General features: G+C 27.2%; 40 protein-coding genes. 5 read left to right on the top strand and 35 right to left on the bottom strand.

What is annotated here, in order from left to right:
- Positions 1–79: 79 nt before the first annotated feature.
- The 12 genes from HCG76_RS19400 to HCG76_RS13120 form a co-directional block, all read right to left on the bottom strand.
- Positions 80–1807: a DUF262 domain-containing protein gene (locus HCG76_RS19400; protein ID WP_221700845.1), complete on the bottom strand. Its 1728-nt coding sequence runs from the start codon at positions 1805–1807 to the stop codon at positions 80–82.
- Between the two features lie 18 nt (positions 1808–1825).
- The gene (gene dptH, locus HCG76_RS13070; RefSeq protein ID WP_221700846.1) at positions 1826–6988 is read right to left on the bottom strand and encodes a DNA phosphorothioation-dependent restriction protein DptH; all 5163 of its coding nucleotides are present in this window, start codon (positions 6986–6988) and stop codon (positions 1826–1828) included.
- Complete coding sequence (gene dptG / locus HCG76_RS13075; RefSeq protein ID WP_221700847.1) at positions 6969–8354, bottom strand: DNA phosphorothioation-dependent restriction protein DptG; 1386 nt, start codon at positions 8352–8354, stop codon at positions 6969–6971. Before dptG ends, dptH begins: the two co-directional genes overlap by 20 nt.
- 2 nt (positions 8355–8356) lie before the next feature.
- Complete coding sequence (dptF, locus tag HCG76_RS13080; protein ID WP_221700848.1) at positions 8357–10771, bottom strand: DNA phosphorothioation-dependent restriction protein DptF; 2415 nt, start codon at positions 10769–10771, stop codon at positions 8357–8359.
- A 619-nt stretch (positions 10772–11390) separates the two neighbouring features.
- Complete coding sequence (locus tag HCG76_RS19560; protein ID WP_370778158.1) at positions 11391–12503, bottom strand: YHYH domain-containing protein; 1113 nt, start codon at positions 12501–12503, stop codon at positions 11391–11393.
- Positions 12504–12791: 288 nt separating this feature from the next.
- The gene (locus HCG76_RS13090; protein ID WP_221700849.1) at positions 12792–13508 is read right to left on the bottom strand and encodes a hypothetical protein; all 717 of its coding nucleotides are present in this window, start codon (positions 13506–13508) and stop codon (positions 12792–12794) included.
- Positions 13501–14001, bottom strand: coding sequence for a hypothetical protein (locus HCG76_RS13095; protein WP_221700850.1), 501 nt, complete (start codon positions 13999–14001; stop codon positions 13501–13503). The genes HCG76_RS13090 and HCG76_RS13095 overlap by 8 nt, the downstream gene beginning before the upstream one ends.
- 404 nt (positions 14002–14405) lie before the next feature.
- Positions 14406–14846 (bottom strand): hypothetical protein, encoded by a 441-nt coding sequence (locus HCG76_RS13100; protein ID WP_221700851.1) that lies wholly within the window; start codon positions 14844–14846, stop codon positions 14406–14408.
- A gap of 124 nt (positions 14847–14970) precedes the next feature.
- On the bottom strand, positions 14971–15924 hold the full coding sequence (gene fmt, locus HCG76_RS13105) for a methionyl-tRNA formyltransferase (protein WP_221700852.1): 954 nt from the start codon (positions 15922–15924) through the stop codon (positions 14971–14973).
- A gap of 351 nt (positions 15925–16275) precedes the next feature.
- Positions 16276–17610: an MATE family efflux transporter gene (locus HCG76_RS13110; RefSeq protein WP_260458137.1), complete on the bottom strand. Its 1335-nt coding sequence runs from the start codon at positions 17608–17610 to the stop codon at positions 16276–16278.
- Between the two features lie 249 nt (positions 17611–17859).
- Complete coding sequence (locus HCG76_RS13115) at positions 17860–17997, bottom strand: hypothetical protein (protein WP_221700854.1); 138 nt, start codon at positions 17995–17997, stop codon at positions 17860–17862.
- Positions 17998–18037: 40 nt separating this feature from the next.
- Positions 18038–19000 carry a bile acid:sodium symporter family protein gene (locus HCG76_RS13120; protein WP_221700855.1) on the bottom strand — a complete coding sequence of 321 codons (963 nt, stop codon included), beginning with the start codon at positions 18998–19000 and terminating at the stop codon, positions 18038–18040.
- A gap of 415 nt (positions 19001–19415) precedes the next feature.
- On the opposite strand from HCG76_RS13120, the gene HCG76_RS13125 reads away from it, so the two are divergent.
- The gene (locus HCG76_RS13125) at positions 19416–19856 is read left to right on the top strand and encodes an Hsp20/alpha crystallin family protein (RefSeq protein ID WP_221700856.1); all 441 of its coding nucleotides are present in this window, start codon (positions 19416–19418) and stop codon (positions 19854–19856) included.
- 142 nt (positions 19857–19998) lie between these two features.
- Here HCG76_RS13125 and HCG76_RS13130 read toward each other — a convergent pair whose 3' ends face one another.
- The gene (locus tag HCG76_RS13130; protein WP_221700857.1) at positions 19999–20544 is read right to left on the bottom strand and encodes a hypothetical protein; all 546 of its coding nucleotides are present in this window, start codon (positions 20542–20544) and stop codon (positions 19999–20001) included.
- A 205-nt stretch (positions 20545–20749) separates the two neighbouring features.
- Complete coding sequence (locus HCG76_RS13135; RefSeq protein ID WP_221700858.1) at positions 20750–21277, bottom strand: hypothetical protein; 528 nt, start codon at positions 21275–21277, stop codon at positions 20750–20752.
- 213 nt (positions 21278–21490) lie between these two features.
- On the opposite strand from HCG76_RS13135, the gene HCG76_RS13140 reads away from it, so the two are divergent.
- Complete coding sequence (locus HCG76_RS13140) at positions 21491–22846, top strand: hypothetical protein (RefSeq protein ID WP_260458138.1); 1356 nt, start codon at positions 21491–21493, stop codon at positions 22844–22846.
- Positions 22847–22963: 117 nt separating this feature from the next.
- On the opposite strand, the gene HCG76_RS13145 is transcribed toward HCG76_RS13140, so the two are convergent.
- The 9 genes from HCG76_RS13145 to HCG76_RS13180 all read right to left on the bottom strand — a co-directional run bounded on the left by HCG76_RS13145 (position 22964) and on the right by HCG76_RS13180 (position 33500).
- Positions 22964–23890 carry a hypothetical protein gene (locus HCG76_RS13145; protein WP_260458139.1) on the bottom strand — a complete coding sequence of 309 codons (927 nt, stop codon included), beginning with the start codon at positions 23888–23890 and terminating at the stop codon, positions 22964–22966.
- Positions 23891–23935: 45 nt separating this feature from the next.
- A complete protein-coding gene (locus HCG76_RS19115; RefSeq protein ID WP_260458140.1) occupies positions 23936–24199 on the bottom strand; it encodes a hypothetical protein in 264 nt (87 codons plus the stop codon).
- A gap of 14 nt (positions 24200–24213) precedes the next feature.
- On the bottom strand, positions 24214–25956 hold the full coding sequence (gene ade / locus HCG76_RS13150) for an adenine deaminase (RefSeq protein ID WP_221700859.1): 1743 nt from the start codon (positions 25954–25956) through the stop codon (positions 24214–24216).
- Positions 25957–25972: 16 nt separating this feature from the next.
- Complete coding sequence (locus HCG76_RS19120; protein WP_260458141.1) at positions 25973–26533, bottom strand: adenine deaminase C-terminal domain-containing protein; 561 nt, start codon at positions 26531–26533, stop codon at positions 25973–25975.
- A gap of 462 nt (positions 26534–26995) precedes the next feature.
- Positions 26996–27853 carry a hypothetical protein gene (locus HCG76_RS13160; RefSeq protein ID WP_221700860.1) on the bottom strand — a complete coding sequence of 286 codons (858 nt, stop codon included), beginning with the start codon at positions 27851–27853 and terminating at the stop codon, positions 26996–26998.
- Positions 27854–28049: 196 nt separating this feature from the next.
- On the bottom strand, positions 28050–30746 hold the full coding sequence (locus tag HCG76_RS13165; protein WP_221700861.1) for an alpha-mannosidase: 2697 nt from the start codon (positions 30744–30746) through the stop codon (positions 28050–28052).
- A gap of 343 nt (positions 30747–31089) precedes the next feature.
- Positions 31090–32571, bottom strand: coding sequence for a UbiD family decarboxylase (locus tag HCG76_RS13170; protein WP_221700862.1), 1482 nt, complete (start codon positions 32569–32571; stop codon positions 31090–31092).
- Positions 32571–33134 carry a UbiX family flavin prenyltransferase gene (locus tag HCG76_RS13175; protein ID WP_221700863.1) on the bottom strand — a complete coding sequence of 188 codons (564 nt, stop codon included), beginning with the start codon at positions 33132–33134 and terminating at the stop codon, positions 32571–32573. The genes HCG76_RS13170 and HCG76_RS13175 overlap by 1 nt, the downstream gene beginning before the upstream one ends.
- Positions 33135–33155: 21 nt before the next feature.
- A complete protein-coding gene (locus tag HCG76_RS13180; RefSeq protein WP_221700864.1) occupies positions 33156–33500 on the bottom strand; it encodes a hypothetical protein in 345 nt (114 codons plus the stop codon).
- A gap of 251 nt (positions 33501–33751) precedes the next feature.
- Between HCG76_RS13180 and HCG76_RS13185 the strand changes: the two genes are divergently transcribed.
- Positions 33752–34630 (top strand): LysR family transcriptional regulator, encoded by an 879-nt coding sequence (locus HCG76_RS13185; RefSeq protein WP_221700865.1) that lies wholly within the window; start codon positions 33752–33754, stop codon positions 34628–34630.
- A gap of 51 nt (positions 34631–34681) precedes the next feature.
- Here the strand turns inward: HCG76_RS13185 and HCG76_RS13190 are convergent, their stop codons facing one another.
- The 6 genes from HCG76_RS13190 to HCG76_RS13210 form a co-directional block, all read right to left on the bottom strand.
- The gene (locus HCG76_RS13190) at positions 34682–35848 is read right to left on the bottom strand and encodes a subtype B tannase (protein WP_260458142.1); all 1167 of its coding nucleotides are present in this window, start codon (positions 35846–35848) and stop codon (positions 34682–34684) included.
- An 8-nt stretch (positions 35849–35856) separates the two neighbouring features.
- Positions 35857–36084: a hypothetical protein gene (locus HCG76_RS19125; protein WP_260458143.1), complete on the bottom strand. Its 228-nt coding sequence runs from the start codon at positions 36082–36084 to the stop codon at positions 35857–35859.
- A gap of 421 nt (positions 36085–36505) precedes the next feature.
- Positions 36506–39247 carry a helicase-related protein gene (locus tag HCG76_RS13195; protein WP_221700866.1) on the bottom strand — a complete coding sequence of 914 codons (2742 nt, stop codon included), beginning with the start codon at positions 39245–39247 and terminating at the stop codon, positions 36506–36508.
- Between the two features lie 158 nt (positions 39248–39405).
- The gene (locus HCG76_RS13200; protein WP_221700867.1) at positions 39406–39765 is read right to left on the bottom strand and encodes a hypothetical protein; all 360 of its coding nucleotides are present in this window, start codon (positions 39763–39765) and stop codon (positions 39406–39408) included.
- Between the two features lie 110 nt (positions 39766–39875).
- Positions 39876–40571, bottom strand: a complete 696-nt coding sequence (locus HCG76_RS13205) for a hypothetical protein (protein ID WP_221700868.1) — start codon at positions 40569–40571, stop codon at positions 39876–39878.
- A 108-nt stretch (positions 40572–40679) separates the two neighbouring features.
- A complete protein-coding gene (locus tag HCG76_RS13210) occupies positions 40680–41948 on the bottom strand; it encodes a serine/threonine-protein kinase (protein ID WP_221700869.1) in 1269 nt (422 codons plus the stop codon).
- A gap of 125 nt (positions 41949–42073) precedes the next feature.
- Between HCG76_RS13210 and HCG76_RS13215 the strand changes: the two genes are divergently transcribed.
- Positions 42074–42526 carry a helix-turn-helix domain-containing protein gene (locus tag HCG76_RS13215; protein ID WP_221700870.1) on the top strand — a complete coding sequence of 151 codons (453 nt, stop codon included), beginning with the start codon at positions 42074–42076 and terminating at the stop codon, positions 42524–42526.
- Positions 42527–42687: 161 nt separating this feature from the next.
- On the opposite strand, the gene HCG76_RS13220 is transcribed toward HCG76_RS13215, so the two are convergent.
- The 3 genes from HCG76_RS13220 to HCG76_RS13230 form a co-directional block, all read right to left on the bottom strand.
- Positions 42688–42912, bottom strand: a complete 225-nt coding sequence (locus tag HCG76_RS13220) for a hypothetical protein (protein ID WP_221700871.1) — start codon at positions 42910–42912, stop codon at positions 42688–42690.
- Positions 42913–42954: 42 nt separating this feature from the next.
- Positions 42955–44097 carry a site-2 protease family protein gene (locus HCG76_RS13225; RefSeq protein ID WP_221700872.1) on the bottom strand — a complete coding sequence of 381 codons (1143 nt, stop codon included), beginning with the start codon at positions 44095–44097 and terminating at the stop codon, positions 42955–42957.
- A gap of 76 nt (positions 44098–44173) precedes the next feature.
- Positions 44174–44701, bottom strand: a complete 528-nt coding sequence (locus HCG76_RS13230) for a YcxB family protein (protein ID WP_221700873.1) — start codon at positions 44699–44701, stop codon at positions 44174–44176.
- 80 nt (positions 44702–44781) lie between these two features.
- Between HCG76_RS13230 and HCG76_RS13235 the strand changes: the two genes are divergently transcribed.
- Positions 44782–45495 (top strand): hypothetical protein, encoded by a 714-nt coding sequence (locus HCG76_RS13235; RefSeq protein ID WP_221700874.1) that lies wholly within the window; start codon positions 44782–44784, stop codon positions 45493–45495.
- Positions 45496–45651: 156 nt separating this feature from the next.
- On the opposite strand, the gene HCG76_RS13240 is transcribed toward HCG76_RS13235, so the two are convergent.
- From HCG76_RS13240 to HCG76_RS13250, 3 genes are all read right to left on the bottom strand, one after another.
- Positions 45652–47385 carry a DUF2207 domain-containing protein gene (locus HCG76_RS13240; RefSeq protein WP_221700875.1) on the bottom strand — a complete coding sequence of 578 codons (1734 nt, stop codon included), beginning with the start codon at positions 47383–47385 and terminating at the stop codon, positions 45652–45654.
- A gap of 254 nt (positions 47386–47639) precedes the next feature.
- Entirely contained in the window at positions 47640–48089 is a 450-nt protein-coding gene (locus HCG76_RS13245) for a MarR family winged helix-turn-helix transcriptional regulator (protein WP_221700876.1), read from the bottom strand.
- A gap of 42 nt (positions 48090–48131) precedes the next feature.
- The gene (locus HCG76_RS13250; protein WP_221700877.1) at positions 48132–49532 is read right to left on the bottom strand and encodes an MATE family efflux transporter; all 1401 of its coding nucleotides are present in this window, start codon (positions 49530–49532) and stop codon (positions 48132–48134) included.
- Positions 49533–49719: the final 187 nt, after the last annotated feature.

The raw sequence follows: 49719 nt of genomic DNA on the forward strand, positions 1-49719 counted from the left end.
AAGGGAGGATTCGAATTCGAATCCTCCCTTTCTTATTCGGCTAGTATCAAAAGTTATTTTGATACAGCCCCTTTTATACTTATATTTCTAACTTCAATATATCCATTAATTCACTACTCATTTCCTTTTGTCTTAAATTTATTTCTTTACTAGTCCATTTATCATAACTACTTACCAGCTTAGTAATTTTCATATCTGTACTTTCACTATAAAACTTCTTCTTATCCTCAAAGCTTCTATTCTTTATCTTAGAATTACCAGTAGCTCCAAGTAAAGTTAAATTACCCAATCTATTCATATATAATTCGGCTTGTTCATGTGTAAATACTTTAGTCCATTCAGTGCCTTCTATATTTTGCGGCAGTATATGTTCTATTGTTATATCTTTTCGTCCTGGACATACCCATTTTTCATTAATATGCTTCTTTTCTTCTAATTTTACCAATAATAAATAAGTATAATAACTTTTAAAACTAACTTTCAATGTTTTTAATTGCTCTTCTAATTCATTATCTTTAGAAATTTCCTTAAACTTTTTAGATATACACATCATATCTCCATTAAAATTTCTTGCTAATTTTCCTACTTCACTCTCAACAGATGATGGCTTTCCATTACCTATAGTTATATATCTTAATAAAAAATTTCTGCATATCAATACAATATCTGCAATTTTTTCTTCATCCCCATTATAATGTTTGTAGGCTGATAATAAAATAGGATTAGTTAAATCATACTTTAAATTTTTCATATCAATTAATAAATCTAATAATCTTTTGTTAGATATGTTATTTGTATTTGGATTTACAATTGCTCCATAAAAGTTAGCCTGAGCTTTTAACCCATCAATTAATCTTTTTGATGCATCTGAAGAACCTTTTAAATATCTGCGTATTTCTTTAAATAAATTCACATGAGAAACTTCATTAAAATTAGAAATCCAATAATGTCTTATAAAACTTTTAACACTCTTTGCATCTTCAAAATTATTAATTATATCCAGCCACCTATTTTTATATTTTTCAAAATGAATATCTTTACTACAATTTTTAAACAATTCATTTTTTATTAAATCTACAGTTGTTAAATCTAACCCCCTATCATTTAATGTTTCAAATATCAAAAATGCATCAGCATCACTTTCAACAGTAATTAAAACAACATCAAAATAATCTAATATTGTATCTTGAATACTTTTAAATTCTTCAATACAACTTTCAATATTATTTGAATTTCTAACTTTTTCTCTAAATTCATTTAAAATATATTTATAACTCTTATAAATTTCATTAGACTGCTTTACTTTCATTGATTTTGATAACTGAATATATAATGCTTCTCTCTCTATATCATTCATAGTCCATGACTTAACAATATATTCACTAAAGAATTCATTATTTATTTCATTCAACACTAATTTTGATGATTTAATCTCTCCATCATCATCTTGAAAAACTAACATACTATATAACTTATCTATTCTTTGAGACAAGTTGTCATATCCATAACTGTTTTTTATTTCATTGTATATAGTCAATAAAGAGTACATTAATATTATGCTTGTTGTTATTCTTTGTTGCCCATCTATAATTTCAAATATTTTTTTCTCTTCACACTTTTCACTACTAATTACTACTGTTCCAAAAAAATGATGATTACTATTAGCTTTCGCAACTTCTAAATCACTTAATAATTCTGCTACTTCACTTTCAGTCCATGAATACTTTCGTTGATAATCTGGAACTAAAAAAATATACTCATCTTTTATTAATTGTCTAATACTCTTACTATGTGCATCAATTTTCACTTTAGTACCCCCTGCAATCTATCTCTTATTATTAACCAGTTCCCAAAAAGCTCTATCCCTCATAAATATAGCTCTATCATTATCTCCCATCTTAACCAAACTATAATGCTTACTTAAACTTTTAATCTTATTACAAATCATCTCTTGATCAGCCTTAGCCTGAGCATTAAATATATACTTTGCATCCTTAGGGTTAATTTCAGCAACATTATGAACTATCCAAGTTAATATATAATCAGAATACTTATTTTCTCCTGTTGAGAAGTGACTTAATAATTGAGTTGAAAGAATTGTTCCTACTCCAAACTCCCTTCCTTCCTTAAGTATCTTCTTCAATGTTTCAAAATCCTTACTTAAGAAATTATCTGCCTCATCAACTAATATCATCTTATTTAACTGTCTTAAACTACCTTTAACTCCACTATGCCCATAAGCTTGCATTTGAGAATAGAATAAATCTAAAGTAATTGCAACTACTAAATTTTGAATATCTGGATCATATCCTGATAAATCTATTACAGTAACTCCATCTATTAGTTCAAATAAGCTCTTTGTTTCATCTGGATCTGGTTCAAATATTTCAAAGTCTATTAAGTTGCTAAATGCAGCATAAAGACTATCTTCTTTTAAATCTTCTCTATTTACATAGATATCATAAACATCTTTTAATGTAGGCGCTGGTTTATCCCATGTATCAGCATTATTCTTAACTATTCCTCTTTTCTCATAAGCTTCCATTATTAAATCTCTTAATAATGTTTCTTGCTTAATACCAAGTCCAAACGCTTTAGCTAAAGTTACTTTTAAGCTATTTGCAGTATGAAGTGGCAACATTGGTTTTGAGTTTGCAGCTTTAATAACTGATAAAGGGTTAAATGGTAAATGATATAATTCATATACATTAGCATTTGTAGCCTTAATAAAATCAGTCTTAGATTTATTGTAATCTCCCTTATAGTCAAAAATTAATATTCCAACATCTTTACCATCAACATTATATTTTGATTCTCTATAAATTTGAGTAACCATTGATTTAGTAAATTGAGTTTTACCAGTTCCCATTGTACCAATAATACCAGTGTTAGTATGGAATACTTTATCCGTATCATTTGGATACCAATAAACTTCTTTATTGTTCTTTTCATTAATTCCAAATAGTATTTCCATATTTCTTTCTTCATTTTTATCTTCTGGTATATATGATTCTATAGGATCATTTACCACTTGAACTGGTTTTATAACAGTTTCAGGTTCATCAGTAACTATTTCTGGAGGTGTTAGTTTTTCTTCATCATCTAATCCAATATTTTTACTTGGTGGCGTATTAGTACTTTCATCAGGTTTACTTGGTTTCGAACCTGCTATTTGAACTCCATCAACAAGTTCTCTAATTTCTTTAACACTCTTAGTAATAAAGTTAATTCCTTCTTCTTCTGACATTTCAATAACCATAACTTCATCTTCTATTCTAATATCATTAAATGTTACTCCTTTTTTAAATGATATTACAGCTGCTTTTCCTATTGAATGTTCAAATGAGTTACTTATTTCATATTCTTCATTAAGTAATTTTCTTCTTAAATCTGAGTCAATTACATTAACCCAATTTTCTTCATCACAAACATGATATAAGTTTAACTTTTCAGCACTAGTTATAACTAATTGCATTAAGAAGTTTCTATATACCTTTTGAGTACTTGTTAAATCACCATTTTCATCTGGTAATAGTGTTTCATTAAATATCTTTTTAGTTGATTTTGCTTGTTCAATCCCTTTTTGAATATAAGTTGAATTGTTTTCACCAATCTTAACTTCAATTGGATAATAATGAACAAGGACTTCATTATCTATTTCCTCTATTCCTACAAGTAATATATCATCACTTGCTCCACCTTCAAAGCCTAAATTTTTAGTAGATAAGAATCCTTCACTTTGTTTTAATCCAGCACCTCCAGATACTCTTAAGACTTCCTCTAATGATATTGGAACCCAAATAACATTATCTTTCTTAAATTCAGCTAATGCTAATTTTATTGCTGAAAGAATACTTATCTTTTCTTTAGGAAAATGTGATTTACTAGATAATAATCTTAATAACCAATCACCATTTACAGCATTAAACATATTTATTACTGCTGGTGAGTAATCATGTGCATTTTCAACACCTTTTTTAGTTAAGAATTCTTCAATAACTCTTTGGTATGGCCCAGACTTTCTTGTAACTGTAATAGCATCATATCCTCCTGCTGTAGTATATTGATCACTATAATGAATAATAAGTAAATCTTTAGCCTTAGGATCATTTTTAAAGAAATTCAAATCAACTTTTGGATCAATAAAAGTAATCCAATGACTTGCATCATATATCTTATCTAATGTTGTCTTACTATTATTAGGCACTGATATAGCCTTACATTGATTACTGTTAAATGGCTCTCCAGCAGAACAAGCATTAACTGCATTTAATCTTGTAGCTATATTCATTACTTTATTATCCGTATTTGTATATTTAGTTCCAAATCCAGTTCTATATGAATCACCTAAAAATACTGATGGAACTCCTGATATAATTCCATTTAATATAATACCTGATGGTATATCGTCCATATTAGAAGTTATTTTTCTAGCTTCATTATTCATTTCTAAGAAAGTTATATGAGCATACTCTATACCCTCTTCTAATTTTTTAGAATAAAAATGTACTTTTTCTCTATAAATATTTAATACATCTTCTTCTGACATATGATCAATATTTAAATCTAAATTATATATTTCTTTTAAACTATTGATATTTTCATTAAATGCAACTTCTTCAAAAGCATTAGTTATATTCTTATTTGAATATATAAATAAATCTATAGGTAATATTTCTTTTGACTTACTACTTTTTAGTTGCTTCACATAATATTTGAATATACCTTGAAGTATTTCTTTACTATCACCTGTATTTATTAAGTTAATTCTTATAGGCGCATTATTTCCCATTTCAAACATGTACTTAAAATGCCCTACAAACTCTTCTAATTTTTCATTAACCAACTTTGAAACAAAATCCCTTGAACTTTTATATCTTGGAAGATTTTCATCTACATAGTACTTCCATTCAGGAGTATGTTGTTGTTCCATAGGAATATATAATTTGTCATTTTCATCTACTATATAAGGTAGTAAATATGTTGAGGTAAATTTCTTTAATACTTCATCTGCTATTGTTTCATCATCAATACAATTTACTAAATGTAATTGATAGGCTATATTTAATGGATGTAATGAAGTAAATATTAACTCCCTATCCTCAACTTCTCTTTTTATTGCACCTATTTTAAATAAATTCTTTTCTGACTGACTAAGGTATGAACCTTCTTCTATATTATTTAATGCATTTATATATGAACTAATAAATACTTCATATAAGCTCTTTATATCATCATTTAAATAAGTTAAACTTGGTAACTTTTTAGAAACTCTGTAATACTCTAATATATTAGAATATGATTTTTTAACATCATTATTTAACTCTAAGTTTACTACTTCAATTCCATCTATAGTATCAATAAAGCTTAATCCTTCTAATTCTATTAATTTTTTCTCTAAATCTAAATTTCTTCTAAACTCATCTCTAGTAAAGTATTCTCTAGTTCCATGTTGTAATTTATTTTCACCTACTAATTTAAAGTCACTATTTTTTTCTCTTTTTAACTTCCAAACTTTAAAACCTTCTATAGGTGCTATTTTTTCTGTAGTTCCTACCATACCAATTGGAACTAATTCATTTCCTATCTTTAAGTTGAATCTAGCCAAATCACTATCATTTTCGTATTCAAAGTTTTCGCTTATTTTAACAGTTAATTTCTCATCACTTTCAATCTTTATAACATCATTATTAGAATCTATTTCATAATTAGTTATATTTCCTTCAGCAAATTCATTAAATGTTAAAGATGAATCATTAGTGTTAACTGAAATGTATTGCTCTTTTTTCTTAATAACTAATGAGAATTTAGACTTTATGCCTTCAAGATATTTCTCATTACACTTTAACATAACTATTTTAAATTCAAACTTTACTTTTTCATCTTTATAAATAACCTTATAAAAATTAGATTTTCCTTCTATATCTTTTATTGTTACCTTTAGTTTTTTTCCTGAAGTTGAAGCCTCTACTTCACCTTCCTTTTTGTAGATATATTCTTTCTTTAATGAATCATCAAAATAGAATTCTAAATCTACTGATTCTGCTCTACTTTCATTAAATACTATTATATTTCTTATTCTAGACTTAGCCTTTGATGTACCTTCTTCTTTATCCCATTCATGTGATGCTGAAATATACTCTAATGGTTTTATTTCCTTCTTTTCACTAACTGACTTTTCTACATATTTATATTCTACATCTTTCCATTCATTAACCTTTAACTTTTCTATTCCCTTTTCTTCAAAATACTTTTCTAATTGACTTTCAGGATTACCATAGTTATGAATTTCATCTACTCTATTAAAGTATAAAGCATTATCTTTTATTCTATTTTTTAATGCTTTTCCTTCAAATTCACTTAGTTTACTATCATAAAACAATCCAAACTCTTTATATTGTTCTCTGTTAATACATCCTTTATTTAGAATATCTAAAACTTCTCTATATTCAAATATTGAATTATTATCTTGGAATAGCATATTCTTTTTTCTATCTAAGTCCATTTCAATAATTGATTTATCAACCTCAGTAAACGAAGAGCTTTCTAAACCTGATTTAATATCTTTTTGTATAGAGTCTATATGAAAAGGCATTCCCTCTTTTGCAAAAGATTCTGTTCCACCCATAATACTATCTAAAGTAGTATTATGTATAAATAAAATAGCCTTAGTTTCATAACCTGCTTCCATACCAACCATATTTCTTAATCTAGTTAAGAAATCTGGTTGAACATCATCTATAGTTGCTGACACTATTAGTTGAACTCCATTAAAATCTAATTGATATGCATTATACTTAACTATCCCATTTGAATCTTTATACTCATAAGTTCTATATAAAGTATTGTCTTTTAATTTTTCATATAACTCTCTAACCTCTTCTTCTTTTTCAAATTGAATATTATACTTTGATCCAATAGTTAATGGATTTATTGTAAAAAATTCTATTATTTTATTTGCTAAATAACTATAAAACTGATCTGACATATTGTGCATCCCCACTATCTGATTTCTTTTCTAATAAATTTAACTTTTCATATAACTGTACAATTTTTGTTTTTGAATCTCTATCAAAGAATATACCTCTTAACTCAAACTCATCAAATAGTTTATTAAGCTTCATTCTTCCTTTATCATTGATACATATTTTAGTCATTAAAATAATATCATCCTCTGTCATATTTAAGTTATAACCTAATTGACCTCTTCTCTTTGCAAAATTATCATATACAAACCTTACGAACCAATTCTTATATGCCTCATATGCTCTCGTTCTACTTGACTTTACAAATTGATATTCTATTGCATCAAATAATTTGTAAACATACTTAAATCCATTTACTTCAGTTTCTCTTACTACCTCTTTAAAGTCATTCCAAGGCTTATCCTTTATTTGATTTGTATATGCATCAAATACAGATAATATTTCACTTTCAACCTGACACTTATCATTTTTAGTAAATATATTTGCTAATTCAACATATCCAAATTGATCCCCTAAATTATGATAATTTAATAATTCTAATGTTATAGCATGAGAAAATAATGAGTTTATGCTAAGCTTTATTTTTTCCCATCCAAACTGATAAGCAGTTCTATTTTTAGATGTACTCTCCCAAGCTAATGTATAATATAATTTATCTGGAGTTGTAATATCTGCTTTTTCAAAGTTTTTAAGCTTCATTGCTAGTTGTGATACATAGAACATATAATAATATTCTAAAAATCTCTTTAATGAATTCTTATATAACTCTTCATTACTTAAAAGGAACTTTAAATCTTTTATAAATAACTCTCTTACAAATGGTAAATAACACTTATACTCATTGGTAGAAAAGTCCTTCTCTTTTAATTCTGGTAATGCCTTTAATACTAATTTATAAAGAACATTATCAATTTCTCTATCATAATGCTTACTTACCTCTTCAGTTAAGCTTTTATCGAATAAAGTTGAGAATAAAAATTTAGCTATTTTTTCATCTGCTGATGTAGCAGAAACATAATTAATTGTTTTAATATCAAAATCCACTAAATTATTTCCATCTATAAACATAGTTCTTACTATATCTTTAAATACTTCTCTACTTGAAGAACCTTCATATTCTCCTATTTGATCCGCCACCTCATCAATAAGTTCATCTGCATTAAATTCACCTTTAAGCTCCTTATTTGATATCATTCTAGAAAACGCACCTACAACACCTGAAAATTCAGATACTAATGTTTTTTCATTAGCTGCATAAGGTAAAAGTTTATATCTTCCCCCTTGCTTATGAGTTAAACCTTTCTCTGTAAACTTAAAAGCCGTACTTATTTCTTCTAAATCTAACTTATAATTAATTTCTTCACACATACCTAAATCTCCACAAATCTATATATTTCAAATTCTTCATCAAATTCTAATCTATACTTTTTATTTTCTTCTCTATTCTTTTCAGTAAATGTTAGCTGACTATTTTGTGATCCAGCACATTCAATCTTATTTATAAACTCAATAAACTTAATAAAATGATTTTTGTCCTTTTTATTTGGTCTATATCCACTACTAACTCTTATTAACAATTCATATAGTGAATAATCTATATCTATTCCACAAGAACTTTCTAAATTATTACCTTTATATTTAATTTCCATTTCAGTTAAGAACTTAATAAGCTCACTTTCCTTATTAATAGGTAGATTACTTGCATCAGCTTTTATCTCTAATTCTTCACTTACTTTATATTTCACTTGATTTTTACCAATAAAAATATTTATATTATTTTTTTCTGCTTCACCATTCCACTTTAAGATACCATCTTTTATTTCACTATATAAAGCAACAAGCTTTGACTTTTCTCCTTTATTCCAGAAGTATAAGTACTTTATAAAGCTTTCATAGACTTCATCGTTTAATGAGAATAAATCCCCTTTTCCACAAAGATAATAACTTCTTATAAACAATTTCAATAAATTAGTTTTTATTTTTCTTCCTTCTAACTCATCAAAATTAACATTATATATTTTTTCTATATATCCTCTTGGATAATCTATATACTCCTCAAAAAATCCCATTAATTCTGTTGAATTATTAAACTTAATAATAAAATCATCAACTTTTTCATTTCTTATATTTAGCGGATCTAAAGTACTTAATGCATTAAATATAAATGATAATTCTTTATGATCAAAAATTATATTGGGAGTTAATGAATTTATATACTCATCATTTTTAAGCTTTCCTATTTTATCTTTAAACATAGGTGAATTAACATCTATATACGACCTAGCAATTATTAAATCATACATGAAGTTTAATAATGCCCTTGTTGAAATAATAATTTTATTCTTTATAATACATTGAACTAACAAATCTACTATTGCACTTTGTACATTATCTTCACTTATCAATTCATAATTAGCTTTAATAGGACATTTATCTTTATTCTTACAACTACTACAATTATCTTTATATGAATTATAAAACTCATTAACTTCTGATGGATTCGTTATTTTATTTATTAATTCTTTAATATATTTAGACTGAACTTTACCATCTTTTAAAGTATATAAGTTGTAATCACTAAAATTAATAAATTGAATATTACTCTTCTCTTCAAACTTATTATCAACAATACTCTTTTCTAGTATCTTTTTACTTTCAACATATTCTCTAAGTATAGTAAATCTATCACCATACTCAGAATCTATGAAATTATTTAATGTACCTAAATTAATAGCTAATATTAATTTTTTAGTACTTGTCTCTATTTTTTCATCACTAAAGCAATCTAAAACATCATTTAAAGTATCCATAGATGTTTTATTCGGTTCTAAACTTTCTGTAGCATCATTATGTAATATAAAATTCTTCATTACATCTGGATACTTGCTTTTAAAATATGAAATTATATGTGATTTACCATCACCAACACTACCACAAACTAAAATTAATTGTGCTCTTTCTAACTTGTCTGCAGCTAATATTATATCTTGCAATTCATTTTGTGCATCTCTATTTACGTGCATATATTTTTTAAATGAACTAAACGTATTTAATCCCTCTACAGCTTCTTTAGATGATTCCTTTAATTTTGATAGTTCTTGAATAAGACATTCTTTTTTAACTTCTCTAGTCTCTTTTGAAATAGCAACTTCCTTAGTTACAATAACTTTTTTTTCTTCTTCCAATATCTTATTATTACTATCTTTCTCTTGTATATTTATAAAAGTATCTTTACTAATACTTTCATTTGAAACCTTATCTAATATAATTTCTTCAGTCTTTTTATTTGAATGTATAAGTGAATCTACTTTTCCCATTAACTTCATTAATAGATTTGACTCTTCTTTTTTATCTTCACTATTTGAATTTGGTAATGGATCTTTATATAAAGGTGCATTAAAATTATAGTCTACATATGTTTCTATAAACCAGCATGTAATTTTAAATATATATCTATGTATACTAAGTGCAATTTGTAATTCTCCTTCAGTAGCTTCATGTGCTACTTTATTTGCATTAATTCTTATCTGAAAGAAATAATCATTTATTTCATTTGGAAATACACTTGCAAATTTTAATTTACTTAATCTCTCAGCTAAATTTAAAGAGTTTAACTCGTCCATTTCTTCAAACTTAGCAATTTCTTTACTTAATGTTTCTATAAAAACTCTTGACTTCACTATAACGCTATGTGGAGATGTAAATACTAGGCTATTAATATCTTCTCCTAGGCTATACAGTTCTTTATAATCATTTTCTAAATATTTAAAAATATCTCTATTCAAATTAGTACTTCCTTTCAATATATTTAATTTATATATTATTAGATTTCATTCTATCATGATAAATAATTTATAAGTAATCCCTATTTATTCATTTTTATAAATTGACATTCATTTTTATCCCAAATATCCTTATCTAAAATAGGATACCTAAGGTTATTTAGGTATCCTATTTTAGATATCTATAACTTTATAAAATTATTTTTACTATTTCACTAAAATATATTAATTTATCTAATTTAAATCCATGTAATAATAAATATATTTTATCATAAAACCATTATATCTTCTTTTATTTCTCTAGTATACTACTCATAATATTATTAAGCATAATGAATATTAATTTTATCTAATTCTTATATATTATTTTATATAATTTATAAGAAATAATTTTATTTATTATAAATTTATTCATGTTCTATTCAAATAAATTATACAATAAATATGACTCTATTATTTGTCGAATATTGTTATATACTTTTAAGTATATTATGTTATTATAGTTATTTCTTGTTAATAAATTATTAAAAGCACTTACATTCAAGTAAGCGCTTTATATTAAATATTATAGTTTTTATAGTTTATTTGTGGTATACCTAAGCATACATTGAAATTTATATAACTAAGAAACTTTCTTCTCATCCTTATCCAAATCTAAAATTGCCTTTTTTGAAGCTTTCTTCTTTTTCATAATAAAAGCTCCACCAGCTCCAGTAACAACTAACACTCCTACAACTGTAGCTGTAACAGCCTTAGCTCGTTTCTCTTTTTCTAATCTTAACTCTTCTGCTCCCTCATTATAAGATGCCATTACTACCTCTTCAGCAATGGATAACTTTTCAGGTACAGAATACTCTTCCTCAGCATATCCTGCTTCATATGCAGCATTCTTCTCGTTCTCTAAATCAGCTGCTCCAATAGAATACCCCTTATTATATGAACTTATCTCTTCTTCATTATTAAAACTTGAAGCATCTGAATCAATACACTTTAATGCTTGTACATATCCAGCATCATATGCAACTTCTTTTAATTCAGTAGTTTTCTTATTATACGCAGTTGTATATTTTTCTTTTAACTCACTTGGAACATTACCCCCAAAATTTCTCATTACAAAATTATGAGCATCCTCTTCACCATATTGTATATAAGAATTGGTATTTTCTTCTATATATACTCTTTTTCCCTCTCTATAGCCCTTTAAATAAGAATCACTCACAGCTTGTACAGTATATGTATTATTTTCATCTTCACACTTATACCCTAATGCATAACCTTCATTATATGCACTACTAATATTATCTTCTAATTCACTTTTACCTTTTTCGTATCCATTAGAATATCCACTTTGATATTCTGCTGAATAAGTTGATGAATTGCTATTATTAAATTCATGTCCATTACATCCTGCTGAATATCCGGCATTATATCCTGAATCATTAGCTTCTTTCTTTGCAGCAGCAATGATGGCTTCTTGTGATGATGTACTTGATCCACCACCTGAGCTGCCCACTGAAGATGATGTACTTGAATAAGGACATCCCCCATTATTATGTAAATGAGCTGGATTTCCTCCACAATGATAGTGATATGAATCAAGTCCAGATTTATTTTTATTATCTTTATGACCTCCGTTAGAATCAGTTCTTCCACTATGAGCAAAAGCTAATTGAGTAGTTAAAGGCATAGCAACTAATAGTGCTATAATTGTTTTTGTAATTTTCTTGTTTATCATATTTATCCCCCGTTTTCTATTATTTATATTTTGTTTTTACTAATATAAATAATCTTTCAAAATCATTAAACATATTCCCCTTATATATTCAACTCTAGTATTATAATAAATAAAACAATATTTTTCTGTCGAATTTAGTCGTTATTACAAAAGTAATTTTATCCAAAATATTCATCTCATATTATTTATATAATCAGTTCTTTCCTTAATAAATAAAAAAAGACTAGTACAATAATATAATTAATAAAAAATATTATTGTACTAGTTTATTTTTACTTATTAATATATTTAACTTTTTATCATCTCTTTATACTCATCATACCACTTAATATTCCATCCATTCTTAAAACACAACCTATACAATTGCTCTTCATCGTTTACACTTTCACTTGTTATTAAATTATGTGTCTCCTTATTAACTATAAGGCCATTCCATATATACTCTGAAACTTCTGGATACATTGTGACACTTCTTATATGTGAAAACTCTGCTTTTCTCTTGTCTAATTTTTCATTAGTAAGTTCATCTCTTACTATTTTGAACTTACTAATTCGTTGTTTTTTAAGCTTCTTAATATTTTTCCTTTGTAATTCTAATGCTTGACTTTGTAAAACCTTAATATCATTAGAATTATTTATTTCATCTAGAATATTGAAAATAAGCTTTAAGTAATTATTTTGAGGATGATCCTCTATCCTCTTTGCTATTATTGAAACAAGGCTTGACCATCTAATATAAGTTGTATTATTAAAGCTTTCTTTATATTTGTTGTCAATTGACTCTATAATATAAGCTGCATCACCTTTACTTTTAACTCTTATTATTGTGTGCAACTTACTACAATCAAACCATACAACTCCCTTATTATCTACAATCCCACTTCCAATAGCATTAGATATTTTCTTAACAGTAATTTTATCTAAATCCTCAGCCTTTTTAGGCATTTCATATCTTATATCCTTTATATAAGATTTAATAATTACTAATTGCTTATTTTTATTCATGTTTTACCATCTTATTATAAATGCTTGTAAGCTCTGCCATAGCCTCTACGGACTTTTCACAACTACAAATGTCAGGATGTATACTTTTAGCTATATTCATATACCATTCTCTCGCAGCCTCTTTATTTACATATAACGATTTATATATTTTAAGCTGTCTCATCCTTTCTTCTCCACTTAGCTCTAATAAGCAAAATATATATTTATCAGCTTCACTTTTAAAATAATTAAAGTTTATATCATTAGCTTGTCCTAAATATTCTTTTCTATTATAGCCATTTATATCACTACCATTAAAATTATTTATTATTTTCTTTAATGATAATATCTTTTCATATTGACCTTTCCAACTACTACTACCCATTTTTATAAAGCCCTCTAATTTACTTCTTCCAGTTATTCTTTTTATATCTTTGTTAATCTCCATTTTAACTACTTTTAAATTTCCTATTTGTTTTAATTCTTCAATACTACTAGCTTCATACCACTTCATTTTAACCACACTCCTTAATACAATATATATTAATAATATTCCATTTAGAATTCCATATATTATTCCAGAATATCAAAACTTAATGTTCAATGATAATTCAGAGTAACATTCTTCAAATTTTAGTAAAAAAATAGAGAAATCATAAATTAATAGATTATCATCAAAATCTTTTTTCTTTAATTAATGCTTCAATTAAAGAATTAAAGAATAAAGCAAAACAGCTGCAAAATATTTTTGCAACTGTTTTATTTATTCTTTAAATTTTTCTATATTAACACAGATAAATTCATTACACTCTATAATCTGTTCATTTTACTTTCTCTTCATATCCCTATTTATAAGCCCAATTTATTTTAGAGTATCAATTTTCTTATAATAAGCCTTCTTTAAAATTTAATTGTTAGCTAATATGCTCCCCATCCATTAACTTTCCATTCATTATCTTCATTAATCAACTCAAATGCTTTAGCTGAAATAGACTTTCCAGGTTGCCAATCTCCTGTTGCTATTGAATTTTCATAACATCTAACTTCTACCTCTGCATCTACTATTATCCTATCTGGCTTACTCTCTCTTATTGTGTATTTTAATAACTTTGCAGATTCTAAAGTTTCATTTAACGCAGTTATTATACTTTGGTCAAATCCATTTCCCCACTCAATAGTAGAATACATCTTTAAATCATTTATGTCCTTTTTAGATAACGAATCTAAATATTGGGATATTATCCTTTCAGAAATTTCATTATAATTACTTTTACTCTTATCTTGAGAAGTCCCAACATTATAGCCAACTAGCGCTAAAAATGTTAGTAATAAAACTAAAATAATACATACTTTTCTCATAATTTATCCCCTCTTTTAATTCTACTAAACTACAAGCTTAATAATACAATTTTGTACTAAATAAAGTCTAATTTACATATTAATTAAAAATATTGTGCTATTCAAAGTTCAAGCTATTTTAATATTATGTTAATACAATGCCCTTTTCTATTTTGTTTCCTTTTAAAAATTCTTTTACCTGAAGAGGTTTTCCCCCAGGAAACTGTAATATTTCTATAATCAGAATACCGTTATTTGTGGCAACTGCAATTCCTTCATCATTTGCATCTATGATATAACCTGGCGGTTTAGTAATATTTGCCTCTATTGACTTTGATTTAAATATTTTAATTGGAATATCTTTATAATAAGTATGAGCAGTTGGCCATGAGTTTATATTTTTATATGGCCAACAACTCAATCCTCTTATTAAATTATGTATGTTAATACTACTATCATTCCAATTAATCCTTGCCATTTGCTTGTTTAACATCTGTACATAAGAACTTCCATCACTGGGTTGCTTTACCCCAGAAATTTTTCCTGTGATAATTCCATTTATTGTTTCCTCTAATAGTTCAGCACCGTTTATTTTTAATAAATTGTACAATTCTCCAGCTGTCATAGATTCAGATATGTCAAACTCACTTGTCATAAGCATCTCACCCGTATCTATACCAGTATCCATTAGTATAGTCGTATTTCCAGTTCTTATTTCTCCATTTATTAAACTCCAGTTTATTGGCGATGACCCTCTATACTTTGGAAGAAGAGATGCATGTAGACAAATACATCCATGTCTTGGTATATCAAGTATATCCTTAGTTATGATCTGACCATATGCTACAACAATGATAAAATCAGGTTCTATTTCTTTTAATTTATTAATAATTATAGAGTCTGTTTTTATTTTTTCAGGCTGAAAAATTGGAATTCCATTCGATAGTCCAACCTCCTTGACTGGTGAAATTGCTACCTTTTTTCCTCTTCCACTTGGTTTATCAGGTTGTGTTACAATGGCACTTACATTATATTTCTCTATCATTTTCTTCAATGAGGGAACTGCAAAATCAGGAGTTCCCATAAAAACTATTTTCATTATTCATACCTCCCTTTGATACTACAAAATATATTTTGTAGTTATTTATTTTTATACAACAATTTACAAATATTCCTTTAATCTAACTTCTAAATTTCTATTTATCTATTAATTTTAAAATCAAACTCACTTATATAACAACACAATTATACACTAAATAAAGTATTATTTTCATATCAATTACAAATATTCTACTACTTCGTCTTAAAAGATTAAATTTTTTAAGTACAAATATGCCTAATATAAAAAATGAAACCTTGGAATTTTTAGAATAAAATAAAATACCTAGGATAACTGAAATATTCAGATTATTCTAGGTATTTTATCTTACTGCTACATTTTTGCACTTCTTTATTTAACTTTCATCTTTCTAAATAAAAATATAGATACAATAGTAGAAAAACTTTCTGCTATTATAAACGTTATCCACACTCCACTTATTCCATAAGTTTTTGAAAAAATATAACTTAACGGTAATATAATAATTATCTGTCTAAGTAGAGAAATTATTAAACTATACATTCCTTTTCCAACAGCTTGAAATAGTGTACATAGAATATTATTTACAGCCATAAATATAAAGCTAAAACTTAATATTCTTAAAGCAGTGCTACCTGTAATAAGCATTTCTCCAGTGCTATTAAACAAATATAACAATTGCTCAGGGAATACTATGAATATAATGTTCCCTAAAACGCCAAATATAATAGAAATAATTAAACTTATTTTTAGAGTTTCCATCAAACGCTCTTTATTTCCTGCTCCGTAGTTAAACCCCATAATAGGCATGGCCCCCTGAGTAAGTCCACTTATTGGCATAAATACAAAGGATTGAAGTTTTAGAAATATACCAAGTATAGATACTCCAACAGCAGAAATTTTAATTAAAATAGAATTTAATCCCACAACTAAAACAGAACCTAAAACAAACATTATTGTTGCTGGTATACCTACTACATAAATTTCTTTAATAATATTTAAATCAAATCTTAAATTTCTTTTCTTTATTTTCACTTCACCTTTTCTTACTACTAAGGTAACTACAGCTAAAACCATGGCAGTTATTTGACCTATTATCGTAGCTATGGCGGCACCCTTCACTCCTAATTTCGGTACACCAAAATATCCAAATATAAAAATCGGGTCTAATATAATATTAATAATTGCACCAACTAAAACAAATACCATAGGGTAAATCATTGAGCCGATTCCTTGAAGTATTTTTTCTATTATTATATGAATTATAATACCAAAAGAAAAGTACACAACTATATTTGTATATTCAGTAGCTAAATTTAAAATATTAGCTGAATCTGTATACATCGAGAAAAATGGTTTAATAAACAAAATACCTAATATCAAAAATGCAACCCATGTGATAAATCCTAGTATAAGTCCATATGTAACTACCGTATTTGATTTATCTGTATTTTTTTCACCTAAAGTTCTAGATATTAAGGAATTTACTCCAATACCTGTTCCTACAGCCGCTCCTAGTAAAATATTTTGTATAGGAAAAGCTAAAGATACAGCAGTTAATGCATCATTCCCTAGTTGAGCGACAAACATACTATCAATTATATTGTACATTGATTGAATTATCATAGACAATATTGCAGGAATAGACATCGATAATAATAGTGGAAGTATCGATTTAGATTCCATTTTATTTTCTTTTAATTCCATTAATAATCCTCCTAGCATAAAAGCATAAAAAAAACACTCTTAACTATTTTGGTTCCAAAAAATAGTTAAAAGTGGCTTTTAATGAAATTTTACTATATTAATATTAAACTTTCAAGTATACTTTTACAATTTTATCCTCTTATTCCTGTATTCTTAATCATTTCAATATTCTCTTTTATGCTTTTTAATATTTTAATATACAATTAAATGTTATTATTTTTTATTGTATATGAACTATCGTTTACTATATTACTCCCTAAAAGCATTACCTCTACTTATCCTACTTTTACTTACATCAACTATATAATTAACAAGTCTCTCCTTCTTCTTCCACCTACTACATGAATTTGTATTATCCATTTCATAAAACTTTATAATATCTTTCAAGTCACTTACCTCTAGATATGAAAACACTGACTCTTCTTTATTAAATTTCAGCTACTAAATCACTTTTATTTTCCTTTTTATTATCTATTCTAGATAATATATTAGCTACTATTGATCCAGAAATATTATGCCATACACTAAATATTGCTCCAGGTATTGCAGCCATTGGTGAAATGTGTGTAGATGCTAAAGTTACAGCTAATCCTGAATTTTGCATCCCAACTTCTATTGCAACAGCCTTGGCTTTAGCTATATCTAATTTTAGAGCATAAGCAATTCCATATCCTAACGCATATCCTAGCATGTTATGTACTATAACTACTGCTAGTACTAATAACCCTGTAGATAATATCTTTTCAGAATTAGCTCCAACAACTCCACCAACTATTAAAACTATAGCAGTAACTGATACTATAGGTAATACTGATGTACATTTTGTAACTATATTCTCAAAAAACTTATGTGCTAAAATTCCAAGAACTATTGGTACTATAACAACTTTAATAATTGATATAAACATAGCTGATGCTGATACTGGTATCCATTGTCCTGCAAGTAACAACGTTAATATTGGAGTTATAATTGGAGCAAGAACTGTTGAAACCATAGTCATTCCAACTGATAATGCAATATCTCCTTTAGCTAAAAACGTCATTACATTTGATGATGTTCCTCCTGGACATGTCCCAACTAATACAACACCAACTGCCAATTCTGCTGGTAAATTAAATAACTTTGCTAATATAAATGCTAATAAAGGCATTATAGTAAATTGAGCTAAACATCCTACTAATACATCCTTTGGTCTAGAAAATACGATTTTAAAATCATTTAAATCTAAAGTCATTCCCATTCCAAACATTACTATCCCTAATAATAATGTAGTATGTGGTGTTGCCCATGTAAAACTACTTGGCCAAAATAATGCTATAGCAGCTACCCCAATAACTATTATAGCCATATACTTTCCTATAAAATCCCCAATCTTTTTTACGACATTCATTTTAACAGCCCCCAATTTTACTTATATTGTAATTTTCTTTTTACTATTATATCATAGCATTTTTTATAATAATAGTAAATTTTATCTATTTTTATTAATATTTTACTTGATTTTTATAATTAATTTTAAATTTCCACTTTCTCAATGAATTTTTTTCAAATAAGCAAATATTTATTTGAAATTAATTATCATCTAAACTAATTCTTCTATTTTCTCACTCTTGCTATTTTATTCTCACTTTTACTAATTTGACCTTCTTTGACTTTAATCTTATAATGTACTTGTACAAAGAGATAAGAGAAGTAATGAAAGAGAATTTAATAAACTAAGCTTCTCAAAAGGAAAATTCAATTAAGCTTATTAAAAACTACTTTTGAAATTTCACAAAAAATATGATTAAAAAGGAGGTCTTTGTATGTTAGGTTTAGTACCTTTTAAATTTAATAATGGAGAAAATAACAGAGGATTAACTATTAATGACATGTTCAATGATTTCTTTAATAATGATATGTTATCAGAATTTAAATCTGGCGGAAGTTTCAAAACTGATATAAAAGAAACTCCTGAAGAATATGTTGTTAATGCTGAATTGCCAGGAGTTAAAAAAGAAGATATAAATATTGATTATAATAACAATTATTTAACTATTTCCGCTACTAGAAATAATACTCATGAAGAAAAGAAAGATAATTATATTAAACGTGAAAGAAGTTATGGATCAATTTCTAGAGGATTCTATATTGCTAATGTTGATAAGAACTTAATTAAAGCTAAATTTGATAATGGCGTTTTAAATATCAAGTTACCTAAGAAAGAATTAACTGCAAATGATAGTAATAGGATTTTAATTGAATAGATTATTTAAAACTCTAGAAAGAAGATGTTTCCAATGGGTTAAAAAATAGAGCAGTTGCAAAATAAAACTTTGTAACTGCTTTCCTAATTATAATTAAAACTAAAGCTACTTATATTAAGCTTATCACCTATACCTCTAAACACTAAATATCCTCTAAATACCTAAAAACTATATCCATATTACTTAACTTCTTATTAACCCTCACCTTATACTTAAAATTCTTACTTTCTATAAATATTAAAGTCATAACCTCCCATAATAATACCGTCCCTCCAGAATCTAATAATGATGTAAATAAAGAGTCACCTTTAGAATTTTTAATAAAATACCAACAAGATAAAAGAATTGCAGCTGCAATTATATAATAACCAATTCTTATTACCCCCATAAAACTCAACTTTTTTTCCCTAGATAAAAACTCTTTATAAGAATTTATTATACTTTCTTTTGATATTTCTTCTTTATTTTCATCCCTAACCTCTACTGGCATATTTACTTCTAATTCAACATCAATATTTTTTAATTTATATGGTACTCTCAAAATATATTCTTGAATCCATCCATCTAAATCAGAATTAATATTTCGATCCTTAACATCTCTGTAGTCGAACTCATTAAATAATGCTTCATAAGAATCAACCTTAATTGGTATTGTACATTTAACCTTTTCTTCTATATTATTACTCATAACTTTATCTCCTAACTATACTCTCCCCCTCTCTTTACATTTTTTCTTATTACTATGGCTTTTTATACATTTTTTATTTAAATGTTAATTGCACTTCTTATCTTTAATAATTAATTTAATTTCTCTAACAAAAAAGCAAACTAAAATATCCTATACCCAAATATGAGATATTTTAATTTGCTTTTTATTTAATAATTTTTCTATTTTAATAGTTAGCTCTACTTTCTTTTCTACTTTTATACTCATAATAAGCATCAGTACTAGCCCAGTACAATATACTAGCCAAATTAATTAACTTTTCCTTATTATCATAAATATAATTAATTAATTTACTAAACTCATTATTTATATCTAAATAAGGTAATTGAGTTCCATTAGGCTCTATTAATATCTGTGGTTCAACATTAATTTCATTTCCAAACACATCAAATTCTCTATAACTAGCTAATGATAAAGTCATTAAACTTAACTTTCTCTCACTTCTGCTTGTTGCATTTATTATATTCATTAATGCTCTCTTATTATTTTTAATATCAAATATAGAATTAAGCTCTTCACATATATTAGAGCATATTTTACTTACTTCTTTTTTTCTTAATTCAACTTTAAAAGCATTTTCTATAACCTTATTAGCTACCATACTCTCTATACTTATCCAAACATCTTTGTCTGAACACCGTATAACAAACTCTATCATTTCAGCTTCCACTTTAGTTTCTTGTTTTGCTTTCATTATATAATCCCCCCTTTTTTAATTTGACTTATTACTATTAATTATAACAAATTTCCTTTATATTCCTTGTCGAATATAGTCATACTTTACATATATATTTTTGCCAACTTGTAATATTTTTGTATTTTATGTTAATATTGTATTATAAAATCAATAAGCAATCATATTCTATCCCAAAATAAAAATTTTATATAACAGGAGATACACTATATTATGACTAATAATAATTTAACAATAGCTTTACAAGATGATTACTGGAAAACTTTTTGGCATAATTCTATAAAAAATATAACGTTAGGATTTATGCTAAACGTAATAACTCTTAATTTCTGGGGACTACAATATATTTTGCCTACTATAGGAACAGTATTTTTATATATTGGATTTAGAGATTTAAGAAATGAAAATAAATTTTTCCATGCTACATGGATTTTTTCCATAATAAATGTAATCATTAATCTAACAAACTTAATATATATATCTACGCCATTAAACATAGAATTTCAAAACAATTTTATAAGAACAATAATTTTAACGGCCTTTCGATTAGCTTTTTTAATTATTTTTAGAGAAGGACTTAAAAACATCTTCCATAAGAATGACATAACTCCAAGTAAAGATCCCGTTTTAATGCTTATTATTTGGAATATACTAACTATAATTTCTGGGCTAACTCTATTGGGACAACTTTGGTTTGTATTTTTAATAGTAATTATTTATTACTTTTATATTTTTCACTCATTATATAAATTAAGATATGATTTAGAAAACATTAATTGTACAACTTCAAATGACAATATAAAACTTAGTAACAAAAGTCTTTTTATATCTTACATAGTAAGTTGTGCTTTTGTAGTTGCTATTTGTTGTGTAATTTCAAATCATATTCAATTAGAATCTAAAGAATTTATTCCAGGTAACTCTTCAGCAACTAGGGATATGTTAATAAATAAAGGCTTTCCTCATGATATACTTAATGATATAGCTGATGAAGATATTTCTCTTATTCAAGATGCTTTATACATTGAAAGTTTCAGTGAAAAATTAAGCTTTAAATCTCCTAGTAATATAAATTTAAAAGCTACAACTATTTTTATAGAAGTATCTGACACTAAACTGTATGCTATTGAATTTTTCAACTGGGAAAATGGAAAACCCTATTGGAATGACGGATTTACAATTAGTGCTTCAGAAGATTTAGAGCTTATAAATGGAAGATTGTTATATGAAAATAAAGGAATAAAATATACTGATTCTATACCTAGATTAAATGATGGTTCCATTGGTAATATTGATATTTTTGGAGATGTTGATCAAAGCGATAAAATTAGCGGTGCTATAAGTTATCCATTTGGTTCTACTAATCTGAAAGGATATGTTCTTTATAAAATAAATATTAATAGTTATACTACTACCTTTGGAGGTAATATAGTAAATTATATACATTATAATACTCCATTTAGGCTTCCATATAATATACCTGAGTATCAAAACTTAATGTTTAATAAAAATTTAGATCAACATTATACAAATTTCAGTATTGAAAAAGATACTGAAATCACTAATTAAATTTTATAGTAAAATTAAATACCTAGGATAAACTGAACATTTCAAGTTATCCTAGGTTATTAATTTAATTTTATAATTCAACCTTAAACACTAAAATTTATATACATATAGTAACTATTATACATATTCGAAGTTTTCTGGAGCATCAAACCATTTTCCACGGCCTAAATGAAGAATATAACTTATAACTGCTACAACTAAATACCCTGCTACAAAAGGTGATGTTAAGTATATACCTAATGAAGCACTATGTATAAATCCAAATAAAGCAAGCACTGCTGCAAATAGTGCTGTTATAGCTAGCTTATCTAATCTCTTATCAATAATAAATGCTGTTATTGTTCCTAAAATAATACCTATTATTATTGCTCCTGATTTAACTTCAGCAACACCTCTCCACATTACACCATGATCAATTAAGTATTGAGATACTTCAACTGCATATCCTTCTACTCCATTTGGTAATACCTCTGTCCAAACATCAGCAAATCCTACTGATCCTGTAATTTGAGTAAATATATAATTATCACCTGCTGCATTAGCTGCTTCAACATTATCCATTGTTTCAATAAAGTTATAAATTTCAATTGGAATTATTATTGTTAAGTATGGTAAAACTACTGCAAATCCATTAATAAGACCTTGAATAGAGTTTGCTGGATTTGGGAAATAGAATCCTATTCCTGAAAAATCTATTTGTGTACGTCCTAATAATAATGCATATATGATACCACCTAAAATTGCAAAAACAAGTGGTGGGAACTTTCCTTTAAATAAGTATCCTCCAAATACACCTACCATAGCTACAAGTAATATTGGAAGACCTATAACTGGATCACTAAATACATCAAATACATCTTGTGTAGCCATCCATATAAATCCTATACCTGCAACAGTTCCTAAAAGTGCTGCACGTGGAATTCTCTTTTTCATCCATGGTCCAATAAATCCACCAATAAATTCTACAAGTCCACCAATAAAACATGCTGCAACTGCTGCTGACCATGTTAGCTCTGGCTCACCTAATGCATAATGTAATGGCATTATAACACCATATAATATAACAAACATAGCTGGTGTAGATATACCTTATGGTAATGCTGTTACATCAGCTCGTCCTTCTTTTTTACCTAATTTATATGCCATATAAGCATAATATAAACCACTTAATAAAAGTCCAATAGACATTCCAGGTATAACACGACCATAAACTATTTCATCTGGCCATGCAAGCACCCCTGATAATGTTGCTATAACTATAAGATAGTTAACAATGTTGTTTGTAATTGTATATGTTAATCCACCTATATCTCCAGTACTGAAGAAAGGTATTTTTATGTTAGTTTTATTCATTATTATCTCCCCTATTAATCTTCTAAATCTGCTTCGATTGGTATAAATTTAAATTGAGTAACATCAAATAATCCCATATCTGTAAGCTTTAATTCTGGAATAACTGCTAATGACATAAAGCAAAGTGTCATAACAGGTTCAACAGTTTCACTTACCTTTAGAATTTCATGAGCTATTTTGTGAATGCTTTTAAGCTTATTATCCACCCATTCACCGCTTTGATCACTCATAAGTCCCCCTATAGGCATTGGCATACTTTCTAAGACTTTTTCATCTTTTACAAGTACAATTCCTCCACCTTGTTTTATAAGTTCCTCAACAGCAAAGGCCATATCATGGTCATTTACACCAACTACTATAATATTGTGAGAATCATGTGCTATTGAAAGTGCTATAGCACCTTCCTTTATTCCATAACCTCTTAATAAAGCAACTGCAACATTTCCTGTATTTTCATGACGTTCAACTACAGCTACCTTAACAACATCTTTATCACTTTCATATACAAATTCATTATTTTCATCACGGTTAATAGTTACTACTTCTTTGCTTGTAACTACTCCACCTGGTAAAATATTAATTGCATATGCCTTATTTGAATTAATAGGTAATCTTAACTTTTCTTTTGAAAAATCTTTTACATGGAAGCTTCCTTTAGTATCAGAAATATCATGAAGTGTCATTGGTAATTTATATTGTCCACCTTGTGCCACTTCTTTACCCTCTATTAAAACATTATTTACATTAAAATCCTTAAGATTATCAAAAAGAACAATATCTGCTCTTAATCCCGGAGCAATAGCTCCTCTATCTTCTAATCCATAACATTCAGCGGCATTTAAGCTTGCCATTTGAATTGCTATAATTGGATCAATTCCCTCTTCAACACACATTCTTAAACTATTATCTAAATGCCCCACACTTAAAATAGTCTTTGGTTGCATATCATCTGCACATAATAAACAACGTTTGCTATTATAAGGTGTAACACCTTTAGCTAAATTTCTTAAATCATGGCAGGCTGAACCTTGACGTAACATAACATAAAGTCCACGAGAAATTCTATCATGCATATCATTAATAGTTGCACATTCATGATCAGTTTTAATTCTTGCTGCTGCATAAGCATTAAGTGCATTTCCTTTTAATCCTGGACTATGTCCATCAATAACTCTTCCTTCATCTTTAGCAACAATAATCTTATCTAATACCTCATCATGTCCAAAAATAACACCTGGAAAGTTCATGAATTCCCCCAATCCATGAAGTTTACCACTTTTCATTGGTTCAATCATATCTTTAGCATCTATTCTAGCTCCTGAATGTTCAAATGGAGTTGCTGGAACGCAAGAAGGTAACATCATTTTAATATCAAGAGCTGTTCCCTCTGCTGCTTTTAGAATATAATTTATACCCTTAAATCCACATACATTAGCTATTTCATGTGGATCTGCAATAATAGTTGTTGTTCCATGAGGTACTATAAGTCTTCCTAGCTCTTCTGGACTAACATAAGATGATTCTATATGTATATGACTATCAATAAATCCTGGAGCAGCATATTTTCCATCTGCATTAATTACTGAATTTCCTTCATACTCTCCTACCCCTGCAATTAAACCATCAGAAATAGCAATATCTCCTTCAATAATAGTTCCATTATATACATCTACAACTTTACAATTTTTTATAACTACATCAGCAGGAATTCTACCTGCTGATATATCAATTAATTTTTTAAGATCTTTTCTTTCCATATCTACGCCACCTCTATTACTTACTTTCTATAAGCTCAAGAATTGGATCGAAAGTATCTAAAGCAATACAATCTACTGGTCCAACATCTGTAATTGCGTAATCTGGAATTGCTGTTATTGGTAAAAAGAACATGTACATTAATGGTTCAGGTAAATCACACCCTAATTGATTAGCTGCTTTATTAACACGTTTTTCCCATTCTGCAATTACTTCTGGTTCTAAATCACTTACAATTCCTCCAACTGGTAATGGTAAGAATTCAAGAATTTCACCATCTGCAACAACAACTTGTCCTCCACCATTTTCAATTAAATGATTTACTGCAATAGACATATCCTCAGCATTTGCACCCATAACAATAAGGTTATTATCATCTGGTGCTGCTGTTGATGCCATTGCACCTCTTTTTAAATTCCATCCTGAACAAAATGCTAAAGATTTATTTCCATTACGTCCAAAACGCTCAATTACTGATACCATTGCAGCATCTTGAATTTGACTTGGTTGAACTATACCATCTTTAACTTCTAAAACTACATCTCTTCTCTTACGAACGAAAGGTCCCTTAACATCCATTGAAAGTACCTTTTCACATCCATTTTTTATTCCTACTTTATATTCAAAATCTTCTTTAGTAGTTTTAGCACATTTTAATTTACTAGTTAAAACTGAACTTCTCTTTGGAGCATTAAGCTCATAATTTAACTTACCAGCTTCAGCAACTTCAATTGCTCCTAAAGTATTTTCATCTTCTTCTGTTACATATTCACGAACAGTTTCCCATACACCATAACATTCTGGCCATTGTTGAACTTGTTCATGTACTTCTTTTGTGAAGTTAAAAGCAACTGTTGATTGTGGAAAAGTATAAGGTGTCTTGTAAGGTGCACCCCAGAATACCTTAAGTGGGCTTGCTTTTATTTCCTCAAATACTTCTTGTAATCCTTCTAAACCTGATACAGAAATGTATTCATCTAGAAATTATAAGAAAAATTATTCCATAAAAAAAGAACCTAGCACTAAGCTAAAGTTCTTTCCTTAATTATATATATTACTTACATCAACCGGCCTATAAGTACCTTTTCTTCCTTCTAATCTTTCTATAAGCCTAGTTGCAGACCTTCCACTCATAATATCTTCAATACGTGGCTTCATATCTAAATATACTAGTCCTACACCCTTATCATATATAGCAGTTTCATAATAAGTGTTATCTTCATAACCCTCAATATTTTCTATAGTAGATTTTACTACTACTCTTTTTCTATTATAGCTTGTCTCAATAATAACCTTTTCTATTTCATGATTCATAACATAAATCTTATCATCAATAACAACCTTCTGATTCCACTTATTGCCTTCAACTATTGGTAGCTTTAATATATCCTTTTCATTAACTAAAGATTTTAGTGTATTTAACTCTGTAATTTTTTCACTATCTACAGTTTGAATAATCTCTTTGTCTTTTAATATATTACCAGAAGTTCTAACATTATATTTTATTTCATTTTGTTCATCAATTTCATTTATGCTTATACAGCTCATATCCCTATAATATGTAAGACTACCTAATACATCATAAAACTTTTTTTCATCTCCCTGATGAATATAGTCCATTAACTCTTCACTATAACTGTTTTTATCGTATAATCTATCATCATTATTACTAATATCTCTATTATTATCATCTTTATTATTATCATCTGTGTTACTATTATCTTCTGTATTTTCAACACTTTCTTCTTCATCAAGCTTTACGGGAGTTAATAATACTGAAGGCTTACTTTCCTTACCTTTCCTTTTTGATGAATTATTCTCAATATTGCTACAACTAATTATTCCCCCTAATATTAGTATTGTAGAAATCAATAAAGTAACTAATTCTCTCTTTTTCATTTGTATTTATCCCCTTTGCAAGAATTATAATCCATATAAATTATATTACGCTTTCTTAATATTGTCTAATATTATCTCTATAATACTTTTTTGTTGCATTTATCAGCTATTTAATAATGTTTTTGAAAAATACAAAACATTAAAAGAACTATAGCTCTATTACTATAGTTCTTCCTTTAATTTTAATTATTATATACTATTTAAAAGCAAGAGTAATAATTTTATATGGTTCTACTTCAATAAATTTTTCTACTGAATCAAAAGTTTCCTCTAAAACATTACTATTATAAACTGACATATTTGTATTTAAAGCTAATGAAGAATATTCTTCAGATGGATTAAACCATCTTGCAATAATATCTCCACTTTCCTCTGAAAGCTTTAATGATGACCATATACATTCATTACTTTCAAAGTCAAATAAGTTAAACTTAGAATCTAATACATTATCAGTTTTTAAGTTAATTTGTTTAGTTATATCTTGAATTTCATATAAGTTAGCTTCATTATAGCTATTATATAAATCTTCATTATCGCCATGAGGTATAATCATAAATTCAGCTTCTATATGCCCTAAGCATTGAGCTTCTGGTGTATAGAATATTCCCCAATCTCCTAGCTCTCTAACCCCTCTATGAATTGTAACTGCAATTGTATTTTTATCATTTTGTAATATTTCATATTCATTTAAACCTTTAGTTGCAATTGTTAAACCACAGTTTTCATCATGAACATTAACAAAATATTGTAGATGTTGAGTGTTGCATGGGTTTTCCCACTCTTCACTTGGAGTATTATCTCTCTTTGCTACTTCAAAAATTGAGTCAGCATAGTTATATGGAGTATTTATATTTGTTTCAAATAAAACTCTCACTCTATGATCTAAAGCTTCATTGTTAAAGCTTGTTTTAACTTTTACACCTTTACCTAATCTTTCTAATGTATAAATAGTTGTTATTTCCATATCTATCATTTCAGTTGAACGTTTAGCTTCACGATATTTAAATTCTATTAATTCCTCGATTTCCTTCTTTAATGTATCATCTGCAGATTTTGGAATCTTTATAGTATTTTTAACTTCTACAACAGCTCTAAAGCTACTATCTTCTAAAACTTTAATTTTTGCTTCAGAATCACTACTTATTATAGGTGCAACTCCTTTAGGTGCTCCATAAATATATTCATTTCCAACATCTCCACAATCCTCATATAAACAAAGGTTTAAATATTCTTTGTTACTTTCTTTATGAAGAAGATTTATAGATCCATTATCATTAATATTTACTTTTACGTATTCATTTTCTAATTCTCTTCCTGATATAAATAAGCTTTCATTATTTTCTTCAGCTTGATCTGCTTCTACTAAAGCAAAAGTCTTCCATGAGAATTTATCCATATCTTTAACTTCTATCGAAAGCTTAACCACTTTAGCCATATAAGGTTTTCTAAATTTATCCTTAGGAAGGTCAAAATTAAATCTTTCATTAACTTCTATTATTTTAGATGGTATTACACAACCATTTTTATTTATAACCTTAAACTCTGGAACATTATATTCTTTTACTTTCTTTACACAAAGTTTTACGTCATTATTGTTATCTTCAAAGTATTCTTTATATACTTCTATTTCTGTTTCTATAACTCTACTCTTTTCAAATCCAGTTGGATTTAATACTAAAAACGGTATTGCATCTTCTGAAATATTTTTAAATTCTGTAATATCAATATGATTTGAAAGATAAGTTAAAGCTTCATTTATTATATATAAAGCAACATTTTCAGCTTTTTCAAATCTAGTTACCATTTCTCTATGAACAGCATCTACACTACATCCACAAATACTATCATGAGGATGATTTTGCATTAAAGTCTTCCATCCATAAACAAAAGTTTCATGTGGATATTCCATTCCTGCTTTATGCGCCATAACAGCTAAAGGTTCTGCTAGCTTTTCAAATAACATTTGACATTTTGCATTCATTTGTTTTAAGTAAATTCTAGCTGATGCCGTATTAGATAAAGTATACCATCCATCTGTTCTTTGACTTCTAAGCTCACCTTTAATTACAGCTAAATCTTCTCTTAATTCCTTATTTACTTCTTCAACATAATCTTCAAAATTAGAATGAATAAATTCAACATTATCATACATATCGTTAGCAATATTAATAACTGTAGATAAATCTGTTTGAACTGGTTGATGGTCACATCCATTCATAAATAAAAGATGATTAGTTGATGCATACTTTTCTGCATCACTTAATTTCTTTTCCCAATACTTTTTAGCCCCTTCTTCATCCGCTGGTACTTCGAAACCATTATTATACCAATTTGCAAATAATATTCCTAAAACCTTGCTACCATCTGGAGATTGCCAGTACATTTCTGAAAATTGTGATTCATAACTATTAGAATCACTTACTTCATTATTAAATCCTGTAGGCTTTACTCCTCTTCCAAATACAGCTGTATTTATATTAGCATCCTTTAAGATTTGTGGTGCTTGTCCCATATTTCCAAAAGAATCAGGGAAATATCCAATTTTGCATACATCTCCATATTCCTTTGCATCCCTATGTCCTATTTGTAAATTTCTAATATTAGCCTCACTACTTGTTAACCATTCATCTTGAAGTATATACCAAGGTCCAACATGTATTCTTTTTTCTTTTATTAATTTCTTTAAAATCTCTTTCTTTTCAGGTCTTACTTGAAGGTAATCCTCAAGCATTATAGTTTGTCCATCTAAATGGAAGCTTTTAAAATCTGGATCTTCTTCTAAAGTTTTTATTAATGTATCCATAAACTCTATTTCTAGCATATGGTGATGTTCATATGGTAAATACCACTCTCTATCCCAATGTGAATGTGATATAATATGTGCTTTTTTCATTTTCATCTCTCCTCTATAACTTACTAACTATAATCTTTCATCAAATTTCTACTATATAAACTTAGTGATTATTTAATCCTTTTAATCCCTGTGTTATACGTATACATTAGCTTTATAAATTAATAAATTATCTATAATTTCTTAACTTCATTATAGGATATTAATACTTTCCTTAATATTATAAATTTTATAGAAAAACTGTAATAATTATAAGAAATAATGTAGAAATGAATATAACATAAAAGGATGTCCAAGTGGACATCCCTTCGAATGGTAATATATTAAGATTGTTCCTCAAATTCTAATCACTAAATTTAAATATTTTATTTATTTAAATATCTCATTATATATACTTTTCTATATTAAACTTCTCTAAATCAACTTCAGTAAATTCTGCTCTTTTGAACTTTTCCTTTAAATCATATGGCACAGTACAATCAAAAATTGTTTTACATGATATTCCCCTATCTCTAATAGAATAACTATATTCTGGATTTTGAGATGGGTCTAAAGGATGACATCTTACTCCTGGAATAAATATTGTATCAATATCGCCTTGATATCTAGTATTTAATGCCCATAAAACATCATTACTATCAAATGGATCTACATCTTCATCAACTAATATTACAGTTTTTAATTCAGAAAAAGCTGATAATGCTAGTAATGCAGCTTGTCTTTCTCTTCCTTGGTCACTAGGCATGCTTTTCTTTATTTGTAATATTGCCATATATTTTCCTCCACCAGCTGGATGAGCATATACATTTATAAGTCTACCTGGCATTGCTTTTTCTACCATTTGGATTATACTAGCTTCTGTTGGAATACCTGCCATATTAACATGCTCTTCACTTGGTCCTATGCAAGTTTGCATTATTGGATTCTTTCTATGAGTTATTGCTTTTACCTTAATTACAGGTAATTCTTGAGCTGCTTCTCCTGTATATCCTGGGAACTCTGGCATTGCTTTTCCTGTATTTGTATTAACATCTTCTCTTATACGCTTTTTAGGTAATAATTCACCTTCAATTACATATTCAGCTCTAGCTATTGCTGCTTCATCAACAGTTAAGCACTTGACCATTTCTACTGGTTTATTTCTTATTGCTCCTGCTATAGATAGTTCATTAAATCCAATAGGAGTAGTTGGAGGTTCAAAGCATGATGCAATTTCAATAGCAGGATCAACTCCTATACTTATTGATATTGGAAGAGGCTTACCACTTTCCTCTGCCTTCTTACGAAATGCATCTAAATGTCTTACTCCTGGTGTAAAGAACATTGATAATTCATCCTTGCCTTGAAGACATAAACGATGAATAGTCACATCACCTTCACCACTTTCTGGATTTCTTGCATAACACATTCCTAATGTTATATATGGACCTGCATCATGAACAGTATTAGTAGGTGCAGGTAATATTTTTCTTATATCAAAGCCTTCATCAGTTGCATAGTGCACAACTTCCTGACATGGTGCATTATCATTATCTATAATTACTGGATTAATAGGATTTTTTACTGCTTCATTTAATAAAAACCCTAATCTTTTTGGCTCACAATTAAGAAGCATACCTACTCTTTCACGACTAGCTAAAAGACCAATTATTACTTTAGAATCCTTATGCCCTTTAACATTATTAAATATCATAGCTGGTCCTATTTTTGTTGGTCTCATAACAGTTCCACCAGCTCCTACATACCTATAAACTCCAGCTAACTCTCCATGAGGATCTACTTCTACATCAGTTTTTACTACTTGTCCATCAATACCTTTTAAATATTCTATTGCACTTCTTAAATCATTAATTTCCACTTTATTCATTACTTATTTCCTTCCCATCTTAAATCATTACAAATATTTATGTTAAACTGGTCTAATATTTTCATAACATGATGATTTATAATATCATCCATGGACTTTGGCTTTGAATAAAACCCTGGCATTGGAGGTACTATTCTAACTCCTATTTTTGATAGCTTTAACATATTTTCAAGATGTATAGAACTTAAAGGTGTTTCTCTTGGCGAAATCACTAATTTTCTTCCTTCTTTAAGTATTACATCTGCAGCTCTATCAATTAATGTACTTGAAAATCCATTACTTATACTACTTAATGTTTTCATGCTACAAGGAAGTATAATCATACCTTCTGTTATAAATGAACCACTTGCAACACTTGCTCCTAAATTTTCATTATCATGTACAACATCAGCTAAACTATATACATAATCTAATGAATAATCTGTTTCTACTTCTAAATTATTAATAGCCCATTTACTCATTATTAAGTGAGTCTTTATCTCTTTTATATCATTTAAATATTCAAGCAATCTAACTGCATATATTGTTCCTGTTGCTCCTGTAACTGCTACTACTAAATTCATACTTATTACCTCTATCACTCTCTATGTTAAAATTATTTGCAATTTAAACTCTTCAAAAATGTTATTGCAGATTTTATAAATATCTCTTATTTGATCTTTTTTTATATTATCTACATGTATCCCACAACTTACAGATATATTTCCTGAAAACTCCTCTTTTATACTATTTATAAAAAGCTCTCCTATAATATAATCCTTGTGATTTTTTAAAGAAATTGTCTGAATTCCCTCTTCTTTTGAATATACAGATATTGCTCCAACATGAGCTTTATCTCCACCTGTTATTAATACGCATATATCATTTCCTGCATATATTGCTTCTAATTTTATTTTTATATTATTATGTATTTTTTCTATTTTTATCATTTAATCATTTCCTATATAATACTTTTTTATATTACAAATTATAAACTTAAATTTTATAACAATTATTTATTAGCTTATTTAAAATTTGTTAGGTGATTTAGAATATGCTGTTAACACATCTCTATATGATTATATTTCCTTAACTTTTTCTCATCAATTCTTTAATTAACTAGAATTTATTCCAGTCTGGAATAAATATTATTTTCCATGTTATAATAAGATAGTATTATGTAAATGAAGGTGATTAATTTATGAATATAGAAAGCTTAAAATATTTTTTAACTATAGAAAAACATAATAGTTTCTCATTAGCATCTGAAGAATTATGTATATCCCAATCTTCATTATCTAAACATATAAAAAAACTTGAAGATGAACTAAATTGCATACTCTTCGAAAGGTGTACAAGACATATTAACTTAACCCCTGCAGGTATTACACTAAAAAAGTATGCTTTAAATATAATTAATAATTATGATGAATTATTAGTACATTTAAATGAATTTTCCTTTGATAAACCTAGATTATCTATTGGATATGTTCCTGTAATAAATCAATATAATATTGCTCATCATATTGGATTATTTAAAAGTAAATCTACCGACTTGCAATTTAATTTTCATGAAGGTGAACATGATGAGATATTGAATTTATTACTAAATAATAAAATTGATTTTGCTATTATTAGAAGTGATACTTTAGATAATTCAAATTTAAATATTATACCTTTAGCTCAAGATGAACTTATTTTAATAACACCTAAAAACCATCCTATATCGAAGAAAAAGTATGTTTCTATATCAGCTCTATCAAATGAAAGCTTTATATCCCTTGGAAAAAACTCTGGTGTTTATACTTTCTTTATTAATGAATGTAATAAGGCCGGATTTAATCCAAATATAACTTGTTTTAATAGTAGAATAGAAAATATAATTGGACTTGTTTCTGCTGGAATGGGAATTTCTCCACTAATGAAAAAAACTGTAGAATGTTTTGATAAGAAAAATGTTTCTACTGTTCTTTTTAAAGAACAAATACATAGTAATTTATGCTTAGTTTATTTAAAAAATAGAAAGTTATCTAAAATTGAAAGAGACTTTGAGCAATATTTAATTAATTGTACTAAATAAAATATTCTCTCAGGGAAAGGAAACAATTCCCTTTCCCTAGGGGAATGTTAATTATTTACATATTCCATCAATCCAACTAAATAGTTCACTCAAATCATAATCTCCAGAATGTGGCACTCCCCATGGATATGCAAAATCTACATTTATTCCATTATTTTCAAGCTTTACTGCTAATATTGCTGAAATAGCTAAAGAGGTATCACGATCTATTGATCCATGGCGAATTCTATAATACTTTGCCTTATCTGCCTTACTATCTTCAATATAGTACATTGGATTCATCATTTTTATTTGATCCTTTTCTGCTAATTCTCCATTTACAGTACTATGTTCTTTACTAAACTTTGTGAAATGTCTGTATTGAATTGTTTCCGTACCAAATAGTTCATTTTCAGGAGTTCCCATACTTACATTATCAAACGCTGGTGTTGGTTTCATCCTAGTACGGAATTGAATATATTTTGAAAAATCAATTGATATTACTTTACTATTATTTATAGTTATCCAATCAATATTGGAAAGGTCTGTTCCTTTATTTAATTCAACTTCTGCTGATAGTGCTACATAAGATTTTATAAATTCTTTAAATGTACCATTTCCATCTGAATCTAAAATTAATTCATTACCATTAGTATCTTTTAAATTTAAACTATTTAAATATTCTGGGAATAATACTTTTAATTTTGCTGATAATTCTATTTGATCTCCATTCATTTCTCCTTTAACTACTGTTGGCTTTATCTCACCAGACTCTGAAGGATGAAATTTAAGAGTATGATAACCATTTAATCCATTAAACTCCCATTCATATGCTGAATCTGCATTATCTAAATTAGTTATAGGGCAATAGCATGAAGCTGCAAAAATATTATCCTTTTCATTAGCAGCTCCCATATTTTTTAAATATGCTTCATAATCTGGATGATTACCTGTTGCTCCTAATAGTGAAGACATTGCACCACCTGCACTTGTTCCATTAGAAATAATTTTTTCTACATCACCTGGAATTATATCTGCATTGTGTCTAAGATAACGAATAGCTGCTTTTAAATCACAAAGTGCAGCTGGTGCTGTTCCTTTATATTTTCCTAACTCATCTTTCATCATTCTGCCTCTGGCTCCAGCAGATACAACTACATATCCATGAAGTAGTGCCCAAAATGTAGTATTAGTTTTTCCCATGAAATTTTTTCCTGGTCTTTCTACTGGTCCTGGCATATATCCACCTATTGTATTTGGTAGAAAATTGGAGCATTGTTAATATTATACCCATTAATGCTTTTTCCTTGATAAAATTCTTCTGGTACAAAAATACTTAATTTTTGAATCTTTTCATCTACTGGGTTTTCTATATATAAAATATCTTCAAATGCACGATATACTAATGTTTTACCTTCCATTTCTAATGTTTCTATTGTATAGTTATTTTCATTAAATTTTAATTTGTTACTCATACTATTTCTCCATTTCTAATATAATTATCCTAATTTAAACTTTTTACTTAACTAACAATTATTCCTGGATCTTCTAAAATAATATTGCAATAAAAATATGTTACTGATCCATTCCCCGAAGCAATACTTAGCGCTAAAATAAATAATAATGATAGTAAATAAAAATATTTATTCTTTAAAAGTGCTGGTGTAGCTTCTTTTAAAAGTACTGTTTCAACATATAACGTTTACCTAATACTATAATTTCCTCCTTACATATTTTTACTTTACATTGTTATAGTCAAATCTTCAATTCAATTTCTTTCTTTAAATTATTCCATTATGGAATAATTTAAAGAATATTAATCCTTTTATCTTTTATATAAATTTAGGCTTCCCGTATATAAATATAATAATTATATACGGGAAGCCCTATCCCTTTTTATCTTCTATTTCTTCTATCTCTACTAAATCTACTGCTTCTTCTACCGCCTCTAAATACTGGCTTTTTATATCTTTCACTCTTAATTCCTTGAATCATTTCTCTACAAATTCTACATTTGTCACTAGCACAATCCCATGCTAACTTTTTACCACAAATACTACAAACTCTTTCATGATCAAGAAGCTTAGTTAAAAGTAATTCATTTATCTTATTTGCTGTCTCTTCCTTTTCTAAAGCTATAAATCTATTATTTATCATCATATTAAAGTTCTTTCCAAAGGAATAATTTAATTCTAATGATTTATAATAATTTTCAAGATTATCAAGTTCCTTCTTTGAACTTACATTTTTCTTTAAAATTGGCTTCTTTAAATTTACTGCACCTTGGCTATACATCATGCAATATTCTTCCCATAATGCGCATATAGCCTTATTATTTTCTTCAAAAGGAATTGTTGCCATTTTTAATAAATCTTCTTTAGATGCTTCTATATTAAGCTTCTTTAACTTATTTAAAAGGAAAATTATCATTGTTACATCAGTTTTTTCATAATGACCTTTAACAAACATTGTACTCCATGTTTTTAAAGCATCTATAATATCTATGTTTATATCTAATAAAGAATTTGGAACTCCTATATAACATTTCTTAATTTTATTACTTTCTGCAGTTAAAGCATCCTTTATTAAGCTTCTATCAGACATTGCTGTAACATATCCCTTATCATAAATTCCTTTACGCCCAGCTCTTCCTGCTATTTGCTTTATTTCTGAAACATTTAGCTTTCTTAAAGACACACCATCATATTTTCTTGTTTCTAAAAATACAATACGCTTTATAGGTAAGTTTACTCCCATTCCTATAGCATCTGTACAAACTATTACTTCTGTTTCACCATCTAAGAATCTTTCAAACTGCTTCTTTCTTGTTGAATATGGAAGTGAACCATAAATTATACTTGTTTTTATATTGTTATTTAAAAGCTGTGCTGAAACTGCAAGAGCTTTTTTCTTACCAAATACAACTAATGCATCACCTTTTTTAACGTCTTTATTTAAATTAAAAGGCTCATCTTCAAATACTAATTCTGTATCTCTTGTATGCTTTATTACTTCATAAGTATCATTACAATCCTTTATTAGCTTAATTACTATATCTAAAGCTTCTGGTGCCATACATATATGAATTTCTGGTGCTAATACTCCTAATATAGCTCTTGTCCAAGCCCATCCTCTTTGCTTATCAGCAATCATTTGAGCTTCATCTATAACACATACATCATATGGTGTTCCAAGCTGTAATTTTTCAATTGTAGATGAAACATGGTATGCATAATTAAGAATATCCTCTTCTTCTCCAGTTAATAAAGAACAAGCTATATTTTGTGAGTTAAGCTTATCTTGAATTTCAAGTGCTAATAATCTAAGAGGGGCTAAGTATACTCCGCTTTCTGCCTCCATTAATCTTTCTATACTTGCATATGTCTTTCCTGTATTAGTTTCACCAACATGAAGAATAAAGTGTCTTTTCATAGCTCTTGCTTCTTCATATTCATTTACTGGATTGTCTAAAATTATATCTTTAATATCATCTTTTGCTTTATTTCTAATATATATATTTTCTGATGTCCATACTAAACCTTTTATACAAATCCAAGTAATACATTCTTCAATTTCTTCCATCTCATCAATAGATGGTGAATTTTCATTTTCTTCTAAGTAATTCTTATAAAGAATATTTTCAACTACAGCCATTCTTGCTATTATTTTATTTATCTTATCTTCCTTGCCTATAAGATTTCTTTTAAAGCCTGGAAGATTAACACTTTTATAATATCCAAAGACCATATTTCTAGCATTTTCTAAGTATAAATTCATATGTTCTTTAGTTTTATAAATATTTGTATTAATAATATTATCTAATCTTGCATCAATTGAATTAACAACCTTAACTTTAAGTCTGTTTATCCCCTTTGTTGAACTTGCAGCTTCTCTACAGTTTTTTATCATAAGATTTATAAGGTTCTTTTCATTATAGCTATTATCAGCCTCTACAACCTCTGTAGAATACTCATTTTCAATACCTAATAAGTCACAGCCTTTATCATATATATCTAATAAAAGTTTTTCTTCTAAAGGAGCTACTTTAGATGCAACAGGACTTCCCCATCTGCTCTTAAATCCATTTCCTACTTCAGCTTTTATTTTTTCTTCTAGTTTTATCTTTTTGTCAGGACTTAACTCTTCTAAGTCCATATCATAATATATTTTTCCATCACGACTTCTCTTATACCATCTAACACTGTTAAATAAGAAGTCTTCAGTATATCTCTTTTTAAATTTTTTATAAAGTTCTCCCTTTTTTTGCTCCATTGATTTTTCTACTTTTTCATAGATAACAGCAGCAATATCCTTTGGAATATACTTATATACTTCTTTATCTTCTTCAGTAAAGTTATCTTCTTCTAACTCTTTAACGTATGAGCCCTCCCAAGATAATTCATATATAAAGTCCTTAACGTATGTATAATCATAAACATTAAATTTACCACCATCATTTAATGTTACTTTCGAATCTATATCATTTTCATTAAACTCTGAATCATCAATATGTACTTTATGAGTTGTTTTTATATATATGGTAATTTCCTTAATTGCTTCATTAATAAATTCAGTATCTATATATTTAGCTATATCATTTTTCACTTCTTTTCTTAATGAGCATTTTATTGAACCCATCCTATCACTTCCTTCGTAGTTTAAACTTATTTTTTAACTATACTACATTAATTACCCCTAAGGCAAGAAATTGCCTCAGGGGAAAATTACACACATTCATTATATAAATAAAATTCTAAGTTCACTCCACTAACCATCACCAAATTATTTTATCAATTTTAAACTTCTTCATAAGTAAAAATAAATTTTACCCCTTGCAAATATATATACTCAATATCTGCCTTAATCACATAAACATTTCTTTTTTTCCTTTTAAACTTAACTTCACTATATCTTCTTAATGCATCAATTTCATAATCAAATACCCCATAAACCTCTTCAGTTTCCATATCTTTATCACTTATAACCATATACTTTCCATACTCAAATTCTGAAGTTTCTCCCTCTTTCTCTAACTCATTCCCCTCGAACTCTTCTAACTCTTCTAATAGCCTTTTTGATTCTGCTTCTGATTTTTCTGTCTTTTTTAAAAATACACTTTCTAGTATTTTTACATCTTTATCTTCATTAAATTTCATAAAACTTCCCCTTTAATAAATCCCTATGCAATTCCATCTTATATGGTTTCCTGTAATACTTTAAGTTAAACTTATAGTCTCTCCCCACATATTTAACCTTATTTTCACAACTATTGATTTGTATTAATTTCAGCTCCTGATAACTTCAAATATTGTCCATCTTCGACTGTGATATAAGAATCTTCCATTAAATTATCATTAGTTATTATTGAATCAAAAGTCCCCCTACTATCACTAGACACTTCTATATATCCCATACATATAGATGAATTAAGTGTTACCTTATATTCCCCTGCTGGTATATCTTTTCCTGCAATATATGTTCCATCAGTATATATTCCATCTTCGGGAACTACTGAAGGTGCATCTGCTACTGCATAAGCCTCTCCACTTCTAATCTTTAAATATTCACCATCATTAACTGTAATATATCTATGCCCTTTTACATTATCATTACTAATAATGCTCTCTAAAGATCCTGTTGAATCTGAAGCTACTTCTATATATCCCATTCCCTTTGCAAAAAACAAATATTCTCCTGCTGGTAAATCTATTCCTATTTTATAAGTTCCAGCCTTAATTTTTATATCACTTTTTTCTTCATTTGTCCCAACTTCATTTGATGTATCAGCGCTACTATTTTCTGTATTATCTGTACTTTCCTCTTGAACTGCTACACTTTTAGATGGATCATCACTAGTTGTATCATCACCATCTCCAGTTGAACCTATTGCTCCAACTATAATAACAGCAAGTACCCATACCCACCATTTCTTCCATATTGGCTTTTTTGCTTTTTTCTCCATAATAATAAACCTCCAAAAAATAAATAATATTAAACTATACTTGATAATATTATTTTAATTATTTCTTGAAGGTCATTGGTATGCTGTCAGCATACATTTATATTATTTTTAAACTAATTCTAATAAAAATCCCAAAGCTACAAATAATAAAAAGTTATATATTATATGTCCTACTATTTTACTACCTATCTCATTACGGTTAGTTAAAGGAAGCTTACTTTTTATATTTTTATAATTCCCATTAAATAAGGTAAAAATAAGTAATATTGATGCCATAACTGCATCCTCAAGCATCAAACTTATATTGCCTGTTCCCCAATTACAACAGAATCCAAATACTAAAAAAAAGTACCATATAGATGCAACCAGTATTATTAATGGATTTTTAGTTCTGTATCCTGGGAGCTCCTTAACTTTAGAAAGTATTTTTTTAAATACATTTTTCTCTTTTTCATCAGCTTTTACTGAATCACTATCTAATTTATTTGAATAAGTGTATTGCTTATTTGAATTGTCATAAGAAGATTTATACTCCTGACTATTATTAATATATTCCTTCTTTAAATTTAATAAGTCAATATTATTTTCCTTAGGTTCTTTCTTCACAGGATTTATTATGTACTCTTTATTTACATTACCTATTCTGTTTTCTTTCAAAGCATTTTCTAATACTAACTTCAATTCATTAACATTTGAATATCTATTATCTGGTGAAATATTTGTACATTTTTCAATTATTACTTTTAATTTTCCTTCATTTAACTTTTCTTTTATATGTTTTCCTGTAGTTAATACATTTAACATTACTCCAATTGAATAAATATCACTTCTACAGTCAGTCTGATCAAATCCAAACTGTTCAGGTGATGCATATCCCTTTGTTCCAAGTATATGAGTATCCATATTTCCCGCTTTTTTATATACTCTTGAAACATCAAAATCTATAAGTTTTAATATTCCATTGTTATCTATAATTATATTTGAAGGCTTTATATCTCTATGTATAACTGCTGGATTTAAATTATGTAAAACATCTAAAATCGAACATAAATTAATCATATATTTTATTGCAGTTTCTTCTTTTAATGGGCCTTTATTATCTACTATACTTTGTAGAGTTTGTCCATTTACAAATTCTTCAATTACTATTAAAGAATCTTCACACTTGAAAATTTCATATATTCTTGCCATAAACATATTTTTAATTTTAATTATTTGTCTATATACATCAATATTATAATTTTTCAACTCTTTTTTTATATAAATTCGTCCATCTAATACATTTTGAACTAAATAAACAGTACTTTTCTTTGAATTATTTAATTCAGCTAATTCACTATACTTTGATTCTATATCTTCAAAGCTACTCTCTTCCATAGTTCCTATCCCCTTAGTACATTGATTTTTAACAACTTTTATTTTATCATTATTATATAAATTACTCAATTTTGATTATTAACATTAGTGGATAGTAATTATATTTAGTGGAGATTGATTTTATAATGATAGATAATAATAACAATAATACAACTGAACTTGATGATATTATTAATAATATTAATTCTGAAAAGGAGCTTCATGATTATATTGAAAATAAACTTTCACCAATACCAACTTTAACTTTTTCTAAGTATTTAGATAGTTTAAGAATTAGTAAAAAAATTAAGAAAAGCACTCTTATTGCTGATTCTGACATTAGCAGAACTTATTGCTATCAAATATTAAATGGTGTAAAAAATCCTAGCAGAGATAATGTAATAAAATTATGCCTAGCCTGCAAATTATCTATTGATGAAACTAATAGATGTCTTACTCTTGCAAAATCCAATAAGCTTTATTCTAAAGATATACGTGATAGTTTAATAATTTATTTTATAAATAATAATTATTCTGTTATTGATGCCAATATAAAGTTAGATCAATTTGGTCTTGATATATTAGGAAGTGCAGAGTAAAATACTAAAAAGGTTGCAACAAATGCTACAACCTTTCTTTTAAATTGATAATGTATATAAATTTGTTATTCCACAAACTTATCTATATTCTCTTTAAATTTCTAATAAAAAAAATACACTCACTACTTTTTTACTAAGTATGAATGTATTTTAGTATTACTCTATTTATTACTAAGTATTTTTTCTATTTTTTCATTTATAGAATTAATAAACTCAGGATCTTCTTCATGATTTTTTAATAACTCATCTATGTTTTCAACATCAAATCCTGCTGCTGAATAATATTCTTTTAACTCCTCTTCCATTTCTTCAATAGAAACTTCTTCTAAAGCTTCATCCTCATAAGTTTCTTCATATAATGCTTTTATTTTTTCTTCTCTTGTCATTTTAATTCCGCCTTTCATAATAAAAGATTTTATTGTTTATAATTATACCACATCAATATTATTAGTATTACCTATAAATCTAATAACTTCCTCTTCTGATAAAATATCCCCTTTTATAGGATAAGTTTTCTTTACCTTTTCAATTTCTTTTAATACTTTTTCTGTCTTTTTCTTATCCTTTAAAACTATTAAATTATAAGCATACATAAGTCTTTTTCTTGAAATATAACACTCTGTTGCCTTTATATAATTACGTAATTCCTTTGTATAAAGTTCTTTTACCCTATCCATATTTCCCTTTAATATTTCAAAAAATAATAATTCACAATTTATTTCATACTCATATATTTTTATAATTTTAGGGGCATTTTCTAATATTTCCTCATAGCATCTTTGTGCTGCTTCAAAGTTTAAATTATCATAATAATAGTTACCTTCCATAATCTTTAAAGATGTTACTAAATGATTATTTAAGTCAGCTCCCTCCCTTAAATAAAACCATTCAATAGGCATATCTTTCATTCTCATACCTTTAGATAAAAGTCCATTTACTTTAAGCTGAATATAAAAGCAGTATTTCATAAAATCATCTTTTGAAATAGATACTATATTATATCCATCATTAGCAATTCCACCAAATTTCATTGGAATCCCATTACTTATAACACAAATTACTCCTGAAATAATAGATGCAATTAATATAAATTTTATAATTGGACTAATATTAAATGCTATTAATATTACTAAACTTATAATAGTAATTATAAGATTCATTAATGTTCCGCCTAAATTATATAGTACATATTTCAATTCTTTATAATTATCAGTTTTAGGCATCATTAAGCATTGTCCACCAGTACCTTTAATATTAAACTTTTTAAACTTAAATTTCCCTTCATCTTTTACTAAAGTCAAACTTCCAACTCTAAAAGAAATAAATTCATATCCTGACATTAATCCCAAAATCAAATGCCCTACTTCATGAAGTATAATATGTAATCCAAATATAATTATAAAAATAGCAATATATGTTATCACACTAATTAATGATTCACTAAAAGGCATACTGGATTTTGCTAATACTCTACAAGCTAAACCTCCACCAAAAAATCCTGCTAAAAATATAACTATAGATATACCAATAGTAACTATAGTTGATTTAATATCCTTTTTCTTTTTCCCCATAATATCCTCTCCCTGTACTAGCTACCCCAGAGGAAGGGGAATCATTCCCTTTCCCCTGGGGTATATACTCTATACTCTAAGCTAACTTCTCATCTATATACTTTAAAAACCTATCCTGCTCTTCTTCATTTTCAAATGCTCTTTTAGGAATATTTAATACTTGTCCTGAAACTAAATTAATGAATATATTATTATTTGTTACAATAATATCCTTTATAAAGCTCCACTGAATTTTAGTATACATTCCTTCAATTTCTTCAATTATTCCATCCTCTTGTAAAGTTATTTTAGTACATTTTATCTGTTTTACAGATTTAGAAAATTGATTATTTACTAAATTTTTCATTGTTTTCTCTCTAACTGCATCATATATATTATTGCTATATAAAAGCCAAGTAATTAACAATATAGTGCCTACTACCAATACTGGTATATAAAATGGTTCTATTATACTTAACATAAATAAAGTTATTGCTATTATTAGCATTGCTATTGATAGCTTATATCGAATTTTAGCTTTTTTTATAATACTAATATCATTGTTTTTTAACTTAGATAATTCTAAATAATCATCTGTAGTTATTTTAAAAACTATCTCCATCATATTTCCTCTCCTTTTCTTAATTATTAATATATTGTATAATAAGTATAATATACATATTATTTAAATGAAAGGGATTTATTATGACCTATAGTAAAAAAATAATTTTTGAAGATACAAAGGTAAAAAATAATAAATTTAAATTAACGCTAGTTATTATTATGTTCTTTATATTAATAACTACCTTTATATCTACTTATATATATAAAGAAATAGTTACTCCTACACCTATAAATTTTCAAGATATAAATGAATTGCTTATGGATTACAACGTTACAGACCCTATGATTTATAAAAAAACTAAGGATTTTATGCCTCAGCCACTTTCTTATGTTAGTAATATTAACTTAATAGACGCTGAATATATAAACTTTAACACACTTAATGCACCTATTTCTATGACTTTGAATTATTCTACTGGAAGATCAGAATGCTTGGCTACTGCTGAAATTCAATATAAATATAAAAAAGGTTGGTTTATAAAAGATTTTATTGATATTAAAACAGATAATTTTATTCCTTTATTCTCTGCCGGTGATATTTTATTAGATATTCTTACTGATTCAGTTTATTTTGAAGATGGATTTTCGTTTAATAACATTAATTATGAATATACTAAAAGTTATATAGATTCCCTTTATGTTATATCTGAAGAGGGAGATACTTCCTCTACTACAGTTAAGGTTGGATCTTTTGATACAGGTAGAGCAGTACATTTATCTGCTACTCTTTCTTATAATTTTGATGAAGGTACATGGGATCTTATAGATTATGCTCCTACTGTTTATGATTATTAATTTAATTAAAATAAAACTGCCGATAACACTATTTGTTATTGGCAGTTTTTCTATTTATCCTAAAAATATCATTTATACATTAATTATTTGTTATGCTATAGCTAAAGAGTATAAGTAGATTTTATAAATATATTATTATCTATTACACATTTACATTTAAAAGGCTCCTGAGTCTCCTCCACCGCCACCAGTAAAATCTCCTCCGCCAAAGAAACCTCCTCCAGTGCTAGTTGTATCAAAACTACCTGGTGAAGAAGTTATAGGATTCGCTATATTATCTGCTCTATGGCTAATATCATTAAATATTGTTGCATATAAAATATAGTTATTCATGTACATATATTCAACAGAGCTAAAGCTACCTATGTTTCTTCCTTCTGTAGATGTTACTAAATTAATAATATTTCTTAAATCATTATCACTTACTCCCAATGCAGAAGCATAAATTATTGTTAAATCACTTAATAAACTATTATCTAAATCATTAACTGAATATAAATTCTTTAAATAATTCTTATAAGAAATCCATCTTGATTTTTCGTTAAACCATATATTAGTAAGAACATCTTTATTTCTTATTTTTATATAAAATACAATAGAATTAGCATCTTGTTTAACTTCACCTATCCATTTATTTAAATTATTTATAAATTTCTTTGCTTCACTTTCTGAAGAAACTAACCTTTTTATTTGATTCATGGAAAAACTACCATTAACCTCATAATCACTAAACCAAGTTAATATATAATCTAAATGCTTATATCTTGTTTTATTATAATTTCTTCTTATAAAAATTAAATCATTATCATCTTTATCAAAATCATTTATTTTTTCTTCTATAGTATAATAGCCTTTATTAGCTAAATAAAATAACGTAACATTTAGCATTTCCTTGGATACAACTTTTTCATTTATTAATAAATTTACTAATGCTGGTGGTAAATCTGATGGTGGTTCCATTACAATTTCAGCTTTAGTAATTATGTTGTTTTTTCTATATTCACTTACTTCTTTTTCAAACTTAGATTGATTTGAAGAATATATAAATATTGTTGATATTCCACCTATTACAATAGCTCCTATTATTAAAAATCCAATTACATCACTATTATCTTCTTTTTCATAATAATACTGATTTATATTATCGAAATCATCTAAAATATAGTCTTCGTCATAGTAATATTCATACTCATCTATTATATTTTCCTTTTCATAAAGTTCTGATTCTTCTACATTTGATAAATAACCTGCTTGAAATTTCATATCTATTCCTATTAATGTAGTTAAGTTTTTAAAGCTAATATTTATATAATCCTTTGTATGGCTAGTTTCAATCTCTCCATCACCATATATGTCATAATAAAGAATTTCTTCATCAAATTCTGCATCCTTTAATGAAATTTTAATATTTCCTTCTTTAACAGATTCAATATTTTCAACATTATAAAAATTCCAATATAACTCTGAATAATCTAAATATCTTAAAGCTGCTGCTTTTATAGTATAATTTAATTGAATCTTTTTACTTTCATTGCTACTTTTGCAAAATAATTTTATTTGAGTTCTTTCAAAGTCCTCATCTATTTCATATGTATTATTTTCTTCAGAGTAATCCTCTACAGCTTCAATAACATTTCCATCTTCATCAATAATTGAAACACTATTTATTACATATTCTTCTGTTCCTATTAATGCTAAATTTCTATAAACTCCATTAAACTGGCCATTAAACCTATAATCCATTATTTCATTTACAACAACATCACCATTATCAAGTATCACAGCTTCAACATTTAGTTTGTCAATAAAATACTCTCTACTTGTTCCATAAACACTTGTAGGTGCTATAAGCATAAATACTAAACTTAAAATTACTAATAATTTTCTCATTATATTCACCCCCATTTATTTTTACATAACCCTTTATATTATTTTACCATATAACCCATTATATTATAATTTTCTTTATTTCTTTTTGTAATTTATCACAAAGTACAAGCTTCCACTGAAGAAAATTTATATATTTCAAACTAATTAATTATTTACTAACAACAGTATATTGTTTTAATATTATGCAAATATATTCTATCCTACAAAAAAAAGAAGCAGCTACAATACTTTTTTGTATAACTACTTCTTCTTTCTTATTCATATTCACTAAATGGATAATGAGGATTATTTCTAGCTATTTTTCTCATAATTAAAAACAAAGCATCTTTTTCTTCTTCTGTTAACTCACCTACTAATCTCTGTTCCCATAAGTCAGATATTCTAAATACCTCTTCCTTCTTAGAGATAGCTTTTTCTGTTAAATATATATGATACTTTCTTTTATCCTCTTCATTTAAAACTCTCTTTACATATCCCTCTTCTTCAAGCTTAATTATGGCTCTTGTCGTTGTAGCCTTATCTACAGACATTTTTTCAGTTAATTCATCATGACTAAGTCCATCTTTTAAATAAAGCATAATTAAAAATTGATACTGTCCTGCTCCAAAACCTAAATCTTTATATTCCTTTATTAAAAAGCTTTGACCCTGTCTATAAAAATGTCCTATATATCTTCCAAGGGACTCACCATAGTATTTTTTCATTTGATATTTCCTCCGTGCGTATAGTTCTAACTTAATTATACCCTATACTGCAACTTCTGGTGAAATTTCTTTATTAATTTCTTCTTCCTTACCTAAAGTTCTCATTTCTCTAATTATTATTATTCCTGAAAGTATAACTGCTATTCCATCTGCTATTGGTCCTGCTAACCAAACCCCTTCTAATCCCATGAATTTAGGAAGTATTAAAAATGCTGGTATTAACATTAATACTTGTCTTGATAAACCTAATAACATAGATTTCTTTGGCTTTCCAATTGCTTGATAATAGTTTGATGCTGTCATTTGTACTCCTATAAGTGGTAATACAAATAGATATACTCTTATTCCATTAACAGCTATATCTGTTAGCATAGGATCATTATTAAACATTCCTATAGCCTTTTCTGGTAACATAACAATGAAAATCCAACTTAATAACAATACTGCTGTACATGCTATTAATCCATATAAATAAGTTTTTTTTACTCTATCATATTTCTTAGCTCCATAGTTGTATCCTATTATCGGCTGTGCACCTTGATTTAAACCGAATATAGGCATAATGAATATTGTACAAACTGATGTTATAACTGCCATTGCCCCTATTGCTAAATCTCCACCATAAGTCATTAAAGCATTATTAGCAATAACTTGTACTATACTACCTGCAACTTGCATACAAAATGGTGCTAATCCTATCATTAATATTTTCTTTATTATTTCACCATTTAACATCATATCTTCTTTATTTAACTTAATTGTTGATTTGCTACTCTTTGTAAAATAATAAATAACCCAGCATCCAGCTACAAATTGTGATATTACTGTTGCATAAGCTGCACCTTGTATTCCTAAACCTAATACAAATATAAAGATTGGGTCTAAAACAATGTTTATAATCGCTCCAATTAACATAGTACTCATTGCTATTTTAGGATTACTATCTGAATTAATTGAATGATTTAATCCAAATGCACATAAGTTACATATTGTTCCTATCATTAAAGGCCTAATATAAGCTAATGCATATGGCATTGTATTTTCACTTGCTCCAAATATTCCTAAAATTCCTGTAGCAAATACGTTTCCAAAAATAGCTACTATTAAACTTATAATAATTATTGCTGTTAATCCATTTCCTAAATATTTTTGTGCTAACTTTCTTTTTCCACTACCAAATGATAATGATATACTTGCTGATGTTCCTATACCTATAAGCATCCCAAGTCCAGTTATTATAGATGTAACCGGCATTGTAATTCCAACACCAGTAATAGCTAGTCCACCTATATCAGGTATATTACCTATATAAATTCTATCTACTACATTGTAAAGCATATTTACTACCATCCCTATAATTGCTGGAATAGAGAACTTAACTAATAACCTTACTATACCTAAATTTCCTAACTCTTCTTGATTTTTATTTTCGCTTACCGCCATTAAACTTTCACTCCTTATAAATTTGTTGCTATGTCAACGAAAAATTTTAAAATATTGTTGCTATCGCAACAATATTTTAAAATTTTTTTATAGTTTATTAACATAAAAATGGGGCTGTATCAAAATAAATTTTGATACTAGCCGATAAGAAAAGGAGGATTCGAATTTGAATCCTCCTTTTTGTGTA

This window comes from Clostridium sp. K13 (assembly GCF_019734195.1).
In the GTDB taxonomy this organism is placed as follows: Bacteria; Bacillota; Clostridia; order Clostridiales; family Clostridiaceae; genus Clostridium.

Bases quoted from the DNA above. Each gene is read 5' to 3' on its own strand.
- dptH (WP_221700846.1), bottom strand. From the start codon at position 6,988: ATGTCAGATCAGTTTTATAGTTATTTAGCAAATAAAATAATAGAATTT.
- dptG (WP_221700847.1), bottom strand. From the start codon at position 8,354: ATGTGTGAAGAAATTAATTATAAGTTAGATTTAGAAGAAATAAGTACG.
- HCG76_RS19560 (WP_370778158.1), bottom strand. From the start codon at position 12,503: ATGATAAACAAGAAAATTACAAAAACAATTATAGCACTATTAGTTGCT.
- HCG76_RS13090 (WP_221700849.1), bottom strand. From the start codon at position 13,508: ATGAATAAAAATAAGCAATTAGTAATTATTAAATCTTATATAAAGGAT.
- HCG76_RS13095 (WP_221700850.1), bottom strand. From the start codon at position 14,001: ATGAAGTGGTATGAAGCTAGTAGTATTGAAGAATTAAAACAAATAGGA.
- HCG76_RS13100 (WP_221700851.1), bottom strand. From the start codon at position 14,846: ATGAGAAAAGTATGTATTATTTTAGTTTTATTACTAACATTTTTAGCG.
- fmt (WP_221700852.1), bottom strand. From the start codon at position 15,924: ATGAAAATAGTTTTTATGGGAACTCCTGATTTTGCAGTTCCCTCATTG.
- HCG76_RS13110 (WP_260458137.1), bottom strand. From the start codon at position 17,610: ATGGAATTAAAAGAAAATAAAATGGAATCTAAATCGATACTTCCACTA.
- HCG76_RS13120 (WP_221700855.1), bottom strand. From the start codon at position 19,000: ATGAATGTCGTAAAAAAGATTGGGGATTTTATAGGAAAGTATATGGCT.
- HCG76_RS13125 (WP_221700856.1), top strand. From the start codon at position 19,416: ATGTTAGGTTTAGTACCTTTTAAATTTAATAATGGAGAAAATAACAGA.
- HCG76_RS13130 (WP_221700857.1), bottom strand. From the start codon at position 20,544: ATGAGTAATAATATAGAAGAAAAGGTTAAATGTACAATACCAATTAAG.
- HCG76_RS13135 (WP_221700858.1), bottom strand. From the start codon at position 21,277: ATGAAAGCAAAACAAGAAACTAAAGTGGAAGCTGAAATGATAGAGTTT.
- HCG76_RS13140 (WP_260458138.1), top strand. From the start codon at position 21,491: ATGACTAATAATAATTTAACAATAGCTTTACAAGATGATTACTGGAAA.
- HCG76_RS13145 (WP_260458139.1), bottom strand. From the start codon at position 23,890: ATGCCATTACATTATGCATTAGGTGAGCCAGAGCTAACATGGTCAGCA.
- HCG76_RS19115 (WP_260458140.1), bottom strand. From the start codon at position 24,199: ATGAATAAAACTAACATAAAAATACCTTTCTTCAGTACTGGAGATATA.
- ade (WP_221700859.1), bottom strand. From the start codon at position 25,956: ATGGAAAGAAAAGATCTTAAAAAATTAATTGATATATCAGCAGGTAGA.
- HCG76_RS19120 (WP_260458141.1), bottom strand. From the start codon at position 26,533: ATGGATGTTAAGGGACCTTTCGTTCGTAAGAGAAGAGATGTAGTTTTA.
- HCG76_RS13160 (WP_221700860.1), bottom strand. From the start codon at position 27,853: ATGAAAAAGAGAGAATTAGTTACTTTATTGATTTCTACAATACTAATA.
- HCG76_RS13165 (WP_221700861.1), bottom strand. From the start codon at position 30,746: ATGAAAAAAGCACATATTATATCACATTCACATTGGGATAGAGAGTGG.
- HCG76_RS13170 (WP_221700862.1), bottom strand. From the start codon at position 32,571: ATGAATAAAGTGGAAATTAATGATTTAAGAAGTGCAATAGAATATTTA.
- HCG76_RS13175 (WP_221700863.1), bottom strand. From the start codon at position 33,134: ATGAATTTAGTAGTAGCAGTTACAGGAGCAACAGGAACAATATATGCA.
- HCG76_RS13180 (WP_221700864.1), bottom strand. From the start codon at position 33,500: ATGATAAAAATAGAAAAAATACATAATAATATAAAAATAAAATTAGAA.
- HCG76_RS13185 (WP_221700865.1), top strand. From the start codon at position 33,752: ATGAATATAGAAAGCTTAAAATATTTTTTAACTATAGAAAAACATAAT.
- HCG76_RS13190 (WP_260458142.1), bottom strand. From the start codon at position 35,848: ATGCCAGGACCAGTAGAAAGACCAGGAAAAAATTTCATGGGAAAAACT.
- HCG76_RS19125 (WP_260458143.1), bottom strand. From the start codon at position 36,084: ATGAGTAACAAATTAAAATTTAATGAAAATAACTATACAATAGAAACA.
- HCG76_RS13195 (WP_221700866.1), bottom strand. From the start codon at position 39,247: ATGGGTTCAATAAAATGCTCATTAAGAAAAGAAGTGAAAAATGATATA.
- HCG76_RS13200 (WP_221700867.1), bottom strand. From the start codon at position 39,765: ATGAAATTTAATGAAGATAAAGATGTAAAAATACTAGAAAGTGTATTT.
- HCG76_RS13205 (WP_221700868.1), bottom strand. From the start codon at position 40,571: ATGGAGAAAAAAGCAAAAAAGCCAATATGGAAGAAATGGTGGGTATGG.
- HCG76_RS13210 (WP_221700869.1), bottom strand. From the start codon at position 41,948: ATGGAAGAGAGTAGCTTTGAAGATATAGAATCAAAGTATAGTGAATTA.
- HCG76_RS13215 (WP_221700870.1), top strand. From the start codon at position 42,074: ATGATAGATAATAATAACAATAATACAACTGAACTTGATGATATTATT.
- HCG76_RS13220 (WP_221700871.1), bottom strand. From the start codon at position 42,912: ATGACAAGAGAAGAAAAAATAAAAGCATTATATGAAGAAACTTATGAG.
- HCG76_RS13225 (WP_221700872.1), bottom strand. From the start codon at position 44,097: ATGGGGAAAAAGAAAAAGGATATTAAATCAACTATAGTTACTATTGGT.
- HCG76_RS13230 (WP_221700873.1), bottom strand. From the start codon at position 44,701: ATGATGGAGATAGTTTTTAAAATAACTACAGATGATTATTTAGAATTA.
- HCG76_RS13235 (WP_221700874.1), top strand. From the start codon at position 44,782: ATGACCTATAGTAAAAAAATAATTTTTGAAGATACAAAGGTAAAAAAT.
- HCG76_RS13240 (WP_221700875.1), bottom strand. From the start codon at position 47,385: ATGAGAAAATTATTAGTAATTTTAAGTTTAGTATTTATGCTTATAGCA.
- HCG76_RS13245 (WP_221700876.1), bottom strand. From the start codon at position 48,089: ATGAAAAAATACTATGGTGAGTCCCTTGGAAGATATATAGGACATTTT.
- HCG76_RS13250 (WP_221700877.1), bottom strand. From the start codon at position 49,532: ATGGCGGTAAGCGAAAATAAAAATCAAGAAGAGTTAGGAAATTTAGGT.